Annotated in this window: 51 protein-coding genes (2 of these 51 running past the window's edge); 25 read left to right on the top strand and 26 right to left on the bottom strand. The window is 66.2% G+C overall.

Annotated features, from left to right (window positions below; genetic code table 11):
• A protein-coding gene (locus Q4G14_RS03810; RefSeq protein WP_303360488.1) for an ABC transporter permease crosses the window boundary here: on the top strand, positions 1–155 show its end. The gene continues 730 nt to the left of window position 1, outside the view; the window shows 155 of its 885 coding nt (coding positions 731–885); its start codon lies off the left edge, out of view; it ends in the stop codon at positions 153–155.
• Positions 156–180: 25 nt separating this feature from the next.
• Positions 181–1,263 carry a BMP family ABC transporter substrate-binding protein gene (locus tag Q4G14_RS03815; RefSeq protein WP_303360397.1) on the top strand — a complete coding sequence of 361 codons (1,083 nt, stop codon included), beginning with the start codon at positions 181–183 and terminating at the stop codon, positions 1,261–1,263.
• Between the two features lie 102 nt (positions 1,264–1,365).
• Here Q4G14_RS03815 and Q4G14_RS03820 read toward each other — a convergent pair whose 3' ends face one another.
• From Q4G14_RS03820 to dusB, 5 genes are all read right to left on the bottom strand, one after another.
• Entirely contained in the window at positions 1,366–2,757 is a 1,392-nt protein-coding gene (locus Q4G14_RS03820; RefSeq protein ID WP_303360398.1) for a sigma-54 dependent transcriptional regulator, read from the bottom strand.
• Complete coding sequence (locus tag Q4G14_RS03825) at positions 2,754–5,012, bottom strand: PAS domain-containing sensor histidine kinase (RefSeq protein ID WP_303360399.1); 2,259 nt, start codon at positions 5,010–5,012, stop codon at positions 2,754–2,756. Before Q4G14_RS03825 ends, Q4G14_RS03820 begins: the two co-directional genes overlap by 4 nt.
• Before the next feature lie 75 nt (positions 5,013–5,087).
• Positions 5,088–6,584 (bottom strand): response regulator, encoded by a 1,497-nt coding sequence (locus tag Q4G14_RS03830; protein WP_303360400.1) that lies wholly within the window; start codon positions 6,582–6,584, stop codon positions 5,088–5,090.
• A 12-nt stretch (positions 6,585–6,596) separates the two neighbouring features.
• Positions 6,597–7,703: a nitrogen regulation protein NR(II) gene (locus tag Q4G14_RS03835; protein WP_303360401.1), complete on the bottom strand. Its 1,107-nt coding sequence runs from the start codon at positions 7,701–7,703 to the stop codon at positions 6,597–6,599.
• A complete protein-coding gene (dusB, locus tag Q4G14_RS03840; protein WP_303360402.1) occupies positions 7,700–8,737 on the bottom strand; it encodes a tRNA dihydrouridine synthase DusB in 1,038 nt (345 codons plus the stop codon). The genes Q4G14_RS03835 and dusB overlap by 4 nt, the downstream gene beginning before the upstream one ends.
• Before the next feature lie 263 nt (positions 8,738–9,000).
• On the opposite strand from dusB, the gene Q4G14_RS03845 reads away from it, so the two are divergent.
• The 4 genes from Q4G14_RS03845 to Q4G14_RS03860 all read left to right on the top strand — a co-directional run bounded on the left by Q4G14_RS03845 (position 9,001) and on the right by Q4G14_RS03860 (position 14,331).
• Positions 9,001–10,383 carry an L-serine ammonia-lyase gene (locus Q4G14_RS03845; RefSeq protein WP_303360489.1) on the top strand — a complete coding sequence of 461 codons (1,383 nt, stop codon included), beginning with the start codon at positions 9,001–9,003 and terminating at the stop codon, positions 10,381–10,383.
• A gap of 108 nt (positions 10,384–10,491) precedes the next feature.
• Entirely contained in the window at positions 10,492–11,343 is an 852-nt protein-coding gene (locus tag Q4G14_RS03850) for a hypothetical protein (RefSeq protein WP_303360403.1), read from the top strand.
• A gap of 127 nt (positions 11,344–11,470) precedes the next feature.
• Positions 11,471–13,669 carry a YjbH domain-containing protein gene (locus Q4G14_RS03855; protein ID WP_303360404.1) on the top strand — a complete coding sequence of 733 codons (2,199 nt, stop codon included), beginning with the start codon at positions 11,471–11,473 and terminating at the stop codon, positions 13,667–13,669.
• Positions 13,666–14,331, top strand: coding sequence for a YjbF family lipoprotein (locus Q4G14_RS03860; protein WP_303360405.1), 666 nt, complete (start codon positions 13,666–13,668; stop codon positions 14,329–14,331). The genes Q4G14_RS03855 and Q4G14_RS03860 overlap by 4 nt, the downstream gene beginning before the upstream one ends.
• Positions 14,332–14,553: 222 nt before the next feature.
• On the opposite strand, the gene Q4G14_RS03865 is transcribed toward Q4G14_RS03860, so the two are convergent.
• The 4 genes from Q4G14_RS03865 to Q4G14_RS03880 form a co-directional block, all read right to left on the bottom strand.
• Positions 14,554–14,763 (bottom strand): hypothetical protein, encoded by a 210-nt coding sequence (locus Q4G14_RS03865; RefSeq protein WP_303360406.1) that lies wholly within the window; start codon positions 14,761–14,763, stop codon positions 14,554–14,556.
• A gap of 163 nt (positions 14,764–14,926) precedes the next feature.
• Positions 14,927–15,709 (bottom strand): metal ABC transporter permease, encoded by a 783-nt coding sequence (locus Q4G14_RS03870; RefSeq protein WP_303360490.1) that lies wholly within the window; start codon positions 15,707–15,709, stop codon positions 14,927–14,929.
• Positions 15,702–16,493 (bottom strand): metal ABC transporter ATP-binding protein, encoded by a 792-nt coding sequence (locus tag Q4G14_RS03875; protein ID WP_303360407.1) that lies wholly within the window; start codon positions 16,491–16,493, stop codon positions 15,702–15,704. The genes Q4G14_RS03870 and Q4G14_RS03875 overlap by 8 nt, the downstream gene beginning before the upstream one ends.
• Positions 16,490–16,915 carry a Fur family transcriptional regulator gene (locus Q4G14_RS03880; RefSeq protein WP_303360491.1) on the bottom strand — a complete coding sequence of 142 codons (426 nt, stop codon included), beginning with the start codon at positions 16,913–16,915 and terminating at the stop codon, positions 16,490–16,492. Before Q4G14_RS03880 ends, Q4G14_RS03875 begins: the two co-directional genes overlap by 4 nt.
• 139 nt (positions 16,916–17,054) lie before the next feature.
• Here Q4G14_RS03880 and Q4G14_RS03885 point away from each other — a divergent pair, with 139 nt between their 5' ends.
• Complete coding sequence (locus tag Q4G14_RS03885) at positions 17,055–18,017, top strand: zinc ABC transporter substrate-binding protein (protein ID WP_303360408.1); 963 nt, start codon at positions 17,055–17,057, stop codon at positions 18,015–18,017.
• Between the two features lie 99 nt (positions 18,018–18,116).
• Positions 18,117–18,284 carry a hemin uptake protein HemP gene (gene hemP, locus Q4G14_RS03890; protein ID WP_303360409.1) on the top strand — a complete coding sequence of 56 codons (168 nt, stop codon included), beginning with the start codon at positions 18,117–18,119 and terminating at the stop codon, positions 18,282–18,284.
• Here the strand turns inward: hemP and Q4G14_RS03895 are convergent, their stop codons facing one another.
• Positions 18,285–19,784, bottom strand: coding sequence for a pseudouridine synthase (locus tag Q4G14_RS03895; protein ID WP_303360410.1), 1,500 nt, complete (start codon positions 19,782–19,784; stop codon positions 18,285–18,287).
• A gap of 108 nt (positions 19,785–19,892) precedes the next feature.
• Here Q4G14_RS03895 and Q4G14_RS03900 point away from each other — a divergent pair, with 108 nt between their 5' ends.
• The 9 genes from Q4G14_RS03900 to Q4G14_RS03940 all read left to right on the top strand — a co-directional run bounded on the left by Q4G14_RS03900 (position 19,893) and on the right by Q4G14_RS03940 (position 29,332).
• Positions 19,893–20,777, top strand: coding sequence for a LysR family transcriptional regulator (locus tag Q4G14_RS03900; RefSeq protein WP_303360411.1), 885 nt, complete (start codon positions 19,893–19,895; stop codon positions 20,775–20,777).
• Between the two features lie 88 nt (positions 20,778–20,865).
• Positions 20,866–21,354 carry a formate dehydrogenase subunit gamma gene (locus tag Q4G14_RS03905; protein ID WP_303360412.1) on the top strand — a complete coding sequence of 163 codons (489 nt, stop codon included), beginning with the start codon at positions 20,866–20,868 and terminating at the stop codon, positions 21,352–21,354.
• Positions 21,351–22,880: an NADH-ubiquinone oxidoreductase-F iron-sulfur binding region domain-containing protein gene (locus tag Q4G14_RS03910; RefSeq protein WP_303360413.1), complete on the top strand. Its 1,530-nt coding sequence runs from the start codon at positions 21,351–21,353 to the stop codon at positions 22,878–22,880. The genes Q4G14_RS03905 and Q4G14_RS03910 overlap by 4 nt, the downstream gene beginning before the upstream one ends.
• The gene (fosX, locus tag Q4G14_RS03915; protein ID WP_303360414.1) at positions 22,877–23,290 is read left to right on the top strand and encodes a FosX/FosE/FosI family fosfomycin resistance hydrolase; all 414 of its coding nucleotides are present in this window, start codon (positions 22,877–22,879) and stop codon (positions 23,288–23,290) included. Before Q4G14_RS03910 ends, fosX begins: the two co-directional genes overlap by 4 nt.
• Positions 23,287–26,172, top strand: coding sequence for a formate dehydrogenase subunit alpha (gene fdhF, locus Q4G14_RS03920; RefSeq protein WP_303360415.1), 2,886 nt, complete (start codon positions 23,287–23,289; stop codon positions 26,170–26,172). Before fosX ends, fdhF begins: the two co-directional genes overlap by 4 nt.
• Positions 26,173–26,175: 3 nt before the next feature.
• The gene (gene fdhD, locus Q4G14_RS03925; RefSeq protein WP_303360416.1) at positions 26,176–26,997 is read left to right on the top strand and encodes a formate dehydrogenase accessory sulfurtransferase FdhD; all 822 of its coding nucleotides are present in this window, start codon (positions 26,176–26,178) and stop codon (positions 26,995–26,997) included.
• Between the two features lie 3 nt (positions 26,998–27,000).
• Positions 27,001–27,222, top strand: a complete 222-nt coding sequence (locus tag Q4G14_RS03930) for a formate dehydrogenase subunit delta (RefSeq protein ID WP_303360417.1) — start codon at positions 27,001–27,003, stop codon at positions 27,220–27,222.
• A 66-nt stretch (positions 27,223–27,288) separates the two neighbouring features.
• On the top strand, positions 27,289–28,248 hold the full coding sequence (locus tag Q4G14_RS03935; RefSeq protein ID WP_303360418.1) for an acetyl-CoA carboxylase carboxyltransferase subunit alpha: 960 nt from the start codon (positions 27,289–27,291) through the stop codon (positions 28,246–28,248).
• A gap of 235 nt (positions 28,249–28,483) precedes the next feature.
• Positions 28,484–29,332 carry a VPLPA-CTERM sorting domain-containing protein gene (locus Q4G14_RS03940; protein WP_303360419.1) on the top strand — a complete coding sequence of 283 codons (849 nt, stop codon included), beginning with the start codon at positions 28,484–28,486 and terminating at the stop codon, positions 29,330–29,332.
• A gap of 59 nt (positions 29,333–29,391) precedes the next feature.
• On the opposite strand, the gene Q4G14_RS03945 is transcribed toward Q4G14_RS03940, so the two are convergent.
• From Q4G14_RS03945 to Q4G14_RS03960, 4 genes are all read right to left on the bottom strand, one after another.
• Positions 29,392–29,580, bottom strand: coding sequence for a hypothetical protein (locus Q4G14_RS03945; RefSeq protein WP_303360420.1), 189 nt, complete (start codon positions 29,578–29,580; stop codon positions 29,392–29,394).
• A gap of 139 nt (positions 29,581–29,719) precedes the next feature.
• Positions 29,720–30,484, bottom strand: coding sequence for a 1-acyl-sn-glycerol-3-phosphate acyltransferase (locus Q4G14_RS03950; protein WP_303360421.1), 765 nt, complete (start codon positions 30,482–30,484; stop codon positions 29,720–29,722).
• A complete protein-coding gene (locus tag Q4G14_RS03955; RefSeq protein ID WP_303360492.1) occupies positions 30,481–31,356 on the bottom strand; it encodes an ABC transporter permease in 876 nt (291 codons plus the stop codon). The genes Q4G14_RS03950 and Q4G14_RS03955 overlap by 4 nt, the downstream gene beginning before the upstream one ends.
• A 59-nt stretch (positions 31,357–31,415) precedes the next feature.
• Positions 31,416–32,090, bottom strand: a complete 675-nt coding sequence (locus tag Q4G14_RS03960; protein WP_303360422.1) for a cell division ATP-binding protein FtsE — start codon at positions 32,088–32,090, stop codon at positions 31,416–31,418.
• Positions 32,091–32,165: 75 nt separating this feature from the next.
• On the opposite strand from Q4G14_RS03960, the gene Q4G14_RS03965 reads away from it, so the two are divergent.
• Entirely contained in the window at positions 32,166–32,984 is an 819-nt protein-coding gene (locus tag Q4G14_RS03965) for a zinc-ribbon domain-containing protein (protein ID WP_303360423.1), read from the top strand.
• A 318-nt stretch (positions 32,985–33,302) separates the two neighbouring features.
• On the opposite strand, the gene Q4G14_RS03970 is transcribed toward Q4G14_RS03965, so the two are convergent.
• The 5 genes from Q4G14_RS03970 to Q4G14_RS03990 form a co-directional block, all read right to left on the bottom strand.
• On the bottom strand, positions 33,303–34,565 hold the full coding sequence (locus Q4G14_RS03970; protein ID WP_303360493.1) for an HlyD family type I secretion periplasmic adaptor subunit: 1,263 nt from the start codon (positions 34,563–34,565) through the stop codon (positions 33,303–33,305).
• A gap of 323 nt (positions 34,566–34,888) precedes the next feature.
• Positions 34,889–36,637, bottom strand: coding sequence for a type I secretion system permease/ATPase (locus Q4G14_RS03975; protein WP_303360424.1), 1,749 nt, complete (start codon positions 36,635–36,637; stop codon positions 34,889–34,891).
• Positions 36,638–36,882: 245 nt separating this feature from the next.
• Entirely contained in the window at positions 36,883–37,089 is a 207-nt protein-coding gene (locus Q4G14_RS03980; RefSeq protein ID WP_368661302.1) for a YdcH family protein, read from the bottom strand.
• A 31-nt stretch (positions 37,090–37,120) separates the two neighbouring features.
• The gene (locus Q4G14_RS03985; protein WP_303360425.1) at positions 37,121–37,864 is read right to left on the bottom strand and encodes a tRNA1(Val) (adenine(37)-N6)-methyltransferase; all 744 of its coding nucleotides are present in this window, start codon (positions 37,862–37,864) and stop codon (positions 37,121–37,123) included.
• Positions 37,861–38,070 (bottom strand): DUF2007 domain-containing protein, encoded by a 210-nt coding sequence (locus Q4G14_RS03990; protein WP_303360426.1) that lies wholly within the window; start codon positions 38,068–38,070, stop codon positions 37,861–37,863. The genes Q4G14_RS03985 and Q4G14_RS03990 overlap by 4 nt, the downstream gene beginning before the upstream one ends.
• A gap of 72 nt (positions 38,071–38,142) precedes the next feature.
• Here Q4G14_RS03990 and Q4G14_RS03995 point away from each other — a divergent pair, with 72 nt between their 5' ends.
• Positions 38,143–39,144, top strand: coding sequence for a polyprenyl synthetase family protein (locus tag Q4G14_RS03995; protein ID WP_303360495.1), 1,002 nt, complete (start codon positions 38,143–38,145; stop codon positions 39,142–39,144).
• Positions 39,145–39,210: 66 nt separating this feature from the next.
• On the opposite strand, the gene Q4G14_RS04000 is transcribed toward Q4G14_RS03995, so the two are convergent.
• A complete protein-coding gene (locus tag Q4G14_RS04000) occupies positions 39,211–40,527 on the bottom strand; it encodes an ammonium transporter (protein WP_303360427.1) in 1,317 nt (438 codons plus the stop codon).
• A gap of 296 nt (positions 40,528–40,823) precedes the next feature.
• Between Q4G14_RS04000 and Q4G14_RS04005 the strand changes: the two genes are divergently transcribed.
• Positions 40,824–43,109: a transglycosylase domain-containing protein gene (locus Q4G14_RS04005; RefSeq protein WP_303360428.1), complete on the top strand. Its 2,286-nt coding sequence runs from the start codon at positions 40,824–40,826 to the stop codon at positions 43,107–43,109.
• A gap of 673 nt (positions 43,110–43,782) precedes the next feature.
• On the opposite strand, the gene phbB is transcribed toward Q4G14_RS04005, so the two are convergent.
• Positions 43,783–44,508 (bottom strand): acetoacetyl-CoA reductase, encoded by a 726-nt coding sequence (gene phbB, locus Q4G14_RS04010; protein ID WP_303360429.1) that lies wholly within the window; start codon positions 44,506–44,508, stop codon positions 43,783–43,785.
• Positions 44,509–44,765: 257 nt separating this feature from the next.
• Entirely contained in the window at positions 44,766–45,581 is an 816-nt protein-coding gene (locus tag Q4G14_RS04015) for an EAL domain-containing protein (protein WP_303360430.1), read from the bottom strand.
• A gap of 88 nt (positions 45,582–45,669) precedes the next feature.
• On the opposite strand from Q4G14_RS04015, the gene Q4G14_RS04020 reads away from it, so the two are divergent.
• Complete coding sequence (locus Q4G14_RS04020; protein WP_303360431.1) at positions 45,670–46,251, top strand: DNA-3-methyladenine glycosylase I; 582 nt, start codon at positions 45,670–45,672, stop codon at positions 46,249–46,251.
• On the opposite strand, the gene Q4G14_RS04025 is transcribed toward Q4G14_RS04020, so the two are convergent.
• Positions 46,229–46,783 carry a TlpA disulfide reductase family protein gene (locus Q4G14_RS04025; protein WP_303360432.1) on the bottom strand — a complete coding sequence of 185 codons (555 nt, stop codon included), beginning with the start codon at positions 46,781–46,783 and terminating at the stop codon, positions 46,229–46,231. The genes Q4G14_RS04020 and Q4G14_RS04025 overlap by 23 nt on opposite strands.
• Before the next feature lie 25 nt (positions 46,784–46,808).
• Between Q4G14_RS04025 and argH the strand changes: the two genes are divergently transcribed.
• The 4 genes from argH to Q4G14_RS04045 all read left to right on the top strand — a co-directional run bounded on the left by argH (position 46,809) and on the right by Q4G14_RS04045 (position 52,283).
• Positions 46,809–48,206: an argininosuccinate lyase gene (argH, locus tag Q4G14_RS04030; protein ID WP_303360496.1), complete on the top strand. Its 1,398-nt coding sequence runs from the start codon at positions 46,809–46,811 to the stop codon at positions 48,204–48,206.
• 148 nt (positions 48,207–48,354) lie between these two features.
• Positions 48,355–48,486, top strand: a complete 132-nt coding sequence (locus Q4G14_RS04035; protein WP_303360433.1) for a hypothetical protein — start codon at positions 48,355–48,357, stop codon at positions 48,484–48,486.
• Between the two features lie 3 nt (positions 48,487–48,489).
• Positions 48,490–49,755 carry a diaminopimelate decarboxylase gene (gene lysA / locus Q4G14_RS04040; protein WP_303360434.1) on the top strand — a complete coding sequence of 422 codons (1,266 nt, stop codon included), beginning with the start codon at positions 48,490–48,492 and terminating at the stop codon, positions 49,753–49,755.
• On the top strand, positions 49,746–52,283 hold the full coding sequence (locus Q4G14_RS04045) for a DUF4175 domain-containing protein (protein WP_368661303.1): 2,538 nt from the start codon (positions 49,746–49,748) through the stop codon (positions 52,281–52,283). The genes lysA and Q4G14_RS04045 overlap by 10 nt, the downstream gene beginning before the upstream one ends.
• Before the next feature lie 121 nt (positions 52,284–52,404).
• Here Q4G14_RS04045 and rnr read toward each other — a convergent pair whose 3' ends face one another.
• The 3 genes in view from rnr to dapE are tightly spaced (at most 48 nt apart) and all read right to left on the bottom strand, a layout consistent with a single transcriptional unit that may run on beyond the window.
• On the bottom strand, positions 52,405–54,654 hold the full coding sequence (gene rnr, locus Q4G14_RS04050) for a ribonuclease R (protein ID WP_303360436.1): 2,250 nt from the start codon (positions 54,652–54,654) through the stop codon (positions 52,405–52,407).
• Between the two features lie 48 nt (positions 54,655–54,702).
• Complete coding sequence (locus tag Q4G14_RS04055) at positions 54,703–55,119, bottom strand: GNAT family N-acetyltransferase (protein WP_303360437.1); 417 nt, start codon at positions 55,117–55,119, stop codon at positions 54,703–54,705.
• Positions 55,116–56,008 carry the 3' portion of a succinyl-diaminopimelate desuccinylase gene (gene dapE, locus Q4G14_RS04060; protein ID WP_303360438.1) on the bottom strand. It continues 244 nt past the right edge of the window, so 893 of the gene's 1,137 nt are visible here — the last part of the coding sequence; its start codon lies beyond the right edge, outside the window; the stop codon is at positions 55,116–55,118. Before dapE ends, Q4G14_RS04055 begins: the two co-directional genes overlap by 4 nt.

The raw sequence follows: 56,008 nt of genomic DNA on the forward strand, positions 1-56,008 counted from the left end.
CCGGGGCCGCCGTGCCGGTGCAACTGTTGTCGATGGCCCCCTATCTTGCCACGATCATCGTGCTGGTGCTGATTTCAGCCCGGCAGAAATACAGCCGCCGCGCAGGTGGCGGCGCGCCCGCATCGCTGGGCCAGAATTTCCACGCGCTGCGATAGCGCGCCAACAGAGAGGGTAAACAACATGAAACGCAGAACCATGCTGAAATCCGGCACCATCGCCGCCGCCGTGCTGGCCATGGGCCTGCCCGCGCTGGCGCAGGACGAACCGCTGAAGGTCGGCTTTATCTATGTCGGCCCGGTGGGCGATGGCGGCTGGACCTATCAGCACGATCTGGCCCGGCAGGCGGTCGAGGCGGAATATGGCGACCGGGTGGAAACCAGCTTTATCGAATCCGTTCCCGAAGGGGCCGATGCCGAACGCGCGCTGACCCAGCTTGCGCTGGCCGGGAACAAGCTGATCTTTGCCACCTCGTTCGGGTTCATGGACGCCACCATCAACGTCGCGCAGCGGTTCCCGGATGTGAAATTCGAACATGCCACCGGCTATAAGACGGCGGAAAACGTATCCACCTATGACGCGCGCTTTTACGAAGGCCGGGCGGTGATCGGCACCATGGCGGGCCGGATGACCGAAACGAACAAGATCGGCTATATCGGTTCCTTCCCGATCCCCGAGGTGATTCAGGGCATCAACTCGGCCTATATCCACGCCAAAAAGGTCAACCCGGATGTCGAAATGCGGGTGGTCTGGGTCTATAGCTGGTTCGACCCCGCAAAAGAGGCCGACGCCGCCGCCGCCCTGATCGCCGAAGGCGTGGACGTGTTCATGCAGCACACCGATTCCACCGCGCCGCTGGCCAAGGCGCAGGAAGCCGGGGTTCTGGGCTTTGGGCAGGCATCCGACATGTCGAACTTTGCCCCCAACCCGCGTGTGGCATCCATCATCGACCACTGGGACCCCTACTATATCCGGCGCGTCGGTCAGGTTCTGGACGGCACCTGGGAAAGCCAAAGCGTCTGGCTGGGCATCGGTGATGGCGAGGTCGTCATCGGCGAGATCACCGACGCCGTGCCCGCCGAGGTCAAGGCCGAGGCCGAGGCGCTGCGCGACCAGATCGCCGCGGGCGACTATCACCCCTTTACCGGCCCGCTGAAAAAGCAGGACGGCAGCGACTGGCTGGCCGAAGGGCAGGTTGCCTCGGATCAGGAACTGGCGGGGATGAATTTCTACGTCGAGGGCATCACCGCCGCGATGCCGAACTGATCGCATCCCGCGACACGGGGCCGCCGCGCCCCATCAGCCCGGCCCTGACGGCCGGGCTTTTCCCTGCGCAACCGGGCGGCTGGCGCGGGCGTGACGGCGCGGTTATTTGCCGCTGATCTCGTCATCATCGCCGCGCACGCCGCCGACGACACCCAGCGATTTCAGCTTGCGATGCAGGGCGCTGCGCTCCATCCCGACGAATTGCGCGGTGCGGCTGATATTGCCGCCAAAGCGGTTGATCTGGGCCAGCAGGTATTCACGCTCGAACATCTCGCGTGCTTCGCGCAGGGCCATGGCGGTGATCTGCGGGCCAAGCGACAGGGTTTCGCTGTTATCGGGCGTGGCCCCCTGCGGTTCCAGTTCGGCGGGCTGGATCGGGCCGGTGCCGTCGCCCAGGATCAGCACCCGCTCGATCACGTTGCGCAACTGCCGGATATTGCCGGGCCAGCGCATCGCTTGCAGCGCGGCCACGGTTTCATCGGGCAGTTCGCGGGCAGGCAGGCCCTGTTCTTCGTGAAAGCGGTCGATGAAATGGCTGGCCAGCGGGCCGATGTCGTCGCGCCGGTCGGACAGCGCAGGCACCACGACCGGCACCACGTTCAGCCGGTCGAACAGTTCCTGCCGGAACCGCCCGGCGGCGATTTCCGTGGACAGGTCGCGATGCGTGGACGAAATGACGCGCAGATCGACCCGCACCTTGTCAGCCCCGCCCGCCCGCTGAAACTGCTGTTCCGTCAGCACGCGCAGGATCTTGGGCTGGGTTCCCAGCGGCATATCGGCCACTTCGTCGAAATAGATCACGCCGCCATGGGCCTGTTCCAGCAGGCCCGGCTCGATCCCGCGTTCGGGGGTTTCGCGACCAAACAACACTTCTTCCATGCGGTCGGGCGCGATCGAGGCGCAGGGCACGGTGACAAAGGGCGCATCCGCGCGCGGGCTGTGCTGGTGGACATAGCGGGCGGCCAGTTCCTTGCCCGCGCCGGGTTCGCCGGTCAGCATCACCCGGCCATTTGATTTCGCCACCTTGTCCAGATTGTCGCGCAAGCGGCGGAAGGCGGCGGAATTGCCCAGCATTTCCGCCCCGCGCGGATCGCCCCTTTTCAGCGCGCTGTTTTCGCGGCGCAGACGGCTGGTTTCCATCGCGCGGTTGATGACGACCATCAACTGGTCGATGTTGAAGGGCTTTTCGATAAAGTCATAGGCGCCCTGCTTGATCGCCGCGACGGCGATTTCGATATTGCCATGGCCCGAAATGATGACCACCGGCACCTCGGGGTTGTTGCGCTTGACCTGTTTCAGGATGTCGATGCCGTCCATGCGGCTGTCTTTCAGCCAGATGTCCAGAATCATCAGCGCCGGTTCGGCGGCGTTCAGCGCGCTGATCGCCTCGTCTGAATTGGCGGCGGTGCGGGTCTGAAAGCCCTCGTCGCCCAGAATATCCGCGATCAGTTCGCGAATGTCGCGTTCGTCATCGACGATCAGGATGTCGCTCATGTCGTGCCTGTCTGTTCTTGTTTGTGGCGGCGCGCGGTTCCGCGCACCGGGTTGCGTTCCCGCGGAAGGCGGATTTCGGCCAAAGCGCCGGGCTGGCCTTCGGCATCGGAAAGGGTCAGGCTGCCGCCATGTTCCTCGACGATCTTTTTGCAGATCGGCAGGCCAAGGCCGGTGCCCTGCGATTTCATCGTCACATAGGGTTCGAACAGGCGGGTGCGGTCCTGAGGCAGACCGATGCCGTTATCCTGAATGCCGATGGTGACGGCATCGGGGGCGGCGTCCATATGCACGGTGATGCGCGGTTGCCAGCCCTCAGGCGCGTCGGCGGCGCGTTCCTCGACCGCTTCGCCGGCGTTTTTCAGCAGGTTGGTAAAGACCTGCGTCATCATCCCCGCATCGCAATCGACGATCACCGGCGCATCGGGAATATCGGCCTGCACCGCGCCTTTCAGCGCATCCTGCTGCATCAGCACGGAATCGCGCAGCAGCCGGGCAAGGTCGGTTTCAGCGCGGTCGGGTTCGGGCATCCGGGCAAAGCGGCTGAACTCGTCCACGATACGGCGCAGGTCGCCGGTCTGGCGGATGATGACATCGACATATTGATCCAGCGCGGCGCGGTCGGCCTCGCCCGCCAGGGCACCGAATTTGCGGCGCAGGCGTTCGGCGGACAACTGGATCGGCGTCAGCGGGTTCTTGATCTCATGCGCGACGCGGCGGGCGACATCGCCCCATGCCGCCATACGCTGCGCGCTGACCAGTTCGGTCACATCGTCAAAGGCCACCACATAGCCTTCGACCCCGCCGCCCGCAGCCCGGCGCACGGCCATGCGCACCAGCAGGCTTTCGACCCGGCCCTGCCGGTTCAGGCGCACCTCGTCCTGAACGGTTTCGGCCACGGATGACGACAGGCGTTCGAACAGCGGCGCAAATTCCGGCACCGCCACAGCCAGCAGCGCATCAATATCGCGCGCCGCATCCAGCCCCAGCAGCCGCGTGGCCGAGCGGTTCAGAAAGTCGATCTCGCCCGCCGCATCCAGCCCGATGACGCCCGAAGTGACCGATGACAGCACATTGTCGAACAGCCGCCGCTGTTCATCGCTGCTGCGATAGCTTTCGATCAGTTCCTCGCGCTGGGTTTTCAACTGCCGGGTCATGCGGTTGAAGGCCTCGCCAAGGGTCTGGATTTCATCCCCGGTGTCGGGTTCGGGGATCTGGAAATCGAAATTGCCGCCGCCGACCTCTTCGCTGGCTTCGGCCAGCAGACCGATGGGCCGCGACAGGCGCGAGGCGAACCAAAAGCCCAGCCAGATCGCCGCAGCCACCAGCAACAACGCAAAGCCGACATAAACCGCCGAAAATTCCGCTAACAGCCGCCCGCGCGTCTGTTCAAGCTGGCGGTATTCGCCCACGGTGGCGCGGGTATCATCCAGCAGGCCCAGCAGCCGCCCGTCAACGTCGCGGGTCACATAAAGATAGCGGTCGGCCAGCGGCGACAGCGACACCAGCGCGCGATATTCGTTGTTGGGCCAGTCCTCTGACAGCACCAGCCCGTTGGCCTGCGCATTGTCCAGTTCGGCGGGGTCAGGCTGTTCATACCAGAACAGATAGCTGCGTTCGCCGCGCGCCCGGATCGTGCCCGCGCCGTCGATGATATAGGCTTCACGCAGGCCGCGCTGGATCAACCCCTGCCCCTGCGCCAGCAATTCGCGCAGCACGCCGTCTTCGATCAGCGGGTTGGCGCGGCCCGCGCGGGTCAGCACGCTGGCCAGCGCCAGCGCGTCCTCGGTCAGATCGCGGCGGTGTTCGTCGTGATAGGCCTCGGCCGCGGCCTGCGAGGTGGTGACGACCTGTTGCACCCGGTCGGAAAACCACGCCTCCAGCCCGACGTTCACCAGAAACCCGGCCATGATCGCCACCAGAACCGTGGGCACCAGCGTCAGGCCGGTAAAGATGGCGACCAGCCGCGTATGCAGCCGCGATCCGGTGGCAAGAGAGCGGCGGTCGCTGACCAGCCGCGCCAGACGCGCGGCGACGATGCCGATCAGCACGATCAGGTAAAGCAGGTCCAGCAGCAGCACGAAGCGCAGCACGCGCCCCTGCGCCCGCGCGCTGAACGGGCCAAGCACCAGAACCGTTGCCGCGACCAGCGCCACACCCACGGCGAACAGCAGGAACACCCCCGCGTTCACAAGGCGGCGGTGACGGCGCAACCGCGCCAGCCTGTTCCGTGTCGTGCTTGCCAAACGGCCTGTCATCTGCCCCGCCCCGCCGTCTTGTGCGGCGTTACCTGTTGCAGCGGCGATACGGTGCCGCTGTCACATGTGGCGGTTTTACATCAGTTTGCGGCGCCTTGTCACCTCGATATTCAGATCGGTCAGTTTCTTGCGCAACGTATTGCGGTTGATCCCCAAAAGATCGGCGCACCGCAGTTGATTTCCGCCGGTCGCATCCAGCGCCACCTGCAACAGCGGCTTTTCGATTTCGCGCAAAATGCGGTCATACAGCCCCGGAGGCGGCAGCGCATCGCCGTGCAGGTCGAAATAGCGTTGCAGATGCGCCTCGACCGAATCCGACAGCCTCGCCCCTGCGGGCGGGGGCGAGGCGGTGACGCTGGCCGCAGCCTGCCCGCCCTGCGCCAACCCCTCGCCGCCCAGACCGGCAGGCACGCCATAGGCGGTGGACTGGGCCAGCGCCTCGTGCACTTCGGCGGCGCTGATGGCGGCGGAGCTGGCGGTCAGCGCCAGACGGCGGGTCAGGTTTTCCAGCTCGCGCACGTTGCCGGGAAAGGGGTGCGCGCGCAGCAGGGCGGCGGCTTCGTCGGACAGGCTGCGCTCGGGCAGGCCCTGCGCGGCGGCGCGGGTCAGCAGGTGACGCGCCAGCGGCAGGATGTCATCGACGCGGGCGCGCAAGGGCGGCACGGCCACCGTCACCCCGGCCAGCCGGTAATACAGATCCGCGCGCAACCGGCCTGCGGCGACATCGGCCTGCGGATCAGGCCCGGTGGTGGACACGATGCGCGGCGCACGATCCGCGCCCTGACCGGATTCCCAGCCCTCGATCATGCCGATCAGGCGGGCCTGCGCGGCGCTGTCGAACCCGACCGGGTTTTCGATGACCAGCGTGCCCCCGGCGGCCCGCCCGGCGGCGGCAGCGATGGCGGCATCCCCCGCATCCGCCGCCGTCAGCACGGCAAAGCCGCGATCCGCGCGTTCCGACAGATCATGGAACGAGCGCGCCACCATGGTCTTGCCGACGCCCGCCTCGCCCGCGATCATCACCGGCAGGTCGGCGTTCAGCACCCGCGCCACCATCCGAAACAGCGCCTGCATGGCGGGCGCAGCCCCGATCAGCGGCAGCGGCGCGCCGGGGGCGGCACCTTCGCCCGTCATCACCGTCACCCCATCGGCGGGCAACAGCGCAGCGGCGGCAGCGGCATCGGGCGCAGGGTCGGGCCGGCGGCGCGGACGGCGCGACAGCGCCTGCCCCGCCTTGGCCATCAGCTCGGGCAGGTCGAACGGCTTGGGCAGGTAATCAAACGCCGCCGCCTCGGTCGCGCGGATGGCGGTGACGATGGTGTTCTGCGCCGAGATCACGATCACCGGCAGGTCGGGCCGCGCCTTGTGCATGGCGGGTATCCGGTCGATGCCATTGCCGTCGGGCATCATCACATCGGTGATGACCAGATCGCCGCGCCCTTCCTCGACCCATTTGGCAAGCTGCGTCAGCGATCCGGTGGCGTGAACGCGGCATCCCGCGCGCGTCAGCGCCTGCGTCAAGACGGTGCGGATGGTGCGGTCGTCGTCGGCAATCAGAACCGTTCCGTCCATGGCATATCCTTTCTAAACGGCTTTGGGCAGTGAAATACGGAAAAGCGTGCGGCCGGGGCGCGATTCGACCCGGATGGCGGCACCATGATCGGTGATGATCTTGCTGACCAGCGCCAGCCCCAGCCCGGTGCCGTTTTCACGCCCGGAAACAAAGGGTTCGAACACCTGATCGGCGATTTCGGGCGGCAGGCCGGGGCCGTCGTCCTCGATCTCGATCTGCAAGGGCAGCGGGCGGCTGACCGGCCCGGCCAGCCGGACGCCGCCGTCATACAGGCTGCGCAGCCGGATGGTGCCGCCGATGCCCGATGCGGTGATCGCCTCGGCGGCGTTTTTCACCAGATTCAGGCAGACCTGCGTCATCTGATCCGCATCAATCATCGCAGGCGGCAACGAGGGGTCGTATTCCGGCACCAGCACCAGCCCGCGCGCAAAGCCCGCCTGCGCGGACCGGCGCACCCGTTCCAGCACGTCATGCACATTCACCGCCACCTGATGCGGCGGCGAGGTATCGCCGAACCGTTCCACCTGATCCAGCAGCGACACGATGCGGCGCGATTCAGCGACGATCATTTCCGCCATCTCGCGATCCTCGGGCGAGGCGTTCATCGCCATCAACTGCGCCGCGCCGCGAATACCCGCCAGCGGGTTCTTGATCTCATGCGCCAGCATTTCGGCCATGCCGATGGCGCTGCGGGCCGCTGTCTTGACCTTGCGCTGATCGGCGCCGATCTCGGGCACGATCATCAGCGTCACCCCCACGCCGCGCGGCGCGCGCGCGATGTGCAGCCTGCCGGTGCGCGACCGATGCCGCCCGGCCCGGTCGCCGATGTCAAAGCGCACCCCCGGCAGGATCTGCCCGTCGTCGGTGGCAAAGACCCGCGCGATCAGCGGCACGGGCGAGGGGTCGATCCGCAGCCGGTCGGCCTTGTCGCCCGCGTCCAGCGGCTTGCCCAGCAGGCTGCGGCGCGACAGGTTCAGCCAGACCTCGGCCGCTTCGTTGATGGCCAGCACCCGCCCCTCGGCATCGAGGATCAGCGCGGGCAGCGGCAGCGCCTCCCATTCCGCGCCGGGAAAGACGGGGCCGGGGGGCGGTCTTGAACCGGGCGGGACGGGCGTCATGCGGCACCCCGCGTCACGGGATCGGCATCGGGATCGCCCGCCGCATCGGCATAGACCGAGCGGATCAGCGCCATGGCCGCCGCCGGGTCCGGCGCGCGCATCAGCGCCGCGCGGCCCGCAGGATCGGCGCGGTTGGCATCGGCATACCAGCCCAGATGCTTGCGCGCGACGCGCAGGCCCAGATCGCGCCCATACAGCGACAGGATGTCATCGTAATGCGCCGCCACCGCATCGGCCAGCGCCGCGCCTCGTGGAATGACCGGCGCGGGCGTGCCGCACAGCTCATGCGCGATCTGCGCCAGCCGCCAGGGCGCACCCTGCGCCCCTCGCCCGACCATCACCGCCTCGGCCCCCGACTGATCCAGCGCCGCGCGGGCACTGGCGGCATTCACCACGTCGCCATTCGCGACCAAGGGGGGGCGCCCCGGCAGGTTCGCCACATCGCGGATCGCCGCCCAATCGGCCTGCCCGGTATAGAACTGCGCCCGCGTGCGGCCATGCACCGTCAGCATGGCCACGCCCGCATCGCACGCCCTCCGGGCCAGTTCGGGCGCGTTCAGGCAATCGCCGTCCCAGCCCAGCCGCATCTTGACCGTGACCGGCACCGTCACCGCATCGCGGACGGCAGCAATCAGCGACAGCGCCAGATCCAGATCGCGCATCAGCGCCGCGCCCGACAGGCCGCCCGTCACCTTTTTCGCCGGGCAGCCCATGTTGATGTCGATGACCCGCGCGCCCATGTCCGCCACGATGCGCGCGGTTTCGGCCATCGCCCCGGCCTCGCGCCCGGCGATCTGGACGCTGACGGGCGCGTGGCCTTCGGTCAGGGCCTTGGCGCGCACGGCAGCGCGGGTCGAGGGGCGGGGCGTGACCATCTCTGTCGAGGCCACCATCTCGCTGACCATCAGCCCGGCACCGCCATGGCGCTGCACAGCGCGGCGAAAGGGCAGATCGGTGATCCCGGCCATCGGCGCCAGAAACACCGGCGAGGTCAGGGCAAAGTCACCAAGGGTGATCGGGGCGTATCGCGGCATTCTTGATCCTTTGGCATTGCATCGCCCCGCCCTGCCGCGGGGTCCAGCGCACTACCGGGATATGGGCAGAACCGCCGCGCAGGAAACCCCCGACCGCCCGTTTTCCGCGCATTCTGCCGGTTTTTTCGGCAAAAAGCTGACAGATCGGCGCTGCGGCCATGTCGCATCGCCCCGCCCGTCAGGTCGCATTCGGACTGGCCGCACGACCCGGCGCATGGTCTGATACGCCTGTTCGCCATCTCTTTCCCCAGACCCGAGGCCGCATGTTCCTGTCCGTGTTCGATCTGTTCAAGGTGGGCGTTGGCCCTTCGTCCTCGCATACGATGGGACCGATGGTTGCCGGGGCGCGCTTTCTGGCGGCGCTGCGCGAACAGCCGTTCCGCGCCCACGGGCTGCGCGCCAGCCTGCACGGATCGCTGGCCTTTACCGGGCGCGGCCATGCCACCGACCGTGCCACCATTCTGGGGCTGGCCGGGTTCGTGCCCGAAACGCTGGATGCCGATGCCGCCGAGGCCGCGCTGGCCGCCAACCGCGACACCAAGACCCTGACGCCCGAGGGGCTGCCGGACCTGCGCTTTGATCCCGAAACCGACCTGACCTTCGATTTCGGCCCTGCCCTGCCCGGCCATGCGAACGGCATGATTCTGGCGGCGACCGATGCGCAGGGCGACGTCATCTATCAGCAGACCTATTATTCCATCGGCGGCGGCTTTGTTCTGACCGAGGCAGAACTGGCCGCACGCGGCGACGACACCCGCTCGGACGATGCGCCCAAGGTGCCGTTCCCCTTTGCCAGCGCGGCGCAGATGCTGGAAATGGCCGAACAGTCGGGCAAATCCATCGCGCAGATGAAGCGCGCCAATGAGCGGGTGCATCGCAGCGAGGCCGAGATCGACCAGCGCCTGAACCGCATCTGGCAGGTGATGCGCGACTGCATGGAGCGCGGGCTGAACACCGGCGGCATCCTGCCCGGCGGGCTGTCGATCCGCCGCCGGGCCATGGGCATCCGCGACAGCCTGATCGCCGAACGCGGCATGAACCTGACCGCGCCACATGTCATCAACGACTGGATGTCCACCTATGCCATGGCCGTGAACGAGGAAAACGCCGCCGGCGGGCAGGTCGTCACCGCGCCGACGAATGGCGCGGCGGGAGTGGTGCCCGCCGTGATCCGTTACTGGCTGGATCATGTGCCCGGTGCATCCGAACGCGTCCTGCCCGATTTCCTGCTGACCGCCGCCGCCATCGGCGGGCTGATTAAACACAACGCCAGCATATCGGGTGCCGAATGCGGCTGTCAGGCCGAGGTGGGTTCGGCCAGCGCCATGGCCGCTGCCGGTCTGGCCGCCGTTCTGGGCGGCACCCCGCAGCAGATCGAAAACGCCGCCGAAATCGCGCTGGAACATCACCTTGGCATGACCTGCGATCCGGTGCGCGGGCTGGTGCAGGTGCCCTGCATCGAACGCAACGGTCTGGGCGCGATCAAGGCGGTGTCGGCGGCATCGCTGGCGTTGCGCGGCGACGGCACGCATTTCGTGCCGCTGGATGCCGCCATCGAAACCATGCGCCAGACCGGCGTGGACATGTCGGAAAAATACAAGGAAACCTCGCTGGGTGGTCTGGCGGTGAATGTGCCGAACTGTTGAAGCGGATATTCACCGATCCCCGCCGCCTGCCCCGCTTTGCGCTGGACGGGCGTGGCGCGGCTTTGTAACGCTGTTGCAAAACAGACCGGATTTTCGGGGGATATTGATATGAAGATGCGTCTGGCCGCACTGGCCGTTCTGCCCTTTGCGCTGGCAGCCTGCGACATGGCCGGCCTCAGCCGCCAACCCGCCGAAGACCCGGCTGCGACCGAGGAACCGGCAGGCCCGCCGCGCCCGCCCGAGGTATCGCCCCTGCAACAGCCGATCGAGATCGCGGGCGCCGAACAGCGCGCCGTCGCCACAGCCGAGGCCAGCACCGTGGACACCCGGTCCTTCATGGCGCAGGGCGAGGGCTGGTCGGTCGAGATTCAGGGCGACGTGGCGCAATACCGGCGCGGCGGCAACCCGCGCAGCGTGGCGGTGAACCGTCTGGTTTTCGCGCGCGGCGTTGAATATGTCGGCGTGCTGGACGGCGCCCCCTTTGCGTTGACCATCCGTGGCACCGCCTGCGGCAATGCGCCGATGACCGCCAGCCTGCGCGCCGGTGGCCGCACGCTGAGCGGCTGCGCCGCCCCGGCCGAGGCCCGCACCCTGCCGCGCCCGGCTCCGCAACCGGCTGCCCGCGCCACCACCAGCCGCCCTGCGGCAACCCGCCCGGCCGCAACCCCGGCCCCCGCATCGCGCCCGGCGACGACGCCAGCAGCGGAAACCCCGGCGACGCCCGCGCCCTCGACAGCCACCACACCGGCGACCCCACCCGCGGCAGAACCGGCAACGCCTGCCACTCCGACCACCCCGGCGGCACCGGCACCGGCCACGCCCGCCACTCCGGCACCGGCGGCGGAACCGGCGGCACCTGCTGCTGCCAGCGCACCGGCCACGCCAGCACCGGCGCAGGCTCCCTCGTCACCGCTGACGCCGGAACTGCCGCCGATGCTGACCTCGCCTTTTGCGGAATAACGATCCGCAGCATATCATCCGGCCCGCCCGCCACAGGGCAGACCGATACAGGGCGGGCTGACACGGGCCGCCACCTGTCATAAAACCGGGTCATCCGGCCCGCGCCGCCGCCGACGAAGGACAGCCCATGCCCCGATCCCGCCTGTTTCGCCACCTTATGGCCTCCACCCTGCCTGTGGCGATCATCGCCGGCACCCCCTCGGGCATCGCGCTGGCGCAGCCCGCGCAGGTCATGAACAGCTATGGCCTGCCCGGCGGTGTCGATACGCCTACCGCACAGCGCCTGCCCGACGGCACCCTTGGCGCGACGATTTCCAAATCCGACTATGCGCAGCGCAACAATGTGGTGTTTCAGGCCATGCCGCGCCTGACCACCGTGCTGCGCTATTCCCGGATCGAGGGCGTGGGCGATCACAACGATCTGGGCCATATCTGGGACCGTTCCTTCGACCTGCGCTTTCAGGCGCTGGACGAAGACCGCGACGGCTGGCGCCCCGCCGTGGCCATCGGCTTGCAGGATTTTATGGGCACCGGGGTCTATTCCGGCGAATATATCGTTGCCACCAAAACCCTGACGCCACGGCTCAGCGCCTCGGTCGGGGTGGGCTGGGGCACGCTGGCGGGCAATCCGCGCACGCTGGATGTCGATGACGAAGGCGGCAAGCCGCGCGTCGATGACTGGTTCCGGGGCAGCGCCAAGCCCTTTGCCTCGGTCGCGTGGCAGGCCAATGACCGGCTGACGCTGGTGGCCGAATATTCCAACGACACCTATCGCGCCATCCACAAACGCGGCAACCAAAGCTGGGACATCCAGCAGGGCGACAAGGAACCGGGCAGCCACCTGAACTTTGGCGCTTATTACAATTTCGGGCGCGGCTATCAGGCCGGGCTTTACACCATCGGCGGCGACACCATCGGCGCGCAGTTTTCCTTTGCGCTGAACCCGCGCGAGGCACCCTACCCTTCGGGTCTGGAAAAGGCACCCGCGCCGGTCCGCGCCCGCCCGGCCCCCGCCGCCGACCCGGAAGGCTGGTCGGGGCAATGGGCCGCCGATCCGACCGCGCAGCCCGCGATCCAGACCGCGCTGGCCGATGCTCTGTCGAAAGAGGGGCAGTTGCTGGAAACCATGGTCCTGACCGGCAACCGGGCCGAGGTGCGCATCCGCAACCAGCGTTACATCCAGCAGGCCGAGGCGATTGGCCGCACCGCCCGGCTGATGACCCGCGCCCTGCCGCCCTCGGTGGAAACGCTGGTGATTACCTCATCCGCGAACGGGATGCCCGCCTCGTCCGTCACATTGCGGCGCAGCGATGTCGAGCGGCTGGAAAACACCGAGGCCGGGCAGATCGCCGCCGTGGCCAGCCTGACCGATGCCGTGCCCTATCCCGCCGGGCTGGTGCAGACGCCCGACCTGTTCCCCCGGCTGCGCTGGCGCGTCGGGCCGTATCTGGACATCGGCCTGTTCGATCCGCAGGAACCCTTGCGCTATGAGGCCGGGGCCGAGGCGCGGGCGCGTTACGAAATCACGCCGGGGCTGGTGCTGTCTGGCAAGATCCGTCAGCGCGTCATCGGCAATACCGACCAGCGCGGGCCGGGCATCCCCGGTCAGCGCGGCGAACATTACAGCGCCGACCAATACGAAGCCGATCCCTCGCTTGAGGTCACGCCGCAGGGGGTGCAGCGGGTGCGCTCGGATACGCGGATGTATACCGGCAACGACAGCCCCACGATCCCGGAACTGACGCTGGCCTGGTTCGCCCATCCGGCGCAGAACGTCTACACCCGCGTCACCGGCGGCCTGCTGGAACGCGCCTATGGCGGCGTGTCGGCAGAAGTATTGTGGAAACGGGTCGATTCGCCGCTGGCCATCGGGGTCGAGGTGAACCGGGTGCGCAAGCGCGACTTTGACGGGCTGTTCAGCTTTCGTGATTACGAAGTCACCACCGGCCATGTCTCGGCCTATTACGAATTCGCACAGGGCTATACCGCGCAACTGGATGTGGGCCGCTATCTGGCGGGCGACACCGGCGCGACCGTCACCGTCACCCGCGAGTTCGCCAATGGCTGGCGGATCGGCGCCTTTGCCACCAAAACCGACATGAGCGCCGAGGAATTCGGCGAAGGCTCGTTCGACAAGGGCGTGTCGCTGTCGATCCCGATCAGCTGGGCCACCGGCCAGCCGTCACGCAACCGCGCCAGCAGCACGATCCGGTCGCTGTCCCGCGACGGCGGCGCCCGGCTTGAGGTGCAGGACCGGCTGTATGACACCATCCGCGACAGCCATTCCGTGAAACTCTATGAAGGCTGGGGGAGGTTCTGGCGATGATCCGCGCAACCAAGATCGCGGTGCTGACCGCGCTGATCGGCCTGACCGCCGCGTGCAGCAACGAAAGCGGCGACGAATCCGGGGCCAGCCCCCTGGGCATTCTGGCGCGCACCGCGACACAGGCCGTGGCCGCGCGCCGGGCCTCCGAACCCGAACAGCCCGCCGCCCCGGCCCGCACGGCGCAACAGGCCGCCGCCGAGGCCTTGCGCGTCAACCCCGCACCGCTGATTCGCGCGGGCTTTGAATCGCTGGGCCAGACCCAGATCATGGCGATGACCGGCCAGAACGGGGCCATGCGCACCTATATGACCAGTTCGCAGCAGGCGCTGATCCTGCGCGGCGGGATGCTGTCGGGCACGCGCGGCTTGGGCAACGACCTGTCCGTGACCGAAGCCCGGACCGAGGCCCTGATCCGCGCCGGGCGGTCGGGCAGCGGCCAGCGGGTGCTGCGCATCTACAGCGGCGACGGGCTGGAACGGCCGTTGCAGTTCACCTGTCAGGTCGGGCCGGGTCCGGCACCCGGCGTCACCATCGAAACCTGCGACGGGCACGGCGCGCGGTTCCAGAACAATTATATCGTGCAGAACGGCCAGATCATGGTGTCGCGCCAATGGGCCGGGCCGGGGCTGGGTTACATCACCATCGAAACCCTGCGCCCCTGACAGCGTATCAGAAACCGGCCTTTGGGCCGGTTTTTTCATGCGGCAGGTGCAACGGGCCAGCTTAAGACGGCACTGCGTGACGGATTAGTTCTGGTCAGCGGTGCGCAGCGGACAATGACCCGCATAGGGGAGACTGGCGGAAATCTGGTGCAGAAATGTAAAAGGGCTGGCACAAGGCCAGCCCTTTGGAACCAGATCGGCGAACCGATCTGTATCCCATTATCAGCTGTCGTCGTCGTCCGAAGCAACGGCGGCGATGACACCCAGCAGCAGCAGGGCCGGGATCACCAGGCCGGGGTTGGTCGAAGCAGCACGCTCTTCAACAATAACCGGCTCGACTTCAACGACGGGGGCAACGTAGCCACCGGCCAGAGCCGAAGAAGCGGTCAGGCCGAGGGCGACGGCAAAAGTAGCAAATTTGGTCATGATCATGCTCCGTTTCTTTTGAAAGCTGCCGTTCCCAGCAACATCAAGCGGACACTTGCACAAAGCCGGACGCTTGAAAAGCGACTTTGGTCCGCCGCATCAGCCGCTTTCCGCCACTGTTGCATAATAGCCAGACCGCTTTTCACCCCATGCAGCGCCGCTGCGGCGCTTAACCCCGCCGCAACAGCGATCCGACAGCAAAGCAGATCGCGGCGGCCACGACGATCGACGGGCCGGCCGGCGTGTCCAGCCGCAGGCTGGCGGCCAGCCCTGCCACGACCGAAAATGCGCCGATGGCCGATGCGGCCAGCGCCATGGCTTCGGGCGTGCGGGTCAGGCCACGGGCCGCCGCCGCGGGCACGATCAGCAGCGCCGAAATCAGCAGCGCGCCCACGATGCGAATCGCCAGTGCCACCACCAGCGCCAGCGCCAGCGCCAGCACCAGCCGTTCAAAACGCGGGTCGATGCCCGACGACATGGCCAGCTCCTCGTTCACGGTGGCGCTGACCAGCCGCTGCCAGCGCCAGACCAGCAGCGCCAGCACCGCCAGCGACCCGCCCCAGATCCACGCCAGATCACCGCGCCCGACGGCCAGAATATCGCCGAACAGAAAGGCCGACAGATCGGTGCGCAGCCCCGGCACGAAACTGGCCGTAACCAGACCAAAAGCCAGCGCGGAATGCGCCATCACCCCCAGCAGCGTATCCATCGAATGCCCGCGCCCGGCCAGTGTCGTCACCACCAACGCCATCGCCAGCGCCACCCCCAGCGTGCCCAGATAAACCGACACACCAAAGGCAAAACTGATCGCCACACCTAGAATTGCCGCATGGGCAATCGAATCACCAAAATAGGCCATCCGCCGCCAGACCACGAAACAGCCCAAAGGCCCGGTCGCCAGCACCAACCCCAGACCCGCCAGCACCGCGCGGGCCATGAAATCGTCAAGCATGGGGCACCTGCGCGTGATCGTGAGGATAAGGATGGTGGTGGTGATCGTGGCCATCGTGCAGATGGTCGTGATCGTGGTCATGGTGGTGCTGATACAGCGCCAGCGTGCCCTCGGCCCCGGCGCCGAACAGGGCGCGGTATTGCGGCGCGCTGCTGACGGCCTGCGGCGTGCCCTCGCAGCAGACATGGCCGTTCAGGCACAGCACCCGGTCCGAGGCGCGCATCACCACCAGCAGATCATGGCTGACCATCAGCACCGCCGCGCCGGTGTCGCGCCGCACATCCTCGATCAGCTTGTAAAAGGCGACGATGCCCGGCTGATCCAGCCCTTGCGTCGGCTCGTCCAGCACCAGCAGTTGCGGGTCGGCCAACAGCGCGCGCGCCAGCAGGACGCGCTGGAACTGCCCGCCCGACAGTTGCGTGATCGGGCGCGGCCCCAGCCCCTCGACCCCGGTGCGGGCCAGCGCGGCCTCGGCCTGCGCATCGCTGACCCGGCGCGGCAGCGACAGAAACCGGCGCACGGTCATCGGGATCGCGGCGTCGATATGCACCCGCTGCGGGACATAGCCGATGCGCAGCCCCGGCACCCGCCGCACCTGCCCCGCCGCCAGCGGCATATGCCCCAGCAAGGCCCGGATCAGCGAGGATTTGCCCGATCCGTTCGGCCCGACCACGGTCACGATTTCACCCTGAGCAATGCTGAAATCGACGCCGCTCAGCACGCTGCCGGTGCCGTCGCTGCGCAGCACGGTCAGCCCCTCGGCGGCGATCAGCGGCGCGCTCATACCCCGGCCCCGGCGCAGGCGCTGCACTGGCCCAGCGCCTCGATGGTGCTGCGTTCGATGGCGAATCCCTGCGCAGCAGCGGCCTCAGCCAGCGCGGCGCGCACCTGCGGCGCATCCGATTCGGCCACGCGGTTGCAGGACCGGCAGATCAGAAAGGCCGGCGCGTGGTCGTGGCCCGGCGACAGGCAGGCGGCAAAGGCGTTCAGCCGCTGCACCCGATGCGCCAGCCCGTGTTCCACCAGAAATTCCAGCGCGCGATAGGCCACCGGCGGCTGTTTGCCGAAACCATCGGCGGCCAGCCGGTCCAGCACCTCATAAGCGCCCATGGCACGGTGTGATTCCAGCAGGATTTCCAGCGTCCGGCGACGGACAGGGGTCATCCGCGCGCCCGCATCCTCGGCGCGGGCGATGGCCGCCTGCATGGTATCGCGCGCGCAGGCGGCGTGATCGTGCGGAGCGAAAGGGTCGGCTTGCGTCATCGTTATATTATCACAATCAGCTTGACTTGTTACTTTGTAACCTATTCAACCCGGCCCACACTCACAAGAAGCCGAGACAACCATGCGCCTTTTTCCTGCGATCCTTGCCCTGACCTGCACCACCAGCGCCGCCCTGGCCGCGCCGCCCGCCATCGTGACCGACCTGCCCGTGACCGGATCGCTGGTGGCGATGGTGATGGGCGATCTGGGCGCGCCGCATGTGTTGCTGCCGCAGGGCGCCGATGCGCATGACTATCAGTTGCGCCCCTCGGATGCGGCGGCCTTGCAGGCGGCGGGCCTGCTGATCTGGGTCGGGCCAGAGATGACGCCATGGCTGAATCGCGCCGCCGGACAGATCACGCGCGGCAATTCGCTGGCCCTGTTGCAGGTTCAGGGCACGCATCGGCAGGATTTTGCGGCCGGCGGGCAGGATCACCCGCATGACGATCACAGCCACGACCACGACCACGACCACAGCCATGCCCACGATCACGGCCATGACCACAGCCACGATCACAGCGGCACCGATCCCCACGCATGGCTGGACCCGCATAATGCGCAGCTTTGGCTGGCAGCGATTCGCGATGCGCTGACCGCCGCCGACCCGGAAAACGCCGCAGCCTATGCCGCCAATGCGCAGGCCGCAGCCGCGCGAATCGAGGAACTGGACGCCCGGATCACCGCGCAACTGGCCCCGGTCGCGGGCAAGCCCTTTGTCGTCATGCACGATGCTTATGGCTATTTCACCGGGCATTATGGGCTGACACCCGCGATTCCGGTGTCTTTGGGCGATGCGGCGGCACCCTCGGCGGCGCAGATTGCGGCGATCCGGGAACAGATCGGCGCGCAGAACATCGCCTGCATCTTCCCCGAGCCGATCAGCAATCCCCGCCTGATCGCCGCCATCACCGAGGGCACGGCGATTCGCACCGGCGCACCGCTGGACCCGGAAGGCACGGCGCAGAATCAGGGCGCAGATCTGTATCCGGCGATGTTGGCGGGCTTGGCAGATGCGCTGGCCGGGTGCCTGGAATCCACGCCCTGACAGGCGGCAGAACGCCATGCAGATAAATCCTTACAAAAATACTTTGACATTCCAGACAGAATTGGTCAGTCTTTCACATAGACGCAAAAGGAGCCTGCCATGACTGTCCATTCCAATGTTGATTTTGCGCTGGCCAATCTGGCGGCGCTGCCCCAACACGATGCGAACGCACTGACGCGCGGGGGCAACCAGGCGCTGATCGTGCTGGGCGATCAGGTCTATACCCTGCGCATCACCCGTGCGGGCAAGCTGATCCTGACCAAGTAATCAGCCCCGCGGCGCCCTCGGCGGTTTCCCCTCGCCCCGAGGGCGCCCCTTGGGGCCGCCCGGCTTGGGACCGGCCCCTTTCGGACCACCAAAACGCGGCTTGCGCGGACCATCGCCATCTTCGCGACGTGGGCCAGAGCCGAACGCGCGCGGTTTACGCGGACCTTCACCATCCTCGCGGCGCGGGCCGTTTTTGCTCCAGCGGGGTTTGCGCGGGGTGTCGCCCTCGCTGTTACGCGGGCCGGCGAAATCACGGGGCTTGCGCGGGCGGTCGTCATCCTCGCGGCGGGGGCGGTCGTCGCCATAGGCGCGGGGTTTGCGGTCGCTGTCCAGCGGACGCGGTTTGCGCGGCCGGTCGCCAAAATCGCGGGCCCCATCGCCGTCACGGCGCGGGCCGGTGCCAAAGCTGCGCGGCTTGCGCGGGGCATCGCCGTCTTCACGGCGCGGGCGGTCGCCAAAGCGGGGCTTGCGGTCGCCAAAGCTGCGCGATTTGCGCGGGGCGTCGCCGTCTTCGCGGCGCGGGCGGTCGCCAAAGCGGGGCTTGCGGTCGCCATCCTCGCGCGGCGGGCGGTCGCCAAAGGCGCGCGGTTTGCGCGGGGCGTCGCCGTCTTCGCGGCGCGGGCGGTCGCCAAAGCGGGGCTTGCGGTCGCCATCCTCGCGCGGCGGGCGGTCGCCAAAGCGGGGTTTGTCGCCAAAGCGGCGGGCGGCGGGGGCTTCGTCTTCTTCGCCGGTCAGCAGGCCGCCCAACTGGTCGCGCAGCACGCGGCGCTTGATTTCGCGCACCTCGTTCGGCTCCATCCCGGTCAGGCGGAAGGGACCATAGGCGATGCGGATCAGCCGGTTCACGATCAGCCCGACATGCGCCATCGCACGGCGGATTTCGCGGTTCCTGCCCTCGCGGATGCCGACGGTCAGCCAGGCGTTCGCGCCCTGCTGGCTGTCCAGGCGGATCTCCATCGGGGCGAAATCCTCGCCGTCGATGGTGGCACCGCGGCGCAGGGGATCAAAGGTCAGCTCGCTTGGCTGGCCGTTCACGCGCACCCGATAGCGCCGCAGCCAGCCGGTCGCGGGCAGTTCCAGCCGCCGCTTCAGCTCGCCGTCATTGGTCAGCAGCAGCAGCCCTTCGGAGTTCAGGTCAAGCCGGCCCACGCTCATCACGCGGGGCAGATCGCGGGGCAGCGCGTCAAAGACGGTCTGGCGGCCCTTTTCATCCGATTCCGATGTGACCAGCCCGACGGGTTTGTAATACATCCACAGCCGGGTTTCCTGCGGCTCGTCCAGCTTTTTGCCATCGACCGTCACCCGGTCGGTGGGCAGAATATCCAGCGCCGGGCTGTTGATGACGGTGCCATTCACGGCCACGCGGCCTTCGACGATCATCCGCTCGGCCTCGCGGCGGCTGGCGACACCGGCGCGGGCCATCACCTTGGCGATGCGTTCACCATTGCTGGCGGGGCCGGTTTCGGGGGTATCGGGCGTTTCGGGGGTCTGGTCGGTCATGGCGAAATCTCCTGCGCATCGCTGCGGTGGTAAAGAACCTGCGTTACGCTTAACGCGCCACAAAGGAAAGCGTTTCCTTTCGTCGTTCACGCAGCCATGATCCGGGCCATGATCGACCGTCTTAACATGTTCATGGTTCTGGCCCGCGAGCGTCACTTTGGCCGCGCCGCCGAATCGCTGGGGATTACGCAGCCGTCGCTGTCATCGGCGCTGAAAACGCTGGAGGATCAGCTGGGCGTGCAACTGGTCCGGCGCGGCAGCCGCTTTCAGGGCCTGACGCCCGAGGGCGAACGGGTGCTGGGCTGGGCGCGGCGGATCGTCGGCGATGCCCGCGCGCTAGAGGCCGAGATGGCCGCCATGCGGCGCGGCATCACCGGGCGGCTGCGCATCGGCGTGATCCCCACCGCCATGCCGCGCATCGCCGCGCTGACCACGCCGTTTCTGTCCGCGCATCCCGATGCGGGCGTCACCATCCTGTCGCGGTCATCCGACGAAATCCGCGACCAGATCGCCGCGCTGGAACTGGATGCAGGCGTCACCTATCTGGAAAACGAGCCGCTGGGCCGGGTGCAGGTCCGCCCGCTGTATCGCGAAAGCTATTGCCTGATCGACCGGGGCAGCGGCACCGGACCCGCCGACTGGGCCGAGGCCGCCGCCCGCCCCCTGTGCCTGCTGACCCCCGATATGCAGAACCGGCGCATCGTATCGGCGCATCTGGCGGCACATGGCCCCGCCCCGGCCCCGCGCATCGAAAGCAATTCCATGCTGGCGATCCTGTCGCATGTGGCGACCGGCCAATGGGCAGCGGTTCTGCCCCGCGCGCTGGCGCAGGGCCTGCCGCTGCCTGCCGGGGTCCATGCCCGTGATCTGCCGGGCGCTGCGGGGCAGATGGTCGGCCTTGTCGTGGCCGACCGCGACCCGCAGCCGCCCATCGTCGCCGCGCTGCTGGAAGCAGGGGCGACGATTGACGATGGCTCAGAGGCGATAGACTAACCTTATCAAACTACCTGCAATTACAATTGCATTGCCTATCGTTGGTTGTTAATCTGATTCCCGAGGAACCAACCCGGACCGCAAGCACATGAGCCAGCACGTTGACGGCATCCCGTTTGACAGCGATGCGCAAGACCTCCTGACCACCATCATCGCCCGCCACAGCGGGCGCGAAGGCCCGCTGCTGCCGATCCTGCATGATGTTCAGGCCGAATGGGGCATGATCCCCGATGCCGCGCAGCCGCTGATCGCCGTCGCCCTGAACCTGACGCGGGCCGAGGTTTACGGCGTCGTCAGCTTTTACCACGATTTCCGCGACCACCCCACGGGCCGCCACACCCTGCGCCTGTGCCGGGCCGAGGCGTGCAAGTCGATGGGCGCCGATGCGCTGGCCGATCAGGTGCGCGCGTCGCTGGGGATCGACTGGCACGAAACCACGCCGGACGGGCGGGTGACGCTGGAACCCGTGTTCTGCCTTGGCCTGTGCGCCTGCGCGCCCGCCGGGCAGGTGGACGGGCAATTGCACGGGCGGCTGACCGCCGACCGGGTGGCCGATCTGACGGGGGGCATGGCATGAAGATCTACGTTCCCATCGACGCCGCCGCCCGCGCGCTTGGCGCCGATCAGGTCGCCCGCGCCGTCGCGGCCGAGGCCAAAGCCCGTGGCGAAGCCGTGCAGATCATCCGCAACGGCAGCCGGGGCATGGTCTGGCTGGAACCCTTGGTCGAGGTGGAACAGGACGGGGTGCGCATGGGCTTTGGCCCCATGACCCCGGATGCGGTGGCGCAGCTTTGGGATGGCGGCGATCTGGCGCTTGGCCCGGTTGACGATCTGCGCTGGATGCGGCTGCAAACCCGGCTGACCTTTGCCCGCACCGGCGTCATCGACCCGGTGGATTACGACGATTATGCCGCCCACGGCGGGCTAAAGGGTCTGCGCGCCGCGATCAGCGCCGGGCCTGAATCCATCGTGCAGACCATCACCGATTCCGGTCTGCGCGGGCGCGGCGGGGCCGGCTTCCCCACCGGCATCAAATGGAAAACCGTCGCGGGCGCGCCCGGCCCGCAGAAATACATCGTCTGCAACGCCGACGAGGGCGACAGCGGCACCTTTGCCGACCGGATGCTGATGGAAGGCGACCCCTTCTGCCTGATCGAGGGCATGGCCATCGCCGGCATCGCCGTGGGCGCGACGCAGGGCTATATCTATATCCGCAGCGAATACCCCGACGCGATCCGCGCCATGAATGACGCCATCGCCGCCGCCCGCGCGCGCGGCATGTTGGGCGGCAGCGTGCTGGGCAGCGGCTTTGCCTATGACATGGAGGTGCGCGTCGGCGCAGGGGCCTATGTCTGCGGCGAGGAAACCAGCCTGCTGAACAGTCTGGAGGGCAAGCGCGGCGTGGTCCGCGCCAAACCGCCCATTCCGGCGCTGCATGGCTTTCTGGGCCGGCCGACAGTGGTCAACAACGTCATCTCGCTGGGGTCGGTGCCGTGGATCATGGCGAATGGCGCGGCGGCCTATGCGGCGTATGGCATCGGGCGGTCCAAGGGCACGATCCCGCTGCAAATCGCCGGAAACGTGAAACACGGCGGGCTGTTCGAGATCGCCTTTGGCGTCTCCCTGCGCCAGATCATCGAGGATTTCGGCGGCGGCACCGCCTCGGGGCGGCCGGTCAAGGCGGTGCAGTCGGGCGGCCCCCTGGGCGCCTATTTCCCGCCCGCGCTGTTCGACACGCCCTTCTGTTATGAAGAATTCGCCGGGCAGGACGGTCTGGTTGGCCATGCGGGCGTGGTGGTGTTCGACGATACGACCGACATGCTGGACATGGCCCGTTTCGCGATGGAGTTCTGCGCCATCGAATCCTGCGGCAAATGCACACCCTGCCGCATCGGATCGGTGCGCGGCGTCGAAACGCTGGACCGCATCGCATCGGGCGACGAAACCGGCATCCCGATCCTGCGCGACCTGTGCAACACGATGAAATGGGGCAGCCTCTGCGCGCTTGGCGGGTTCGCGCCCTATCCGGTCTTGTCGGCGCTGAACCACTTCCCCGACGATTTCACCGGACGATCCGCCCCGCAGCAAGAGGCGGCGGAATGATAACCGGCCTGTCGCATATCACCCTTGCCTGCCGCGATCTGGACCGGATGGCCGCGAACCTGACCAGCGTTCCGGGCGCGCAGCAGGTTTACGACAGCGGCGACCGCAGGTTTTCGCTGTCGCGCGAACGGTTTTTTGTGGCGGGCGGGCTGTGGATTGCGGTGATGCAGGGCGATCCCCTGCCCGAATGCAGCTATAACCGCATCGCCTTTCAGATCGAGGATGCCGATTATGATCGGCTGTATCAGCGCATCCAGTCGCTTGGGCTGGAGATCCGTCCACCACGCCCAAGGGTCGCGGGCGAAGGCCGCTCGATCTGTTCTTATGATGACGACAATCACCTGTTCGAACTGCACACCGGAACGCTGGACCAGCGGCTGAACCATTACGCCGCGTCGGAGGCCGCATGAAAGACTTTATCATCCCGCCCAAGGAATGGACCCGCGACATGGGCACGCCCGCTGCGCATGGCGCGCCGGTCAGCCTGACGATCGACGGCATCGCCGTTACCGTGCCAGCGGGCACCTCGGTCATGCGCGCCGCCGCCGAGGCCGGGATCACCGTGCCGAAACTGTGCGCGACCGACAATATCGAGGCCTTCGGGTCGTGCCGGCTGTGCGTCGTCGCGATCGAGGGGATGCGCGGCACGCCCGCATCCTGCACCACGCCCGTAGCCGAAGGCATGGTCGTTCACACCCAAACCGACGAAATCGCCCGCATTCGTCGTGGCGTGATGGAGCTGTATATCTCCGATCACCCGCTGGATTGCCTGACCTGCGCCGCCAATGGCGATTGCGAATTGCAGGATATGGCGGGCGCGGTCGGCCTGCGCGAGGTGCGCTTTGACCCCGGCAAGAACCATTTTGCCACCCGCCAGAACGGCGAGGCCAACCCGGAATACCGGCCCAAGGATCAGACCAACCCCTATTTCACCTTTGACCCGGCGAAATGTATCGTCTGTTCCCGCTGCGTCCGCGCCTGCGAAGAGGTGCAGGGCACCTTTGCCCTGACCATCGAAGGGCGCGGCTTTGACAGCCGGGTATCGGCGGGGATTGCGGGGGATGACTTTCTGTCCTCGGATTGCGTCAGTTGCGGGGCCTGTGTGCAGGTCTGCCCCACCGCGACGCTGATCGAAAACAAGGTGATCGACATCGGCACCCCCGACCGCGTGGTGAAAACCACCTGCGCCTATTGCGGTGTCGGGTGCAGCTTTGACGCCCATATGCGCGGCGAAACCGTGGTCAAGATGGTGCCCAGCAAGGACGGGCAGGCCAACCGGGGCCATAGCTGCGTCAAGGGCCGCTTTGCCTGGGGCTATGCCACCCATGCCGACCGCATCCTGTCGCCGATGATCCGCGACCAGATCACCGATCCGTGGCGCGAAGTGTCGTGGGACGAGGCATTGGGCTTTGCCGCCGACCGGCTGCGGCAGGCGCAGGCCGATCACGGGCAGAACGCCATCGGGGTCATTACCTCGTCGCGCTGCACCAACGAAGAAACCTATCTGGTGCAGAAGCTGACCCGCGCGGTCTTTGGCAATAACAACACCGACACCTGTGCGCGGGTGTGCCATTCGCCCACGGGCTATGGGCTGCGGTCCACCTTTGGCACCTCGGCCGGGACGCATGATTTCGATTCGGTCGAGCAGACCGATCTGGCGCTGGTCATCGGCGCGAACCCGACCGACGGGCACCCGGTGTTCGGGTCGCGCCTGCGCCGCCGTCTGCGGCAGGGGGCGGGGCTGATCGTCATCGACCCGCGCCGCATCGACCTGCTGGAAACGCCGCATATGGGCACGGGCCTGCATCTGCCGCTGCGCCCCGGCACCAATGTCGCCGTCATCAGCGCGCTGGCCCATGTCATCGTGACGGAACAGCTGTATGACGAAGCCTTTATCCGCACCCGCTGCGACTGGGACGAATTCAGCGACTACGCCGCCTTTATCAGCGACAACCGCCATTCCCCGGAAGAAGTGGAAAAGCTGTCCGGCGTGCCCGCAGACCTGATCCGTCAGGCTGCCCGCGCCTATGCGGCGGCCCCGCGCGCCAGCATTTATTACGGGCTGGGCGTGACGGAACACAGCCAGGGATCGACCACCGTCATCGCGATTGCCAACATTGCGATGATGACCGGCAATATCGGCACCCCCGGCACCGGCGTGAACCCTCTGCGCGGGCAGAACAACGTGCAGGGGTCGTGCGACATGGGATCGTTCCCGCATGAATACCCCGGCTATCGCCATGTCAGCGACCCGGAAACGCGGGCGCTCTATGAACAGGCCTGGGGTGTGCCCCTGTCGGATGAGCCGGGCCTGCGCATCCCCAACATGTTCGATCAGGCTTTGGCCGGGCGGTTCCGCGGCCTGTATTGTCAGGGCGAAGACGTGGTGCAATCCGATCCCGACACCCGCCATGTCACCAGCGCGCTGAAGGCGATGGACATCGTGATCGTGCAGGATCTGTTCCTGAACGAGACCTCGAACTATGCCCATGTGTTCCTGCCCGGTTCCAGCTTTCTGGAAAAGGACGGCACGTTTACCAATGCCGAACGCCGCATCAATATGGTGCGCCGCTGTATGCCGCCCGCCCAAGGCTATGCCGATTGGGAAATCACGCAGATGCTGGCCAACCGCATGGGCGCGGGCTGGAGCTATACCCACCCGCGCGAAATCATGGATGAAATCGCCGCGACCACGCCCAGCTTCGCGGGCGTCAGCTTTGACCTGCTGGACCGGGTGGGTTCGGTGCAATGGCCCTGCAATGATGCCGCGCCGCTTGGCACGCCCTTGATGCATGTCGATGGTTTCGTGCGCGGCAAGGGCCGGTTCATCAATACCGAATATGTCGCGACCGAGGAACGCACCGGCGCGCGCTTTCCCTTGCTGCTGACCACCGGGCGGACGCTGACGCAATACAACGTCGGCGCCCAGACGCGGCGCACCGGCAACACCGCCTGGCACCCCGAGGATATGCTGGAAATTCACCCGCATGACGCCGAAACACGCGGGGTGCGGGATGGCGATTTCGTGCGCCTCACCTCGCGCGCGGGGGATACGACGATGCGGGCAAAGATCACCGACCGGGTGGCGCCGGGCGTGGTCTATACCACCTTCCACCATCCCGATGCACAGACCAATGTCGTCACCACCGACAATTCCGACTGGGCCACCAACTGCCCGGAGTTCAAGGTGACGGCTGTGCAGGTGTCGCCCTCGAACGGGCCAACGGAATGGCAGAGCGACTATGCCGCCCATTCCCGCCTGTCGCGCCGCATCCTGCCTGCGGCGGAATAACGGATGGAGGATCACGCCGCCGCATCCGCCCAACCGGCGGCCCCGCGCCGCTGGCAGGATGGTGCGTGGATCACCGGCGACGCCCCGCCGCCGCCAGCGGAATCGCCGGTGGCCATCGTGATCGACGGGCAAAGTCAGGCGGTGCTGATGGCCACACCCGCCGATCTGCATGATCTGGCCGTAGGCTTTGCCCTGACCGAAGGCATGATCGCCAGTGCCGCCGATGTGCAGTCGTTCGAACAGGTCGCCGTGGAAACGCGCGGCCTGCCGGGGGCCGAAGCGCGGCTGTGGCTGCGCCCTGGCATCGCCGCCGCCCTGTCGGAACGACGCCGCAAGATGCTTGGCCCGGTCGGCTGCGGGCTGTGCGGGATCGACAGCATCGAACAGGCGCTGCCCGAACTGCTGCCCGTGACCAGCGCTTTGCGCATCACCCCCGCCGATATTCAGGCAGCCATGGCGGCGCTGAGCGCGGGGCAGATCCGCTGGCGTCAGACCCCCGCCATCCACGGTGCCTGTTTCTGGCACCCCGCCGCCGCCCCCACCGTGCGCGAGGACGTGGGCCGCCATAACGCGCTGGACAAGGTATCGGGCGCGCTGGCCCGCGACGGGCGCACCGGGGCGGGCGGGGTGATCGCCATGACCTCGCGCCTGTCGGTTGATCTGGTGCAAAAGGCGGCGCGGATGCAGGCCGCCGTGGTCATCGGCGCATCGGCCCCGACGACGCTGGCGATCACCTGGGCACAGGCGGCGGGCATCACCCTGATCGGGCGCGCGCGCGGCACCGGCTTTGACCTTTACACCCACCCCGAACGACTGAAAGGCTGACCCATGGCAGACAAGCTGATCCGCATGGCCACGCAGATTGCCGATTTCTGGCGTTACCAGCCGGGACAACCGGAACGGGCCGTGGCCGAACATATCAACGATTACTGGTCCTATCAGATGCGACGTGATTTTCTGGCCGCGATCAAAGGGCAACCACAGGCCGATCCGGTGGTTCAGGCCACCGCCGCGCTGATCGACCTGCCCGATCACGACACCGCTGCCTGACAGCCTGCTGCGTTGCAATCGCGGCCAGCCCGCCGCATATATGGCGCAGCAGCAGCGGAGCGGTGGATGACCTATCTGGATTTCGAAAAACCTCTGGCCGACATCGAAGGCAAAGCCGAAGAATTGCGCGCAATGGCCCGCAAGGGTGAAGGCGCGGTCGATGTGGAAAAAGAGGCCGCCGCGCTGGACAAAAAAGCCGGCGACATGCTGCGCGATCTGTATAAATCGCTGGACCCTTGGCGCAAAACGCTGGTGGCGCGCCACCCCGACCGGCCACATTGCGGCGCCTATATCGACGCGCTGTTCACCGAATATACGCCGCTGGCAGGCGACCGCACCTTTGGCGACGACCATGCGGTGATGGGCGGGCTGGCGCGGTTCCACGACGCGCCCTGCGTGGTGATCGGCCATGAAAAGGGCAATGACACCAAATCGCGCCTGACCCATAATTTCGGCATGGCCCGGCCCGAAGGCTATCGCAAGGCGATCCGGCTGATGGACATGGCGCACCGCTTTGGCCTGCCGGTCATCACGCTGGTCGATACCCCCGGCGCCTATCCCGGCAAGGGCGCCGAGGAACGCGGCCAGTCCGAGGCGATCGCCCGCTGCACCCAGAAATGTCTGGAAATCGGCGTGCCGCTGGTCTCGGTCATCATCGGCGAGGGCGGATCAGGCGGGGCGGTGGCCTTTGCCACGGCCAACCGCATCGCCATGCTGGAACATTCGATCTATTCGGTGATCTCGCCCGAGGGCTGCGCCTCGATCCTGTGGAAAGACAGCGAACGGATGCGCGACGCCGCCGAGGCGCTGCGCCTGACCGCGCAAGACCTGCACAAGCTGGGCGTGATCGACCGCATCATCGGCGAACCCATGGGCGGCGCGCAGCGCGACCCGGTGGCCGCGATCACCGCCACTGGCAAGGAAATTGCCGCGATGCTGAGCGATCTGAAAGGCAAGAAACCGGCCGAGCTGATCCGCGACCGGCGGCAGAAATTCCTGAACATGGGCAGCTCTGCGCTGGTCTGACGACCGGCGCGCCCACCCCCAGACCGGCGAATCATCTTGGCCGCGTGGGTGCGGTGCCTTGGGGTTGCGCTGCAAATACCCGTCAGGGTTGAAGTTAACGCTCACATTAAACTGAACAGACCTGTATTTTTCGACAGGTCTGGCGGGAATTTTTCGCCTGCCCCTTTCCTTCATGCGCGGAATTCTGCTTATTCCCGGCCTCTATCTTGATGCACAGTTTTGAAAGAGTCCCACCATGTCGCTTACGCGAGCCATCGCCGCAGCCACGCTGCTGACCGCCACCTCTGCCCTGTCGGCTGCTGCCGCCACCTATATTGAACCCGGTGTGACCACCGTGCAGGTTCAACATGCCGGACGAAACGCCAATGCGGTGAACAACGCGGCGGGCCAGTATCTGAACATGGGCATCAACTATAACACGCGCAACACCGACACCGGCCTGCCGACCAATCAGTCTGGTTCCCGCACCGGGACCGCTGTCGGTGTCCGGCTGATCGACGTGGCGCTGAGCGCGACCGAAACGCTGGCGCAGATCCCCGCCATCTGCATCGAGGTCGCTCAGGGTTTCTGGAACCCCCGCAACACCCAGACCTATCAGGTCCGCAGCACGTTTTATAACGATGAAACCCAGTCCTATCTGGGCAAACTGGCGCATCTGGCATGGGATCAGATGATCGAGGTGACGCAAAAGGTTGCCACCAACGCGCAAGAGGCGACGGACAAGGCCGTTTACGGTGCCGCCTATCAATTGGCCGTCTGGGAACTGACCCATGAAGGCGTGGCGGGCGGTCTGGACGTGACCACCGGCTCGTTCAACGCCACCGGCAGCGCGGCAAACGTGCAGGCAGCCCGGACGCTGGCAAACGAATGGCTGACCACGATCAAGGCGGGCGATTATGACGGTTTCCGTCAACTGACCTATCTGCACAACAGCATGTATCAGGATCTGATCGTCGATCTTGAGCCGCCCTACGTTCCCCCGGTTGACCCGCCGCAGCCCGTCCCGGTCCCTGCCGCCGGCCTGCTGCTGCTGGGTGGTCTGGGTGCATTGGGCGCGCTGCGCCGCCGCCGCAAAACCGCCTGATCCTGTTCCGCACGACACAGGACACGCCCCTGCCCATTCTCGGGCGGGGGTTTTTCGTATCACCACATGGTCTGCGCGGCCCGGCCCGGCCAGGCGGCATCGTAATCCGGCCCGCCGACCGCCCCGGCGGTCATGCCCGCCAGGATCTGCCCCAGCGACGGCAGCCCGGCGCTGTCATCCGCACCCGACCAGATCGCCGCCCGCATCATCGCACGGGCGCATTGGAAATAGACCTCGGCAATCTGCACGACGATGACAACGCGCGGTCCCTGACCACCCCGGTCAAAGCTGGCGCGCAGTTCGGCGTCATCCGATCCGCCACCTTGCGCAGCGAAGCCGGGCCGGGCTGGCCGTAGATCGCATCCAGATCAGCCTCGGCCAGCCACTTCATCCGCGAAACCCGGCCTCGGCCATCAGCCGGTCGGAATTGCCTTCGATCTGGTTTTCCAGATCGGCCATAAAGGTCACGCTGTCGGTGCCGGGGGGGATGACGGGCAGGAACTCGACCACCGCGCGGCCCGGCCGGATGCCCCAGCCCTTGCGTGGCCAGAACAGCCCGGTGTTCACCGCAACCGGCACCACATCCAGCCCCGTCGCCGCACGGATCGAGGCGACGCCGTGCTTATACGCCTTGCGCTGCCCCGGCAGGGTGCGCGTGCCCTCGGGGTAGATGATAAGCTGACCCAGACTGCGTTCGGCGATCCGTTCCGACACCCGTTCGGAAATCGCCGTCATCGCATCCTTGCCGCGTGAACGGTCGATGGGAATGCAGCCGACCTTATAGGCATACCAGCCCATGATCGGCACGCGCATCACCTCGCGCTTCATGATAAAGGCGCGGCGGGGGACGGCGTGGGAAATCACCATGATGTCCCAGAAGCTTTGATGCTTTGCCGCCACGATGCAATCATGCGTGGGCGGCGTGCCACGCACCTCGGCGATCAGGCCCAGATAGACGCGCGCCGACCAGACCACATGCCCGATCCACACGGTCGAGACGCGGATCGCCCCCTCGCGCCCGCCGGTGGCGACCTTGAACAGCCCCCAAAAGCCGATCAGGATCGTGGCCAGCGCGATATGCAGATAAAAGGCGACGTTGCGCAGATATTGCACAAAGCTCAGCGGGCCGGGGGTGGGGGAATGGTTGCTCATCGCACCTCTGCCAGCATTTTCAGCGCCGCCCAACGGGTGGCGAAAAAGCCTACGCCCGCCGCCACAGCCGGGATCAGCAGCGGCAGCAGCCAGCCCCAGCCCCGGAACCCCAGCCCGGTCAGGAACCCGCCCGATGCCTGCATGTCGGGCAGCAGGGCAATGGCGATCATCCCCAGCAAGGTGCCCGCCGCGGCACCAAGGGCCGCGCGGCGGGTAAAGCGGCTGACAAAGGCCCCGGCAATGGTGATGTCGCGCGCCCCGATCAGCCGCAGCACCCGGATCACCTGCCCGTTGGCCGCCAGCGCCGCCTTGGCCGCCAGCGTAATCATCGCCGCCGCCGCCGCCGCGATCAGCCCCAGCGACAGAATGCCCAGCATGTTCAAGCGGCTGGCGGCGCTGACCAAGGGCCGGCGCCATTCGCTGTGATCGTCCAGCACCGCATCCGGCGCCTCGGCCTCTAACCGCAAGCGCAGGCCCTGCGCGTCGAAACCGCCGCTGATCGGCACGTCGATCAGGCGCGGCACCGGCAGGGCATCGACCGGCACATCCGGGCCGAACCACGGGGTCAGCAGCGCCGCCACTTCGTCATCAGGCAGGATGCGCGGATCACCCAGACCGGGGGTCTGGCGCAGCACCTCGATCGCGGCGGCGGTGCGCGGTTCAATATCGGCGGTCGAGGCGCTGATGCGCACCGTCACCGACTCGGCCAGTTCGGATGACCAGCGGTCGGCCAGCCGCCCGGTGGCCAGCGCAAGGGCCAGCGCAAACACCGCCAGAAAGGCCATCGCCCCGGCCGAAAACACCGTCAGTTGCGCGGTAAAGCCGGTCGGCGGCACGATCCGGGCGGAAATGCCACCCTCGCCACGGGTCATCGTCTGCCACAGGGCACGCAGGTTGACGCTGCGCAATTCGGGGCGGGACAGCGGATTTTTCATAGGTCGGCCCCCGCCTGCGCGACCCGGCCCCCGGCAATACGCAGCACCCGCGCCGCAACCTGCGCCTTGGCCGCGCGGATCAGGTTCAGATCATGGGTCGCGACCAGCACCGCCTTGCCCGAGTGGTTCAGCTCGATCAGCAGTTGCAGCAGGCGCATCGACATATCCCAGTCAAGATTGCCGGTCGGTTCATCCGCCAGCACCAGATCGGGCGACAGGATCACCGCCCGCGCCAGCGCCGCGCGCTGCCGTTCGCCCCCCGACAGCGACGGCGGCAGCGCCCGCGCCTGCGGGCCAAGCTGCACCCAGCCCAGCAGATCCTTCATCGCCTGCATATCGACCGGCTGGCCCGAAACGGTCAGCGGCAGGGCGACATTTTCAGCCAGCGGCAGGTGATCCAGAAACTGCGGGTCTTGATGCACCACGCCCACGCGCCGCCGCAGCGTGGCGATACCGTCGCGCGACAAACCGCGCATATCCTGCCCGAAGGCCGTCATCTGCCCCGAGGTCGGCAGCAAATCGGCATAACACAGCCGCAGAAAGGTGGTTTTCCCCGAACCGGACGGGCCGGTCAGAAAATGAAACGATCCCGGCGCAAGGGTCAATGTCATGCCCGACAGCAGCTCGCCCTTGCCGGGATAGCCGAAACCGGCCTCTTGCATTTCGATCACGCGCACCTCCTTGCGCCCGCTTGGAAGACGGGCCTGCGCTTGATAGAACAGCACGACGATGAATGCGAGGGTCGGATGGGTGAATTACGGTTGATCTGCCCCGGTTGCGGTGCCGAATACCAGTTGGACGAGGGGCTGATTCCCGCATCCGGGCGCGAGGTGGAATGTTCCGCCTGCGGTCGGATCTGGCGCCAGCCAGCCAGCGGCGCGGCAGAACCGCCGCCGCCCGCTGCCATGCCGGTGCCCGCGCCCACGCACGATTACCGTCGTCGCGACCCCATCGACTTTGTGGTGTCGCGTCGTCTGGCGGGCCATGACAAGACCACGCCTCCGACCGGCAGGCCCGCCCCCCCGGCGCAACCGGCCCCCGCGCCGATGCCGCGCCTGAACCGCCCCCTGCCCGCCGACGTGCTGTCGATCCTGACCGAAGAGGCCGCGCGCGAACGCGCCGCCCAGGCGGCAGAACGATCCGCCGCCCCCGCGCTGACACCAACCGACTGGCCCGCAACAACTGTCACCATCACCCCACCCCGGCCACACGCTCCCGCTGCGGAAGCTGCGGAAGCTGCGGAAGCACTTCTTGTTTCACCGGCCCCGTCAACCCCGGTTCAGGGTGCCGCACCCCTGCCCACCACAGCGACCACCGAGCAGTCACACACCACCGCAGCCACGCCCCAAAGCCCCGCCCGCAAACCGGCTGATGACACAGACCCAGCCGCACCCCGCCACCATGGGCGCGCCGGATTTATCTGCGGCCTTGCAGTCGCGGCGGTCTTGCTGGCGCTTTATCTGGCGGCGCCGATGGTGTCGCCCGAAAGCTCTGCCGGGCAAGCCCTGCATCAATGGCGCGAGATCGCAGATCACGCCCGCAACTGGCTGGCCGGGTTGTTTTAAGCGGAGCGCCCCTGGGCTGACAGCCACCGGAATAAGCCGGGCGGCATCACCCGCCGCAAAACGAAGGGCATTCCGGTCGGCCTTGCTGATTTGACAGGCTGTCAGCCCTGCCATTCGCCTGACGTCAGCAAGCCCCGCTTTTCAAACGCCCCGGTATGGGCTGACATGCCACCAAACCCGGCACGATAGCCCCATTCCAAGCGCGGCTCTGGCCCGCCACCGCCCCAATGCCTGTAAAATCGCGTCAAGCGGACGCCAAGGCAGCGCAATCATGCCCGCCCTATATTTCTGAACCACGCAACCGGATCGCCGCAGCGTTTACCCTTCGCGGAAAGCGCGGTTGAAATAATCGGACAGCGGCTTGACCAGATAGCTTATCGGACTGCGCTCGCCGGTTTGAATGAAAACCTCGACCGGCATGCCGGGGATCAGTGACAAACTGCCCAGCTTGGACATCTCATCCGGCGGAATCGTCACCTCGGCGCGGTAATAGGACATGCGCGTCGCCTCATCCACGACCGCATCGGGCGACACGCGCGACACCTCGCCGTCGATTTCCGGGGTGGTGCGCGAACTGAAGGCCGAAAAGACCAGTTTCACCTGCTGCCCCGGATGCACCTCGTCGATGTTGATCGGCGAGATACGCGCGCCGATCACCAAGGGCCGGTCCTGCGGCACCAGATACATCAGCGGTTCCGCCGGGCGGATGACCGAACGGGGGGTGCGCACCTGCAATTCATGCACGACACCCGACACCGGCGCGCGGATTTCCAGACGCGCGATCTGTTCGGTCAGGCTGCGGCGACGCTCGGCCAGTTCCAATTCGCGATAGCCCTGATCGCGCAGCTCGGTTTCCGCCGTCTCGCGTCGGGCGGCGGTCAGGCGCAGGCTTTCGATGCCGATTTCGGTGCGGCGCGTTTCCGCCTGCGCCCGCGTGGCGTCGATTTCACCGATCTGACCGTCCAGCCGCGCCGCTTCACGCTCCAAGGCCAGAACGCGCGGTGCCTGCGCCAAACCCTTTTCCAACAGCGACCGCTGATCCACCAGTTCCTGTTCCAGCAATTCGCGTTGACGGGTCAGGGCTGCTTCTTGCGCGTCCAGGCCGTCAATCTGCGCGGCAACCTGTTCGGATTGCTTGGTCAACTGATCCAGCGACTGGGTGATGGTATCCGTGCGGGCGCGGAACAGGCTTTGCTGCCCATCCCTGAGCGCCTCGACCTCGGCATCGGTTTCGGCGGCGGCGATCAGATCGGGGGGGAAAGCGATCTCGGTCGCATCGGCGCGCTCGGCCTCGAGCCGGCCACGGCGGGCCAGCAATTCGAAATACTGGCTTTCGACGATGGCCAGTTCGGTTTCCAGCAAGGCACCATCCAGCCGGATCAGAGCCTCGCCCGCATCGACGCTTTTGCCTTCTGTGACCAGAATTTCATCGACGATACCGCCATCCAGATGCTGCACCACCTGACGGCTGCTTTGCAATTCCACCTGCCCGCTGGCGACCACCGCGCCCGAGATGCGCGACATCACACCCCAGCCGCCAAAGCCGACGAACAGCACCAGAATCGAGATAATGCCCAGCATCAGCGGGCCACGCACCGGCCACCGCTTGGCCACCGCCTCGCGCGAGTCGGGTTTGGCCGGGTCGCCGGGCGGGTTCATGCGTGGCATCGGCGCGGGTTGCACCGGCTTGGCGGCGGGGGCGGTTTGCTGTGCTGCCGCCGGGGCCGGATTGGCTGCGTTCGCAGGCGATGCATCGGCGGACGGCGGATTGGCCCCGGCAGATGTCGCCGGGCCGGATGCCGGTTGCGCCGCCGCCTCAACCTTGGGCTGAGCCGCTGCCTGATCGTCGCGAATGGGGGCCAGCCGCGACAGATAGTCGGCCGCCGGGCGCTTGTCCTGTCCGCTCATGTCACGCCTCCGCTTTGGCCACCTTCTTGTGCCTGCCGGATCTGATCGGCATTCTTGACCATGGATTTCAGCACCTCATCGCGCGGGCCAAAGGCGCGGCGGTTGCCCTGATCCAGCACCAGCAGCAGTTCACATTCCGAAATCGCCGCCGGGCGATGCGCCATGATGATAACAGCCCCGCCCCGCGCCTTGATCGAGCGGATCGCCTGATTCAGCGCCTCGGACCCCTGATTGTCGAGGTTCGAGTTCGGTTCATCCAGCACGAACAGCATCGGATCAGGATAGAGCGCGCGCGCCAGTCCAACCCGCTGAATCTGCCCGCCCGACAGCCGCCCGCCCGCCTGCGTCACCGGCGTGTCATAGCCCTTGGGCAGGTCCAGAATCATCTGATGCGCCGCCGCCGCCTGCGCCGCGGCCACCACGCGCTGACCATTCGGTTCAGGCGCAAGCCGGGCGATATTTTCGGCGATGGTGCCATCGAACAAAGTCACGGTCTGCGGCAGATAACCGATCAGGTTGCCCAGCACGTCCTGATCGTATTGATCCAGCGTCGCGCCCCCCAGCCGGATCGAGCCGCCGGCAATCGGCCAGGCGCCAATCAGCGCGCGCGCCAGCGTCGTCTTGCCCGCGCCCGAGGGGCCGATAACACCGATCGCCTGCCCCGGCCCGACCGAAAAGCTGACCCCGCGCAACGTCGGCTGGTTCTGGCCGGGCGGCACCACGGTCAGGTTGCGCACGTCGATCTGCGCGGGCGGGCGCGGCAGCGGCGTGCGTTCGGGTTCCGGCGGGCGGCGGCTGAGCAGCTTTTCCAGCCGCCCCCAGCCATCTTGCGCGCGCTGAACCAGCGCCCATCCGCCGACGATCTGTTCAATCGGGGCCAAGGCCCGGCCCATCAGGATCGAGCTGGCAATCATCGCCCCCGGCGTCAGTTCCTGCTGCAACACCAGCCACGCACCGGCAGCCAGCATCGCGCTTTGCAGAAACAGGCGGAAGGTGCGGGAAAACACGGTAAAGGCGGTTGCGCGATCCGTGCCGCGCAGCGAATGGGCCGTCGCCTCGTCCCGCGCGACGCGCCAGCGGTGAAAGGCCGCCTTGCGCATCCCCAGCGAACCGATCAGTTCGCCTTCGTCGCGATACAGGTCTGACATGCGATCCGCCGCCTGCGCCGAGGCCGCGCCGCGTTGCAGCGGCTCGCGGTTGATCCATTGGTTCAGAAAGGTGGCGCAGACCAGAATCACGCAGCCGATCATCGCCACCACGCCCAGCAGCGGGTGGAAAATGAACACAGCCCCCATAAAGATCGGTGCCCAGGGCAGGTCGAACATCGCCATCAGCACGGGCGAAGAAATCAGTTGCTGCACCGATTGCAAGTCGCGGGTGCCGCCCTTGGCCACAGCCTCGCTGCCGGTGGCGATCCCGTCTTCCAGCGAGGCGGCAAAGACGCGCGATTCCAGCCGCGACTGAAACCGCGTCGCCAGGCGGTTCATCACCCGGCTGCGCGCGACATCCAGCAAGCCCATCAGAACAAACAGAAAAACCACCAGCGCGAACAGCGCGGTCAGCGTTTCCACCGAACGCGACCCCAGCACGCGGTCATAGACCTGCATCATGAACAGCGGCCCGGTCAGCATCAGCAGGTTCACCGCCACCGAGAAAAGCCCGACGAAGCCCAGCATCCACCAGCCTTCGGCCCGCGCCTGCCTGAGTTCCCTGCTGCCGTCATACATGCCCGGTGCCCGTGCCATGCCTGTCTGCCCTGCCTTGTTCTGCGGGGAATCGCCACCCCGTCATCGGATAACCGATCCACATCCCCGGCGACAGGCACCAGACCATGATTCGGCAATCAATTCGTACTTTTAATGCAGAAAGGTTAAGGACTTCACCAATTTTGCCTGTTTTTCGCTGGCCGCCGGCACCGACAAAAGGCGATCCCGCAACAAAAAACGCCGCAACCCAAAGGTCGCGGCGTTGCCTGCGATATGTGCTGATTTCAGTGGGTCAGACGACTGATCGCTTCCTTGATGCGCAGTTTTTCGCGTTTCATCTGGGCGATGGCAAAATCATCCGATCCGGGTCGTTTCTGTTCCTTTTCAACCGCTTCAGAAAGGTTCTGGTGTTTTTTGCGCAGTTCTTCGACATGGGAAGTAACCGACATTCCATCCTCCTTGGCTGTTGTTCGGCAGATCAAGTCGAACACAAAACTCTGATTCTGTCATCAGACATTTACATTACCAAAGGTTGATTTCCGTGGCGTCACGCAGGATGGCGGCGGCCATATCGGTAAAATCTTCGCCATCTTGCAGATGCGCCACTGCCGCGTGCAGAATCAGCGGCGCGCGCAGGCGCAAGGGGCCGCGCGCGCCCTTGCGCATTCCGACAAGAACCCGGCCCGCATCGCGCCCCGCACGGGCGCTGAGCGGCAGGATCGACAGATCCCCGGCGCGCCCGGCGACCGCCGCCAGCACATCGGCCAGGCGATCCGCGCGCAGCACCAGCACCATCCGCCCCCCTGACCGCAATCGCCGCAAGCCCGCGTCGATCCACAGATGCAGCGGCGTATCCTCGTGCCGGGCATCGGCGCGGCCCGTATCCGGGGCACGGGTTCCGGCGGCGAAAAATGGTGGATTTGCAATCACATGGTCAAAGCTCTGCCCCCGCAACGCGACCGGCATGGCGGCCAGATCGCCGGTCAGCACCCGCAGCGCGATGCCATTTGTCACCGCATTGCGTTCGGCCAGCGCGGCGTAATCTGCCTGCCGCTCGATCCCGGTCAGCACCGCACCCGGCACCCGCGCGCCGATGCACAGGCTGGCCACACCGGCACCGCAGCCCAGCTCCAGCACCGTTTCGCCCGCCTGCACCGGGCAGGCCGCCGCCAGCATCACCGCATCCGCCCCGGCGCGATAGCCCTGCACAGGCTGGGTGATCCGCAGCCGACCGCCCAGAAAGCCATCCTCACGCAGCATGGTCATTCAATCAGCCCGGCGTCACGCAGCACCGCGCGGGCCATGAACGCATCGCGATCCGCCACCATCAGCCGCCGTGGCAGGATACCGATCGAGCCGTCCAGCACGCTCATATGCCGGTCCAGTTCAAAGGTGGGAATGTCCTCGGCTTGCAGCAGCGCCTGCGCGTGTGACAGCAAAACCGGGTCGGTGGTGCGCAGCAGTTCGATCATGGCTGCGACGTTAGGCCGTGGTTGCGCAATTGTCGATGCCGTGGCAATGGGTTGCCGCAAAGGCAAAGAGGTCTGGACGTGAACGATACCGCCCTGAAACCGCTGGACCGGCTTGGCGCGACGCTGGCCCCCGAAATGGCCGCCGTCGATGCGCTGATCCGCGACCGCATGGCCAGCCAGCACGCCGCCCGCATCCCCGAGGTGACGGCCCATCTGGTCGGCGCGGGCGGCAAGCGGCTGCGCCCGCTGCTGACGCTGGCCGCAGCGAAAATGCTGGGTTATCAGGGTGATGCGCATGTTCTGCTGGCAACAGCGGTCGAGTTTATCCACACTGCCACCCTGCTGCATGATGATGTGGTGGACGAAAGCCGCCAGCGGCGCGGGCGGCCCACGGCGAACCTGCTGTGGGACAATAAATCCAGCGTTCTGGTGGGGGATTACCTGTTCGGGCGCTCGTTCCAGTTGATGGTGGAAACCGGCAGCCTGCGCGTGCTGGATATTCTGGCCAATGCCGCCGCCGTGATTTCCGAAGGCGAGGTGCTGCAACTGACCGCCGCCCAGGACCTGCGCACGGACGAGCCGATCTATCTGCAAATCGTGCGCGGCAAGACCGCCGCGCTGTTTTCCGCCGCGACCGAGGCCGGGGCCGTGGTCGCCGGAGCGCCCCAAGATCAGGTGGCGGCGCTGCACGATTACGGCGATGCGCTGGGGATCGCGTTCCAGATCGCCGATGATCTGCTGGATTACGGCGGCACCAGCGAAACCATCGGCAAGAACACCGGCGACGATTTCCGCGAACGCAAGCTGACGCTGCCGGTCATCAAGGCCGTGGCGCTTGCCGATGAGGAAGAACGCGCCTTTTGGCAGCGGACCATCGAAAAGGGCGATCAGCGCGATGGCGATCTGGAACAGGCGCTGCGGATCATGCACGGCCACGGTGCGTTGGATGCCGCGCGCCGCGATGCGCTGGACTGGTCTGCCCGCGCGCGCGCGGCGCTGACCGCCCTGCCCGACGGCGACATCCGGGGCATCCTGTCGGATCTGGCCGATTACGTCGTCGCCCGCGTGGCCTGATCCGGTCTTTCGGAATGACGAAAGGCCCCCGTTCGGGGGCCTTTGCCATATTCAGCGGACCAATGGTCACGAGTTATAGGCGTTCTCGCCATGGGTGGTCAGGTCAAGACCCTGACGCTCATCGTTTTGCGCCACGCGCAGGCCCGTGACCGCCTTGACGATATAGATCGCCACCAGCGACACCACCGCCGACCAGATGATCGCAATCACCACACCCAGCACCTGCACATAAAGCTGTTCGCCCATCGACACGTCCACGCCCTGACCGCCAAAGGCCGGGAACACGAACACGCCGGTCAGAACCGCGCCGATGATGCCGCCGACGCCATGGATGCCGAACACGTCAAAGCTGTCGTCGATGCCGATGCGCGACTTCATGCTGTTGACGAACCACATGCAGGCCAGCCCGGTGATCGCGCCGATGGCAATCGCCCCCATCGGCCCGACAAAGCCCGCCGCCGGAGTCACGCCGACCAGACCGGCAATCGCCCCGGACACGCCGCCCAGCAAGGACGGATGACCGCGCAGCACCCATTCGCCAAAGGCCCATGCCAGCGCCGCCGCCGCCGTCGCGACCACCGTGTTCACCACCGCCAGCGCGGCAATGCCGTCTGCCGCCAGCGCCGAACCGGCGTTGAACCCGAACCAGCCCATCCACAGCAGCGCCGCGCCGATAAAGGTAAAGGTCAGGTTATGCGGGGCCATCAGCTCGCGCCCGTAACCGATCCGCGGACCGGCCACATAGGCCGCCACCAGACCGGCCACACCGGCGTTGATGTGAATCACCGTCCCGCCCGCGAAATCCAGTGCACCGTGCTGGAACAGATAGCCGCCCGACTGCCAGACCATGTGGCAGATCGGCAGATAGGACAGCACGAACCAGATCAGGCAGAACAGCAGGACTGCGCTGAACTTCATCCGCTCGGCCGTGGCGCCGACGATCAGCGCGGTGGCGATGCAGGCAAAGGCAAGCTGGAACACGACGAAGTTATATTCGTAGATGTCCCCCTCCAGCGTATCCACCGAGATACCCGACAGGAACATCTTGGACAGATCGCCGATAAAGGCGCTGACACCGCCGTTTTCCGCACCGGTAAAGGCCAGCGAATAGCCAAACATCACCCACAACAGCGCCACGATGCAGAAAACGGTAAACACCTGCATCAGCACCGACAGCATGTTCTTGCCACGGGCCAGCCCGCCATAGAACAGCGCCAACCCCGGCACGCTCATCAGCATGACAAGGATCGCCGAGACCATCACCCAGGTCACATTGCCGGTATCGGCAACCGGCACCACCGCAACGGCGGCTTCCGTCACGGTTTCGATCACCGGGGCGGCGGCTTCCTGAGCCAAAGCGGGCAACGCGGGCAGCGCAGCCATCGGCACGGATGTTAACAAAGCTTTGTTCATCGTCTCACCTGTCTTGAAGCGGGCAGCCGGAAGGGCCGCGTTTCCTCTTTTTGATCGTCAGCGGGCGGGGCGATGCACAAGAACAGGGCGCAGCGCCGCAGCGCAGAAAACCGGATTGCGCAAAAAACAGGCTGTCTGTAGGCGCAATGCCCGCGCGCCGCGCAGATCACAGATCGGTAAGCCGAGTTTCCATACAGCGATTCTTGCGCTATGCTACCTTTTCAAAGAGCCGGAAAACCGGCGGGCAGCGAACACAGGCACAACGCATGAAACGACCCACCGGGACGCCCAGACGGGCGGGCAAAGGCCCCGTCGCCGACAAGCGCGACTTTGCCACCACCGAAAAGCCCAAGCGCCACACCCCGCGCCAGAAAAACCGGCGCGGCAATATGGTGACGCGCGGCGTGGCGGGCATGGTTGTGCTGGTCTGGCGCATCCTGTGGGGCAGCGCATGGCGGCTGGCACTGGTGCTGGCGCTGATCCTGTTTGGCGCAACGGCCTATTATTACAACACCCTGCCCCAGGCGGCGGCACTGTTCGATGGCCGCGCGCGCGGCTCTGTCACGATGCTGGACCGCGATGGCGGGGTGTTCGCGTGGCGCGGCGAAACATTCGGCACGGTATCGTCCGACAAGATCGCCCCGGTGCTGAAAAACGCCGTCATCGCGACCGAGGACCGGCGCTTTTACAATCACCTTGGCGTCGATCCACGCGGCATCGCCGGGGCGATGCGCAACAATATTCAGGCCGGGCGCGGCGCGTTCGAGGGCGCGGGCGGATCGACCATCACCGTGCAGGTGGCCAAACTGCTGTGCCTTGGCCAGACCTTCGACCCGACCCAGTGGAAGGACGAGGCCGAATTCGAACAGGATTGCCGCGTCAGCAGCCTGTGGCGCAAGGTCAAAGAGGTGCCCTATGCCTTTGCGCTGGAGGCCAAATACTCCAAGGATGAAATCCTGAACATCTATATGAACCGGTCCTATCTTGGCGCCGGTGCGCGCGGGTTCGAGGCCGCCTCGCAGCGTTACTTCAACAAACCCGCCAGCGACGTGACCGCCCCCGAAGCGGCGATGCTGGCCGGTGCCCTGCGCGCCCCCAGCCGCTATGCCCCGACCGCGAATCTGCAACGCGCACAGGATCGCGCCAACGTGATTCTGGGCCTGATGCACGAAGAGGGCTATCTGAACGACGCCGAACTGACGCAGGCGCGCGCCAACCCCGCCACGCTGTCGCGGGCAGCAGCCGCGCGGGCGGGCGGCTATTTCGCCGATTGGGTGATGGATTCCGGCCCCGGCTTCCTGACCAGCGAAACCACCGAGGATGTGACCATCCGCACCACCTTTGACCAGGGCATTCAACGCGCGGCGGAACGTGCGCTGGCGCGGGTGTTCGACGAAAAGGTCAAGGACGGCTCCAAGGCGCAGGCCGCCGTCGTGGTGATGAGCGCGGACGGCGCCGTGCGCGCAATGATCGGCGGGCGCGATAACGTGGCCGCAGGCACCTTTAACCGCGCCACGCAGGCGAAACGGCAAACCGGGTCGTCGTTCAAGCCCTTCGTCTTTGCCGCCGCGCTGAACGCCGGTTACACGCCCGACAGCCGGGTTCTGGATGCGCCGCTGACGATCAGCATCCGCGGCTCGGCCCCGTGGACGCCGCAGAACTATACCCGCCGTCACCGCGGCGAAATCAGCCTGACCACCGCGCTGGCCAATTCGATCAACACCGCCACCATCCGCCTGCAAGAGGCCGTCGGCCGGGCCGAGGTGCGCCGCGTGGCCCAAGCCTTTGGCGTGGCCAGCGACCTGACCACCAGCCCGTCGCTGGGGCTGGGGGCGTCCGAATCGACGCTGCTGGAAATGACCGGCGCCTATGCCGGCATCCGCAACGGCGGCACCGCCGTGCATCCCTATGGCCTGATCGAGCTGCGCATCAAGGGCGATGGTGCCCCGCTGATGGGGCAAGCCGGGGGGCTGGGGCAGCAGGTCATTTCCAACCGCGCGGCCGGACAGTTGATCTTCATGATGGAGCAGGTGATCCAGAACGGCACCGGCACCCGCGCGAAACTGCCCGGCAACCGCCCGGCAGCGGGCAAGACCGGCACCACCTCATCCTATCGCGATGCGTGGTTCATCGGCTTTACCCAGCAATATGTGACCGGCGTCTGGATGGGCTATGACGACAACACCCCGCTGAATGACGTGACCGGCGGCGGTCTGCCAGCCGAGATCTGGCAGGCGGTGATGGCCGAAATCCACGACGGCCTGCCGGTCGAACCGCTGCTGGCCGTTTCGCCCGATGGCGGCGGGCTGATTATCTTGCAGGGCGAGGGGATGCCCACGGTCGTCACCTCGGGCAGCGCGCAAGACCCGCTGGCCGCCGCCTTGGCACAGGCGATCGCGCCCGAACAGGCCAGCAGCGCCACCGTCACCAACGCCCCTGCCCCGCCCGGCACCGCACCGCAAACCCCCGCCAGCAGCACCAGCGCAGGCAGCACCCCCGAGGTGCCCGCCGATGACGCACTGGCCGACGCGCTGCGGGGGATATTGAACTGAGGCCGGGGCGCGGGCTTCCCTCGCGCCTCGGCTGATGCAGGCATCGGTGGCTATGCCGGTCAATTGCGGGGGCGGGCGACGTGGGGGCCTGATTGCCACGCTCATGCAGGGGGGGCGGGCCGCCGGCGAAGCGTTACTGCTTTCGGACCGAAACGGATCGGGATACCGCGTCTTGCCGTCCGAGGATAAGGCGGGCCGCAATCCTGCCTGTGAAGTTGAGGCTGCCCAAGGCTTCCCCGTGCAGAGCTTGCGCAAAAGCAAACCCAACAGTTCATCGGCTCAGCAAGCTGGCGCATCCCCAGACGGCTTTAACCAATTTCGTCCGCTTGAGGGCGGCTTCAGCCTGCCAATGCAGCATAGAAAATGATCGGCGCTCCTTAGCCGAACCGGCATTTCCAGCGCACGATCAACGGCAGCGCGATCATCGCCGAACATTGACGGCATGACCATCAAAGCCCCCTGTTAACGCAGCGCCAAGAACAGCCCCATGTCTGGCCAGTCCAAGAATGCTGACAATACACCCCATGCAGCCTTGGCACCGAACCCCATTCGCAGACTGACCGCCGCCGAAGCACACCTTGCCGCGCCAGTCAGCACCATCGGTTTCGCCACAGCATTGGCCCAACGCAAAAAGGCCCGCGCGGGGCGGGCCTTTCGTGCATCTTTACATCAATCAGCCGAAGAACTGGCCGCCGTTGGCCGAGATCGTCGATCCGGTGATGAAGCCCGCCTCATCCGAGGCGAGAAAGACCACCGCGCGGGCGATTTCTTCGGGTTCGCCCAGACGCCCGACCGGGATCTGCGGAATGATGCGTTCGTTCAGCACCTTTTCATCAATCGCGCGCACCATTTCCGTGCCGATATAGCCCGGCGCGACGGCGTTCACCGTGATCCCGGCCCGCGCGCCTTCCTGCGCCAGCGCGCGGGTAAAGCCGATGTCACCAGCCTTGGCGGCGGAATAGTTCGCCTGCCCCGCCTGCCCCTTTTGGCCGTTGACCGAGGAAATGTTGATGATACGGCCGAATTTGCGATCACGCATCCCGCCCCAGACCGGATGAGTCATGTTGAACAGGCCGGTCAGGTTGGTGTCGATCACCTCTTTCCACTGCTGGACGGTCATCTTGTGGAACATGGAATCGCGGGTGATCCCGGCATTGTTGACCAGAACGGCGATCGGGCCGAGTTCTTCTTCGACCTTCTTGATGCCTTCGGCGCAGGCGTCGTAATCGGCAACCGACCATTTATAGGTCTTGATGCCGGTTTCTTCGGTAAAGGCGTTGGCCGCTTCGTCATTGCCGGCATAGTTCGCGGCGACGGTATAGCCCGCCTCTTGCAGCGCCTTGGAAATGGCGGCCCCGATCCCGCGCGATCCGCCGGTCACAAGAGCAACTTTCGACATGGTATCCCCCCTTTAGGTCATAGTCTTGAAATCTTGCTACCCAAACAGCCCGCCCCACGCAACATCATTTCGTAGAACCTTGACTGACCAAGCCAGACCACCCTGTGATCGCCCTGCCCGCGACCAGCAATCAACGGGGCGCCAACCCGGATTTCAGGGAAGGGTTGCGGGTTGTCGATCAGGCGTCAAGTCTTGCCGGGCATTTTGCAGGCATTTTCACGCCAACTGCCCTGGCAGGACCAACGCACCGTATCATTTTACCGCTGCACCATCGTCGGCGGGCTTTTCCACGGCGGGGCAATGGTCGGTGCACCGAAATAATAGCCCTGCATGCAGTCGATTCCCATGTCGATCAGGAAGGCAGCCTCATCCGCAGTTTCCACCGATTCCGCGACCGTGAACATGTCGAAATGATGGGCGATGGATTGCAGCGCGCGGGTCAGCACCTGATTATCCGGCTGGCTGGCAATGTTGCGGATGAACTGCCCGTCGATCTTAATCATGTCAAAGCAGAAGTCACGCAAATAGCGGAACGAGGTATAGCCCGCGCCGAAATCGTCCAGCGCCAGACTGACACCATATCCCTGCACCTCGCGCATGAACTGATGCACGACATCGGGCATTTCCATCGCGCTGCTTTCGGTGATTTCCAGAATCAGCCGTTCGGCGACCTGAGGTTCGGAAATCAGGCCATCGCGCAGGGTGGTGATCCAGTCGGGATAACCGATAGAGCGCGCCGACATGTTGATCGACAGCCGCAACGAGGGATCTTCGCGCAGTGATTGCAGCCCCAAGGCCAGCGACAGACAGTCGATCCGCCGCCCCAGTTCCGTGGTTTCGGCCACGGGCATGAAATCGCGCAGCGGCACGATCCGCCCCGATTCGTCGATGATGCGGATCAGCCCTTCGTAAAAGGCCGGGCGTTCGGTCCGCCCCGACTGGACGACGGGCTGAAAGGCCAGCACGCAGTTGCCGCGTTCAACCGCCAGCCGAACGGTGGGCAGCGTGACCCGGCTTTGCTGATCTATGGCGTAGTCGAGCGGGGATGCGCTCTGCTGGGTTCCGGCGGACACGATTCACCTCTTGCACGGTTGTCTTTGCACTATCGCCATGATTGCCTAATTTCACGTAAATGATGACTGCTTTCTGGATTCCCGGTTAATGAACGATATATCCCGCTGTGGCTGGTGCGGCACTGATCCGCTGTATCAAGACTATCACGACACCGAATGGGGCGTGCCGGAACGTGATCCGCGCGCCTTGTGGGAAAAGCTGATTCTGGACGGGTTTCAGGCCGGTCTCAGCTGGATCACTATCCTGCGCAAGCGCGATGCCTTTCGCGAGGAATTTGACGATTTCAACCCCGAAAGCATGGCAAGCTGGGACACCGCCCGCATCGAAAAGGCGCTGTCCAACCCCGGAATCATCCGCCACCGCGGCAAAATCGAATCAACCGTGCGCAGCGCGCGCATCTTTCTGGACATGGAAACGGGCGAGGGATTCGCGCCTTTCATCTGGGGCTTCACCGGCGGAAAAACCGTGCAGAACAAATGGTCCTCGCTGGCGCAGGTTCCCACGCAGACGCCCGAATCGCAGGCCATGTCCAAGGCGTTGAAAAAGCAGGGGTTCAATTTTTGCGGGCCGGTGATCTGTTATGCCTTCATGCAGGCGGTGGGGATCGTGAACGACCACATCACTACCTGCCACCGGCACGGCCCGGTCAGTCGGCTTTCAGCGCCCTGACCACCTCCAGCGCGGCATCCGACGCCCAATCTGCTTCGCCGTTCAGACGCGCTACCTCGCGGCCCTCGCGGTCGATCAGCACCGTCACCGGCAGGCCGACAACGCCCATCGCGCGGGCCAGCTCCATCCGCGGATCGGTCAGCAGAGGCAGGGTTTCAATGCCCGTTTCAGCAAAGAATTTGCGCATCGCCTCGGGCGGGTTGCGGCCTGCGGCGATGGTCAGCACCTGAAAATCATCGCCGCCCATTTCCTGCTGCAAGGCATCCAGCGAGGGCATTTCTTCGCGGCAGGGCGCGCACCAGGTCGCCCAGAAATTCACCAGCAGCGCCTGCCCCTGCCAATCGGAAAGCTGGTGTTCCCCGCCATCCAGATCGCCAAATGTGGCATCCGCAATCTGGGCCGGAAAGGTGTCGGCCAGCCGCACCAGACCTGCCGCCTGCGCGGCGGGCACATCCACGGGGTTGCCCTCGCCCGCGAGGGCAGGCAGCGCGATTGCGCCGAAAGCAACGGCCAGATAAAGGGATCGCAGCATGAAATCCTCCGCACAGGGAACGCCGATGACCGACCAGCCCAAGACCGCCAACGCAATGTGGGGCGGGCGCTTTGCCGCCGGGCCGGATGCGATCATGGAGGCGATCAACGCCTCGATCAGCTTCGACCGGCGGCTTTACGCCCAGGACATCCGGGGCAGCCGTGCCCACGCCGCCATGCTGGCCGCGACAGGCATCATCAGCAGTAACGACGCCGACGCCATCCGTGAAGGGCTGAACACGGTCTTGTCAGAAATCGAGGCCGGAACATTCACCTTCCGCACCGATCTGGAAGACATTCACATGAATGTCGAAGCACGGCTGAAAGAGATCATCGGCGAACCGGCGGGCCGCCTGCACACCGCACGGTCGCGCAACGATCAGGTGGCGACCGATTTCCGGCTGTGGGTGCGCGACCAGTGCGACGCCGCCGACGAATCGCTGCGGGCACTGATCGGCGCGCTGCTGACGCAGGCCGAGACGGGGGCGGATTGGGTGATGCCGGGCTTTACCCATCTGCAAACCGCCCAGCCGGTGACATGGGGGCATCACATGATGGCCTATGTGGAAATGTTCGGCCGCGACCTGGGCCGCTTTGCCGACGCGCGGCGGCGCATGAACGAATCGCCCCTTGGCGCGGCGGCCCTGGCCGGGACCGGATTTGCGATCGACCGGCAGGCGACAGCCAAGGCGCTGGAGTTCGACCGCCCGATGGCCAACAGCCTTGATGCTGTCAGCGACCGCGATTTCGCGCTGGAGTTCCTGTCAGCAGCCAGCATCTGCGCCGTTCACCTGTCGCGACTGGCCGAGGAGCTGGTGATCTGGTCATCGGCACAGTTCCGCTTTGTGGCAATGTCGGATCGGTTCTCGACCGGCTCGTCGATCATGCCGCAAAAGAAAAACCCCGATGCGGCAGAGCTGATCCGGGCGAAAATCGGGCGAATCCTTGGCGCGACAGTGGCGCTGTTCACGGTGATGAAGGGCCTGCCGCTGGCCTATTCCAAGGACATGCAGGAAGACAAGGAACAGGTCTTCGACGCCGCCGATTCGCTGATGCTGGCACTGGCGGCGATGACCGGCATGATGAGCGACCTGTCCGCCCGCCCCGACGCGCTGGAGGCGGCAGCCTCCAGCGGCTTTTCCACCGCCACCGATCTGGCCGACTGGCTGGTGCGCGAAGCCGGCCTGCCCTTCCGCGACGCCCACCACGTCACCGGCGCGCTGGTCGCCAAGGCAGAAAAGGCCGGCGTCGATCTGCCTGACCTGACGCTGGCCGAAATGCAGGCCGTCCACCCCGCCATTACCCAACAGATTTTCGACGTGCTGGGTGTCCACAACTCGGTCGCCTCGCGAACCAGCTATGGCGGTACCGCACCGTCGCAGGTGCGCAACCAGATCGCGCGCTGGAGGCAAGCTCTGGCCTGATCGGCACCGCCTTTTGCGTATTTGGGCAAACAGGAAACCGGCAGATGTCTTCCTGTTTGCATCAAATACGCCTCTTTGGGCGGGGCCGTGATATTGCCCGCTGCGGCGGCTTGGATCATAACCCGGAGCAGTCTCAGAGGTTCTCGTAATGCGCATCGTCCTTTTCCTGACCACCGCCCTGATCCTGTCCGCCTGCGGCGTCGATGGCGCGCCCGAACGGCCCGCGCCGGGGCTGCATCTTGATGGCGAGGCGCGGATCGGCATCGCAACGGGCGTCTGACGGATGGATCATTTCAACTATCAGGGCGGCGTCCTGTGCGCCGAGGATGTGCCGCTGACCCGCATCGCAGCCGAGGTGGGCACGCCGGTCTATGTGTATTCTGCGGCAACCCTGCGCCGTCACTTCGGGCTGTTCCGGCAGGCGCTGGACTGGACCGATCATCTGGTCTGCTTTGCGGTCAAGGCGAACAGCAATCTGGCCGTGCTGAAGCTGATGGGCGATCTGGGCGCAGGCATGGATGTTGTATCAGGCGGCGAATATGCGCGGGCGCGGGCCGCCGGTGTTCCCGGTGATCGGATCGTGTTTTCTGGCGTCGGCAAAACCGTGGCGGAAATGCGGCAGGCGCTGGAAGGCGGCATCCGGCAGTTCAACGTCGAATCCGAACCCGAGCTGCACGCCCTGTCGCAACTGGCCGATTCGATGGGCGTCACCGCCCCCGTCGCCATCCGGATAAACCCTGATGTGGACGCAAAAACGCATGAAAAGATCGCCACCGGCAAATCGGAAAACAAGTTCGGCATTCCGATTGCCCGCGCGCGTCAGGTCTATGCCGAGGCCGCGTCTCTGCCCGGTATCTCGGTCGTGGGCGTCGATATGCATATCGGCAGCCAGTTGACCGATCTGGAGCCGTTTCGTCAGGCCTATACGAAAATGGCCGGGCTGGTGCGGGCGCTGCGGGCCGATGGCCATGCCATCACCCGGCTGGACATGGGCGGCGGCCTTGGCATCCCCTATCGGCGCGATAACAGTGCCCCGCCTTTGCCAATCGAATATGGTCAGGTGATCCGCGACACCGTGGGCGATCTTGGCTGCGAGATCGAGATCGAGCCGGGCCGCAACATCGTCGGCAATGCCGGTATCCTGCTGACCTCGGTTATCTATGTGAAAGAGGGCGAGGGCCGCAATTTTCTGATCGTTGACGCCGCCATGAACGATCTGCTGCGCCCTGCCATGTATGGCGCGCATCACGACATCGTGCCGGTGCGGGAGCCGCTGCCGGGCACCGAGGTGCAGCCCTTTGATGTGGTTGGTCCGGTCTGCGAAACCGGCGACACCTTTCAGAAGGGCACACAACTGCCCGCTTTGGCTGCGGGCGATCTGGTCGCCTTTCGATCGGCCGGGGCCTATGGCGCGGTGATGGCTTCGGAATATAACACCCGTCCGCTGGTGCCCGAGGTTCTGGTGCAAGACGATCACTTCGCCGTCATCCGGGCACGCCCGACGGTTGAGGAAATCCTGAACCGCGATACCATCCCGGAATGGTTATAGGTCGGTTCCGGTCTGCGCGGTCAGAACCGGGGGTTTTCCACCCCCGGACCCCCGAGGATATTTCCGGACCAAAGATCAGGCGCGCGCTGGCTCTGACCCGCTGGGGCATGGTGTGGGAACAGGTGGCGCGGGCGTTCTGGCCGTTGTTCGTGATCCTGTCGCTGTGGCTGGCGCTGCTGGCGCTTGGGGCGGTGGCCCTGGTGCCTGCGCCCGTGCTGCCGTGGCTGTTCGGGGCCATGCTGATCGCGGCGCTGGTGGCTGCGGTGCGCGGCGGGATGCGCTGGCGGCGCATTACCGGGGCCGAGGCTGCGGCGCGCGTGGATGCGGCTCTGCCGGGGCGGCCGCTGGCTGCGCTGGCCGATCATGCCGCCTTGGGGGGCGAAGGCGATTTGTGGCGCGCGCATCTGGCGCAGATGGCGGCGCAGGCGGCGCAGGCGCGGGCGGTGCCGCCGGATGCCGGGCTGCGCCACCGCGATCCCTTTGCGCTGCGGCTGGCTGCCCTTGTGGCACTGGTCATGGCGGTGTTGTTTGGTGGCGTGGGGCAGATCGGTCAGGGCATGTCGGCCATCGCCGCCACCTTGCGCCTGCCCGATGAGCGCGGCGATACGGCCCCGGCTGCCCCCTCGTGGGAAGGCTGGGCCGAGCCGCCCGCCTATACCCGCCGCCCGGCGCTGTATCTGAACGCGCTGCCCGAGGGCGAGCCGTTGATTCTGCCCAAGGGCAGCGAAGTGACCTTCCGCCTGTATGGCCAGGGCATTGCGCTGGATCAGACCATCGGTCCCACCCGCGGCGATGATCCGCTGGCCCCCGGTTTTCGCGCTGAACAGTCGGGTCAGATCACCGTTTCCGGCCGCCGTTTCGATGTGACCGTGCAGCCGGATGACGCGCCGGTGATCCGCGCGGGCGCGCAGCCGCTGCGCCGGGCCGATGGCCGCATGGCGCAGGAATTTCAGGCCGAGGATGACTTTGGCATCACCGAGGGCGCTGCTGAAATCGCCCTGAATCTGGCCGCCGTGGACCGCCGCTATGGGCTGACGATTGCGCCCGAGCCGCGCGACGCTCTGGCGCTGCCCCTGCCCGTGCCGCGCGGCGACACCCGGCAGATCACCGGCACGCTGACCGAGGATCTGGCCCGCCATCCATGGGCTAATATGCCCGTCACCATCACTCTGCGCGCCACGGATGGCATCGGCCAGACCGGCGACAGTGGTCCGGCGCAGGTGATCCTGCCGGGGCGGCGCTTTTTCGATCCGCTGGCGGCGGCGCTGATCGAAACCCGGCGCGATCTGCTGTGGTCGCGCGACAATGCCGGGCGCAGCGCCGAAATTCTGCGGGCGATGACGTGGCAGCCCGAAGGCTTTGTCGAACCCGAATTATATCAGGAACTGCGCGCCGCCGCCGGTCTGCTGGAACAGGGCACCCTGTCCCCCGAGGCGCGCGACACCCTGGCCGAAGCCTTGTGGCAGGCCGCCGTTCAGCTTGAGGATGGCGGCCTTGCCGATGCGCTGGACCGGATGCGCCGCGCGCAGGAACGCCTGTCCGAAGCGATCCGGCAGGGGGCCAGCCCCGACGAAATCCAGCGCCTGATGGATGAACTGAAAGAGGCAACCGACGCCTACACCCGGATGCTGGCTGAACAGGGCGAAGACCCGGCGGCGCGGTTCGACCGCAGCCCACAGCAGGGCCAGCAGATCACCGGCGATCAGATTCAGCAGATGATGGACGAGATCCAGCGCCTCATGAACGAGGGTCGGATGGCCGAAGCCCAGCAATTGCTGGACCAGTTCAACCGCATGATGGAGAATTTGCAGGTCCGTCAGTCGCAGGGCGGCGAGGGGCAGGATGGCCAGCCCGGTGGGCAGCCGATGAACCGGCTGGCCGACACATTGCGCCAGCAGCAGGAACTGTCGGATCAGGCGTTCCGCGAAATGCAGCGCCGCTTTGGTGGTCAGCAGGGGCAACAAGGCGATGCCGGCGAAATGGCCGACCGGCAGCAAAGCCTGCGCGAAGAACTGGGCCAGCAGCGCGGGCTGATGCCCGGTCAGGGATCACCGCAGGGCGATGCCGCGCGCCGGGCGCTGGATCAGGCAGGCCGCGCGATGGAGCAGGCCGAACAGGCGCTGCGCGACGGCGACATGTCCGGCGCGATGGAACAACAGGCCGACGCCATCCAATCCATGCGCGAAGGGATGCGCGCCCTTGGCGACCTGATGCGCCCCGAAGGCCAGCAGGCGCAGCAGGGCCAGCAGGGCGACGGTGCCCAAGGCCAGCAACCCGATGGCCCCGCAGGCACCCGCCCCGGCAATCAGACCGGCGCGATCCCACCGGGACAACAGATGCTGGACCCCTTGGGCCGCAACCTGTCGGGCGGCGGGCGCAATATCACCACCGGCGACCCCTTGGCCGAAGGCGCCGACCCAACCCGCCGCGCCCGCGACCTGCTGGACGAAATCCGCCGCCGCAGCGGCCAACTGACCCGCCCCGAGGATGAGCGCAACTATCTGGGGCGGCTGCTGGAACGGTTTTAGACAGCAAGGGCATCACCCCGTGCCAACCACCACCCACTGTCACGCAAACACAAGCAGGCCACAGCCGCCCGCCGCTTCCTGTTTGCCCAAATACGCATAGAACCGCGACGCGGGCGCAGGTTCAGCCGCGTTTGCGCCGCCGTTTTGCCGCGCGCTTCACCTCGGCCAGACGGGCCTGCGTGGGTTTGCGGCGCATCGGGCCGCCTTTGCGACGGCCCTTTGGTCCCTGCGGGATGGCCTTGCCGTCCAGCTCCAGCAGTTCCAGCATCAGCCCGCCGGTGGTCGGAACGGCCTCGGTCAGGCGCACCAGAACCCGCTGGCCGATGCCGATTTCCACGCCGGTTTCCGACCCCATCAGCACCTGCGCATCGGGGTCAAAGTGGAAATATTCCGCCCCGATCTCGCGGATTGGCAGCAGCCCGTCGGCCCCGGTTTCATCCAGCTTGACGAAGGCCCCGAACCGCTGCACCCCGCTGATGCGGCCGGTCAGTTCGGTGCCCACCCGGTCGGCCAGATAGGCGGCCAGATAGCGGTCGGTGGTGTCGCGCTCGGCCTCCATGCTGCGGCGTTCGGTGGCGCTGATGTGTTCGGCGGTTTCGGGCAGCCGTTCCATATCGCCGCCCGACAGCCCGTCATCGCCCCAGCCATGCGCCGTAATCAGCGCGCGATGCACGATCAGATCGGCATAACGCCGGATGGGCGAGGTGAAATGCGCGTAATGCGTCAGCGCCAGCCCGAAATGGCCATAGTTCTGCGGCGCATAATAGGCCTGCGTCATCGACCGCAAGGTGCTGATGTTAATCAACTCGTCAAAGTCAGACCCCTGAGCCTGCGCCAGCAGCCGGTTCAGATGGCTGGTTTGCAGCACCTGCCCCTTGGCCAGCACAAAGCCCGATGCCTGCGCCACCTCGCGCAGCGCGTCCAATTTGGCGGGGCTGGGTTCTTCGTGAACACGGAACAGCAGGGGACGCTGGCGGCGGGTCAGTTCTTCGGCGGCGGCGACATTGGCCAGCACCATGAATTCCTCGATCAGCCGGTGCGCCTCGAAACGGTCCCGAAAGTTCACCGATTTCACCCGGCCATCCGGCGTCAGCTCGATGCGCCGTTCCGGCAGGTCAAGGTCCAGCGGCTGGCGGCGATCACGCGCCGATTTCAGCAGGCCATAGGCGTGCCACAAGGGCCGGATCACATCCTCCATCAAGGGCGCGGCCTGATCGTCGGGGTTGCCCTCCGCTGCCGCTTGCGCCTGTTCATAAGACAGGCTGGCGCGACTGTTCATCATGGCGCGGTGAAAGCTGTGGCCGGTCTTGTTGCCCTGCGCATCCAGCCGCATTTTCACCGCAATCACCGGGCGATCCACGCCCTCATGCAGCGAACACAGATCGCCCGACAGGATGTCGGGCAGCATCGGCACCACCCGGTCGGGGAAATAGGTCGAGTTGCCCCGCGTCCATGCCTCGCGGTCCAGCGAGCTGCCGGGGCGGACGTAATGCGCCACATCGGCAATAGCGACCCAGATCGTCGCACCACCATCATCCTCGATCATGGCGGCCACGGCATCGTCATGGTCGCGGGCATCGGCGGGGTCGATGGTCATCAGCGGCAGGTCGCGCAGATCCATCCGACCGGCCATTGGCGCGGGTTGGGCGGCATCGGCCTCGGCTACAACGGCGTCGGGGAAATCATCAGGAATGCCGTGCTGGTGAATGGCGATCAGGCTGACCGCGCGCGGCGCGCCGGGATCGCCCAGCACTTCGGTCACGCGGGCCAGCGGCAGGCCAAGGCGGCCCTTGGGACCGATCTGCTCCGCCTCGACCAGCTCGCCGCCCTTGGCCCCCAGCGTGGCGTCGTCGCGCACGCGCCATTCCTTGTCGGCCCCCTTGTCGATGGGAACGATCCGCCCGCCCTCGGTTTCCTTGCGGAAAATACCCACAATCTTGTGCGGCGCGGTGCCGATGCGGCGGATCAGCCGGGCCTGATAGTGGTAATCCTCGCCCTGAACGGCGATCAGCCGGGCCAGCACACGTTCGCCCTTGCCCACGGCCCCGTCCGCCCCGCGCGGCAGAAACAGGATGCGGGGTTCCGGCCCCTCGCCCTGCCACTCCATCGGGCGCGCGAACAGGTCGCCGGCATCGTCAGGGCCGATGATCTGGATCACCGACACCGGCGGCAGGGTGTGGCCATCGTGATAATGGCGGCGCTTGCGTTCAAGCTGCCCCTCGGCCTCAAGCTCTTTCAGCAGGCGTTTCAGGTCGATGCGCGCGGCCCCCTTGATGCCGAAGGCCTTGGCGATGTCGCGCTTGGAACTGGCCTCGGGGTGTTCGGCCAGCCAATCCATGATTTCGCGTTTCGAGGGAAGATGGTCGCTCATGCCCGCATCCTGTTTTGCGCGCGTGACCCGTTCACCCGCCGTTCCTGTTCACAGATCCCGCGCCATATCCCGGTGCGGAATGCCTGCGTCATCATAAATAGGACCATACGCCACAAAACCAAGTTTTTCGTAAAAACCGATCGCATGGGTCTGCGCCCCCAGTTTCGCGCGGGTGATGCCGGGCTGATCGCGCAAGGCGTCCATCGCCGCCCGGATCAGCGCCGCGCCAAGGCCCGTGCCGCGCGCGCGGGCCAGCACACAGACGCGCCCGATCTTGCCGGTTTCGCCATCCATCAGCAGCCGCGCCGTGCCAACCGGGCCGCTGTCATCATGGGCCAGCAGGTGAATGGCCGCGCCGTCCAGATCGTCCATCTCGTCGGCCTCGGGGACGTTTTGCTCCTCGACGAACACGGCCCGGCGCAGGGCATGGCAGGCGGCCAGATTGTCGGTGATGTCGATCTTCATGCGAAATAATCCTGCAAAATGCGGCGATAAACACGGGTCAGCGCGCGGATTTCATCAGCCGGAACCCGTTCGTCCACCTGATGCATGAACCGCCCGACAAGGCCGAACTCCACCACCGGACAATGATCCTTGATAAACCGCGCATCCGACGTGCCGCCGCTGGTGGACAGCACCGGGTCCAGCCCGGTTTCCGCCCGCACCACGCCGCGCACCAGATCGACAAAGGCACCGGGCGCGGTCAGAAAGGCATCGCCGCTGACCTCGGCCGACAGGTGCAGCGCCACGCCGGTTTCCGTTGCCACGGCCTGCGCGCGGGCGGTCAGATCGGCGATCAGGCTGTCGCCCGTGTGCAGGTCGTTAAAGCGGATATTGACCACCGCCGTCGCCGTTTGCGGAATCACGTTCGACGCCGGATTGCCACAGTCGATGCTGGTGATTTGCAGCCCCGAAGGGTCGAAATGCGCCGTGCCCTGATCCAGCGGGCTGGCGGTCAGATCGCTCAGATACCGGGTCAGCGCGTGCAGCGGGTTCCTGGCCCGGTGCGGATAGGCGGCGTGCCCCTGCACCCCGGTCGCGGTGATCCGAAACGTGACCGAGCCGCGCCGCCCGATCTTTATCATCTCGCCAAATGTTTCGGGGTTCGACGGCTCGCCCACGATGCAGGCGTCCATCCGCTCGCCATTCTCGTCCATCCAGTCCAGCAAGGCGCGGGTGCCGTCGCGGCCCGGCCCCTCCTCGTCGCCGGTGATGGTCAGGATCACCGCGCCATCGGGCGGCGTTTCGCGCACGAAATCCATCGCCGCGCAGACAAAAGCGGCAATGCCGGATTTCATATCGGTCGCGCCGCGGCCCCAGATCACGCCGTCCTCGATATGGCCGGAAAACGGCG

It is taken from the genome of Paracoccus sp. (in: a-proteobacteria) (assembly GCF_030538755.1).
Classification (GTDB): domain Bacteria; phylum Pseudomonadota; class Alphaproteobacteria; order Rhodobacterales; family Rhodobacteraceae; genus Paracoccus.

What these genes read in the sequence shown, in the direction of transcription:
- Q4G14_RS03815 (WP_303360397.1), top strand. Translation starts at nt 181, where the DNA reads ATGAAACGCAGAACCATGCTGAAATCCGGCACCATCGCCGCCGCCGTG.
- Q4G14_RS03820 (WP_303360398.1), bottom strand. Translation starts at nt 2,757, where the DNA reads ATGAGCGACATCCTGATCGTCGATGACGAACGCGACATTCGCGAACTG.
- Q4G14_RS03825 (WP_303360399.1), bottom strand. Translation starts at nt 5,012, where the DNA reads ATGACAGGCCGTTTGGCAAGCACGACACGGAACAGGCTGGCGCGGTTG.
- Q4G14_RS03830 (WP_303360400.1), bottom strand. Translation starts at nt 6,584, where the DNA reads ATGGACGGAACGGTTCTGATTGCCGACGACGACCGCACCATCCGCACC.
- Q4G14_RS03835 (WP_303360401.1), bottom strand. Translation starts at nt 7,703, where the DNA reads ATGACGCCCGTCCCGCCCGGTTCAAGACCGCCCCCCGGCCCCGTCTTT.
- dusB (WP_303360402.1), bottom strand. Translation starts at nt 8,737, where the DNA reads ATGCCGCGATACGCCCCGATCACCCTTGGTGACTTTGCCCTGACCTCG.
- Q4G14_RS03845 (WP_303360489.1), top strand. Translation starts at nt 9,001, where the DNA reads ATGTTCCTGTCCGTGTTCGATCTGTTCAAGGTGGGCGTTGGCCCTTCG.
- Q4G14_RS03850 (WP_303360403.1), top strand. Translation starts at nt 10,492, where the DNA reads ATGAAGATGCGTCTGGCCGCACTGGCCGTTCTGCCCTTTGCGCTGGCA.
- Q4G14_RS03855 (WP_303360404.1), top strand. Translation starts at nt 11,471, where the DNA reads ATGCCCCGATCCCGCCTGTTTCGCCACCTTATGGCCTCCACCCTGCCT.
- Q4G14_RS03860 (WP_303360405.1), top strand. Translation starts at nt 13,666, where the DNA reads ATGATCCGCGCAACCAAGATCGCGGTGCTGACCGCGCTGATCGGCCTG.
- Q4G14_RS03865 (WP_303360406.1), bottom strand. Translation starts at nt 14,763, where the DNA reads ATGATCATGACCAAATTTGCTACTTTTGCCGTCGCCCTCGGCCTGACC.
- Q4G14_RS03870 (WP_303360490.1), bottom strand. Translation starts at nt 15,709, where the DNA reads ATGCTTGACGATTTCATGGCCCGCGCGGTGCTGGCGGGTCTGGGGTTG.
- Q4G14_RS03875 (WP_303360407.1), bottom strand. Translation starts at nt 16,493, where the DNA reads ATGAGCGCGCCGCTGATCGCCGCCGAGGGGCTGACCGTGCTGCGCAGC.
- Q4G14_RS03880 (WP_303360491.1), bottom strand. Translation starts at nt 16,915, where the DNA reads ATGCAGGCGGCCATCGCCCGCGCCGAGGATGCGGGCGCGCGGATGACC.
- Q4G14_RS03885 (WP_303360408.1), top strand. Translation starts at nt 17,055, where the DNA reads ATGCGCCTTTTTCCTGCGATCCTTGCCCTGACCTGCACCACCAGCGCC.
- hemP (WP_303360409.1), top strand. Translation starts at nt 18,117, where the DNA reads ATGACTGTCCATTCCAATGTTGATTTTGCGCTGGCCAATCTGGCGGCG.
- Q4G14_RS03895 (WP_303360410.1), bottom strand. Translation starts at nt 19,784, where the DNA reads ATGACCGACCAGACCCCCGAAACGCCCGATACCCCCGAAACCGGCCCC.
- Q4G14_RS03900 (WP_303360411.1), top strand. Translation starts at nt 19,893, where the DNA reads ATGATCGACCGTCTTAACATGTTCATGGTTCTGGCCCGCGAGCGTCAC.
- Q4G14_RS03905 (WP_303360412.1), top strand. Translation starts at nt 20,866, where the DNA reads ATGAGCCAGCACGTTGACGGCATCCCGTTTGACAGCGATGCGCAAGAC.
- Q4G14_RS03910 (WP_303360413.1), top strand. Translation starts at nt 21,351, where the DNA reads ATGAAGATCTACGTTCCCATCGACGCCGCCGCCCGCGCGCTTGGCGCC.
- fosX (WP_303360414.1), top strand. Translation starts at nt 22,877, where the DNA reads ATGATAACCGGCCTGTCGCATATCACCCTTGCCTGCCGCGATCTGGAC.
- fdhF (WP_303360415.1), top strand. Translation starts at nt 23,287, where the DNA reads ATGAAAGACTTTATCATCCCGCCCAAGGAATGGACCCGCGACATGGGC.
- fdhD (WP_303360416.1), top strand. Translation starts at nt 26,176, where the DNA reads ATGGAGGATCACGCCGCCGCATCCGCCCAACCGGCGGCCCCGCGCCGC.
- Q4G14_RS03930 (WP_303360417.1), top strand. Translation starts at nt 27,001, where the DNA reads ATGGCAGACAAGCTGATCCGCATGGCCACGCAGATTGCCGATTTCTGG.
- Q4G14_RS03935 (WP_303360418.1), top strand. Translation starts at nt 27,289, where the DNA reads ATGACCTATCTGGATTTCGAAAAACCTCTGGCCGACATCGAAGGCAAA.
- Q4G14_RS03940 (WP_303360419.1), top strand. Translation starts at nt 28,484, where the DNA reads ATGTCGCTTACGCGAGCCATCGCCGCAGCCACGCTGCTGACCGCCACC.
- Q4G14_RS03950 (WP_303360421.1), bottom strand. Translation starts at nt 30,484, where the DNA reads ATGAGCAACCATTCCCCCACCCCCGGCCCGCTGAGCTTTGTGCAATAT.
- Q4G14_RS03955 (WP_303360492.1), bottom strand. Translation starts at nt 31,356, where the DNA reads ATGACCCGTGGCGAGGGTGGCATTTCCGCCCGGATCGTGCCGCCGACC.
- Q4G14_RS03965 (WP_303360423.1), top strand. Translation starts at nt 32,166, where the DNA reads ATGGGTGAATTACGGTTGATCTGCCCCGGTTGCGGTGCCGAATACCAG.
- Q4G14_RS03970 (WP_303360493.1), bottom strand. Translation starts at nt 34,565, where the DNA reads ATGCTGGGCATTATCTCGATTCTGGTGCTGTTCGTCGGCTTTGGCGGC.
- Q4G14_RS03975 (WP_303360424.1), bottom strand. Translation starts at nt 36,637, where the DNA reads ATGGCACGGGCACCGGGCATGTATGACGGCAGCAGGGAACTCAGGCAG.
- Q4G14_RS03985 (WP_303360425.1), bottom strand. Translation starts at nt 37,864, where the DNA reads ATGACCATGCTGCGTGAGGATGGCTTTCTGGGCGGTCGGCTGCGGATC.
- Q4G14_RS03990 (WP_303360426.1), bottom strand. Translation starts at nt 38,070, where the DNA reads ATGATCGAACTGCTGCGCACCACCGACCCGGTTTTGCTGTCACACGCG.
- Q4G14_RS04000 (WP_303360427.1), bottom strand. Translation starts at nt 40,527, where the DNA reads ATGGCTGCGCTGCCCGCGTTGCCCGCTTTGGCTCAGGAAGCCGCCGCC.
- Q4G14_RS04005 (WP_303360428.1), top strand. Translation starts at nt 40,824, where the DNA reads ATGAAACGACCCACCGGGACGCCCAGACGGGCGGGCAAAGGCCCCGTC.
- phbB (WP_303360429.1), bottom strand. Translation starts at nt 44,508, where the DNA reads ATGTCGAAAGTTGCTCTTGTGACCGGCGGATCGCGCGGGATCGGGGCC.
- Q4G14_RS04020 (WP_303360431.1), top strand. Translation starts at nt 45,670, where the DNA reads ATGAACGATATATCCCGCTGTGGCTGGTGCGGCACTGATCCGCTGTAT.
- Q4G14_RS04025 (WP_303360432.1), bottom strand. Translation starts at nt 46,783, where the DNA reads ATGCTGCGATCCCTTTATCTGGCCGTTGCTTTCGGCGCAATCGCGCTG.
- argH (WP_303360496.1), top strand. Translation starts at nt 46,809, where the DNA reads ATGACCGACCAGCCCAAGACCGCCAACGCAATGTGGGGCGGGCGCTTT.
- Q4G14_RS04035 (WP_303360433.1), top strand. Translation starts at nt 48,355, where the DNA reads ATGCGCATCGTCCTTTTCCTGACCACCGCCCTGATCCTGTCCGCCTGC.
- lysA (WP_303360434.1), top strand. Translation starts at nt 48,490, where the DNA reads ATGGATCATTTCAACTATCAGGGCGGCGTCCTGTGCGCCGAGGATGTG.
- Q4G14_RS04045 (WP_368661303.1), top strand. Translation starts at nt 49,746, where the DNA reads ATGGTTATAGGTCGGTTCCGGTCTGCGCGGTCAGAACCGGGGGTTTTC.
- rnr (WP_303360436.1), bottom strand. Translation starts at nt 54,654, where the DNA reads ATGAGCGACCATCTTCCCTCGAAACGCGAAATCATGGATTGGCTGGCC.
- Q4G14_RS04055 (WP_303360437.1), bottom strand. Translation starts at nt 55,119, where the DNA reads ATGAAGATCGACATCACCGACAATCTGGCCGCCTGCCATGCCCTGCGC.